Annotated in this window: 55 protein-coding genes, 1 tRNA gene and 1 pseudogene (1 of these 57 running past the window's edge); 26 read left to right on the top strand and 31 right to left on the bottom strand. The window is 48.4% G+C overall.

Features of this window, described 5'->3' with window-relative positions; translation table 11 throughout:
- On the bottom strand, positions 1 to 246 hold the start of the coding sequence (locus H6F52_RS10670; protein WP_190410988.1) for a photosystem II manganese-stabilizing polypeptide. Its footprint begins 594 nt before the window's first position; the window shows 246 of its 840 coding nt (coding positions 1–246); it begins with the start codon at positions 244 to 246; the stop codon falls past the left edge of the window.
- Between the two features lie 241 nt (positions 247 to 487).
- On the opposite strand from H6F52_RS10670, the gene H6F52_RS10665 reads away from it, so the two are divergent.
- From H6F52_RS10665 to ctpC, 4 genes are all read left to right on the top strand, one after another.
- Positions 488 to 847: a hypothetical protein gene (locus H6F52_RS10665; protein WP_190411053.1), complete on the top strand. Its 360-nt coding sequence runs from the start codon at positions 488 to 490 to the stop codon at positions 845 to 847.
- 147 nt (positions 848 to 994) lie between these two features.
- Positions 995 to 2440, top strand: coding sequence for a phosphoglucomutase/phosphomannomutase family protein (locus H6F52_RS10660; RefSeq protein WP_190534445.1), 1446 nt, complete (start codon positions 995 to 997; stop codon positions 2438 to 2440).
- Positions 2441 to 2850: 410 nt separating this feature from the next.
- Positions 2851 to 4077 (top strand): (E)-4-hydroxy-3-methylbut-2-enyl-diphosphate synthase, encoded by a 1227-nt coding sequence (gene ispG / locus H6F52_RS10655; protein WP_190534442.1) that lies wholly within the window; start codon positions 2851 to 2853, stop codon positions 4075 to 4077.
- A 256-nt stretch (positions 4078 to 4333) separates the two neighbouring features.
- Complete coding sequence (gene ctpC, locus H6F52_RS10650) at positions 4334 to 5617, top strand: carboxyl-terminal processing protease CtpC (RefSeq protein WP_190410985.1); 1284 nt, start codon at positions 4334 to 4336, stop codon at positions 5615 to 5617.
- Positions 5618 to 5666: 49 nt separating this feature from the next.
- Here ctpC and H6F52_RS10645 read toward each other — a convergent pair whose 3' ends face one another.
- Together H6F52_RS10645 and H6F52_RS10640 are read right to left on the bottom strand one after the other, a co-directional pair.
- A complete protein-coding gene (locus H6F52_RS10645; protein ID WP_190430219.1) occupies positions 5667 to 5855 on the bottom strand; it encodes a DDE transposase family protein in 189 nt (62 codons plus the stop codon).
- A 99-nt stretch (positions 5856 to 5954) separates the two neighbouring features.
- Entirely contained in the window at positions 5955 to 8000 is a 2046-nt protein-coding gene (locus H6F52_RS10640) for an elongation factor G (RefSeq protein WP_190534439.1), read from the bottom strand.
- A 376-nt stretch (positions 8001 to 8376) separates the two neighbouring features.
- On the opposite strand from H6F52_RS10640, the gene H6F52_RS10635 reads away from it, so the two are divergent.
- On the top strand, positions 8377 to 9255 hold the full coding sequence (locus tag H6F52_RS10635) for a tetratricopeptide repeat protein (RefSeq protein ID WP_347276205.1): 879 nt from the start codon (positions 8377 to 8379) through the stop codon (positions 9253 to 9255).
- A 26-nt stretch (positions 9256 to 9281) separates the two neighbouring features.
- Here the strand turns inward: H6F52_RS10635 and H6F52_RS10630 are convergent, their stop codons facing one another.
- Positions 9282 to 9563, bottom strand: a complete 282-nt coding sequence (locus H6F52_RS10630) for an HNH endonuclease (RefSeq protein WP_190435063.1) — start codon at positions 9561 to 9563, stop codon at positions 9282 to 9284.
- 440 nt (positions 9564 to 10003) lie between these two features.
- Here H6F52_RS10630 and H6F52_RS10625 point away from each other — a divergent pair, with 440 nt between their 5' ends.
- Positions 10004 to 11899: a DnaJ domain-containing protein gene (locus H6F52_RS10625; protein ID WP_190534435.1), complete on the top strand. Its 1896-nt coding sequence runs from the start codon at positions 10004 to 10006 to the stop codon at positions 11897 to 11899.
- Between the two features lie 64 nt (positions 11900 to 11963).
- Here H6F52_RS10625 and H6F52_RS10620 read toward each other — a convergent pair whose 3' ends face one another.
- From H6F52_RS10620 to H6F52_RS10605, 4 genes are all read right to left on the bottom strand, one after another.
- Positions 11964 to 12791 carry a pentapeptide repeat-containing protein gene (locus tag H6F52_RS10620; protein WP_190410979.1) on the bottom strand — a complete coding sequence of 276 codons (828 nt, stop codon included), beginning with the start codon at positions 12789 to 12791 and terminating at the stop codon, positions 11964 to 11966.
- A gap of 201 nt (positions 12792 to 12992) precedes the next feature.
- Positions 12993 to 13622, bottom strand: coding sequence for a heme-copper oxidase subunit III (locus H6F52_RS10615; RefSeq protein WP_190534433.1), 630 nt, complete (start codon positions 13620 to 13622; stop codon positions 12993 to 12995).
- Between the two features lie 83 nt (positions 13623 to 13705).
- Positions 13706 to 15469, bottom strand: a complete 1764-nt coding sequence (gene ctaD / locus H6F52_RS10610; RefSeq protein ID WP_190410977.1) for a cytochrome c oxidase subunit I — start codon at positions 15467 to 15469, stop codon at positions 13706 to 13708.
- 131 nt (positions 15470 to 15600) lie between these two features.
- Positions 15601 to 16692, bottom strand: coding sequence for a cytochrome c oxidase subunit II (locus H6F52_RS10605; protein WP_190430223.1), 1092 nt, complete (start codon positions 16690 to 16692; stop codon positions 15601 to 15603).
- 609 nt (positions 16693 to 17301) lie between these two features.
- On the opposite strand from H6F52_RS10605, the gene H6F52_RS10600 reads away from it, so the two are divergent.
- The 5 genes from H6F52_RS10600 to H6F52_RS10580 all read left to right on the top strand — a co-directional run bounded on the left by H6F52_RS10600 (position 17302) and on the right by H6F52_RS10580 (position 22106).
- Positions 17302 to 18228 carry a heme A synthase gene (locus H6F52_RS10600; RefSeq protein ID WP_190534430.1) on the top strand — a complete coding sequence of 309 codons (927 nt, stop codon included), beginning with the start codon at positions 17302 to 17304 and terminating at the stop codon, positions 18226 to 18228.
- Positions 18229 to 18340: 112 nt separating this feature from the next.
- Positions 18341 to 19327, top strand: a complete 987-nt coding sequence (locus tag H6F52_RS10595; RefSeq protein ID WP_199300509.1) for a heme o synthase — start codon at positions 18341 to 18343, stop codon at positions 19325 to 19327.
- Between the two features lie 273 nt (positions 19328 to 19600).
- Positions 19601 to 20620, top strand: a complete 1020-nt coding sequence (locus H6F52_RS10590) for an ATP-binding cassette domain-containing protein (protein ID WP_190534427.1) — start codon at positions 19601 to 19603, stop codon at positions 20618 to 20620.
- 54 nt (positions 20621 to 20674) lie between these two features.
- On the top strand, positions 20675 to 21571 hold the full coding sequence (locus H6F52_RS10585; RefSeq protein WP_190534424.1) for an ABC transporter permease: 897 nt from the start codon (positions 20675 to 20677) through the stop codon (positions 21569 to 21571).
- A gap of 142 nt (positions 21572 to 21713) precedes the next feature.
- Entirely contained in the window at positions 21714 to 22106 is a 393-nt protein-coding gene (locus H6F52_RS10580) for a hypothetical protein (RefSeq protein ID WP_190534421.1), read from the top strand.
- A gap of 91 nt (positions 22107 to 22197) precedes the next feature.
- On the opposite strand, the gene H6F52_RS10575 is transcribed toward H6F52_RS10580, so the two are convergent.
- Positions 22198 to 22638: a peroxiredoxin gene (locus H6F52_RS10575; RefSeq protein WP_190534418.1), complete on the bottom strand. Its 441-nt coding sequence runs from the start codon at positions 22636 to 22638 to the stop codon at positions 22198 to 22200.
- Between the two features lie 248 nt (positions 22639 to 22886).
- Here H6F52_RS10575 and H6F52_RS10570 point away from each other — a divergent pair, with 248 nt between their 5' ends.
- The 4 genes from H6F52_RS10570 (at position 22887) to H6F52_RS10555 (ending at position 26911) form a co-directional block, all read left to right on the top strand.
- Positions 22887 to 23294 carry an Npun_F0494 family protein gene (locus tag H6F52_RS10570; protein ID WP_190534416.1) on the top strand — a complete coding sequence of 136 codons (408 nt, stop codon included), beginning with the start codon at positions 22887 to 22889 and terminating at the stop codon, positions 23292 to 23294.
- A gap of 115 nt (positions 23295 to 23409) precedes the next feature.
- The gene (gene cobQ, locus H6F52_RS10565) at positions 23410 to 24915 is read left to right on the top strand and encodes a cobyric acid synthase CobQ (protein WP_190410966.1); all 1506 of its coding nucleotides are present in this window, start codon (positions 23410 to 23412) and stop codon (positions 24913 to 24915) included.
- Positions 24916 to 24988: 73 nt separating this feature from the next.
- A complete protein-coding gene (locus tag H6F52_RS10560) occupies positions 24989 to 25228 on the top strand; it encodes a 2Fe-2S iron-sulfur cluster-binding protein (protein ID WP_190410965.1) in 240 nt (79 codons plus the stop codon).
- Positions 25229 to 25255: 27 nt separating this feature from the next.
- Positions 25256 to 26911: a site-2 protease family protein gene (locus H6F52_RS10555; protein WP_190534414.1), complete on the top strand. Its 1656-nt coding sequence runs from the start codon at positions 25256 to 25258 to the stop codon at positions 26909 to 26911.
- Positions 26912 to 27002: 91 nt separating this feature from the next.
- On the opposite strand, the gene H6F52_RS10550 is transcribed toward H6F52_RS10555, so the two are convergent.
- The 3 genes from H6F52_RS10550 to H6F52_RS10540 form a co-directional block, all read right to left on the bottom strand.
- Positions 27003 to 27452: an SRPBCC family protein gene (locus H6F52_RS10550; RefSeq protein ID WP_190534411.1), complete on the bottom strand. Its 450-nt coding sequence runs from the start codon at positions 27450 to 27452 to the stop codon at positions 27003 to 27005.
- Positions 27453 to 27501: 49 nt separating this feature from the next.
- Positions 27502 to 28971: a 9,9'-di-cis-zeta-carotene desaturase gene (zds, locus tag H6F52_RS10545; protein WP_190534408.1), complete on the bottom strand. Its 1470-nt coding sequence runs from the start codon at positions 28969 to 28971 to the stop codon at positions 27502 to 27504.
- Positions 28972 to 29111: 140 nt separating this feature from the next.
- Positions 29112 to 30764 carry a hypothetical protein gene (locus H6F52_RS10540; RefSeq protein WP_190426634.1) on the bottom strand — a complete coding sequence of 551 codons (1653 nt, stop codon included), beginning with the start codon at positions 30762 to 30764 and terminating at the stop codon, positions 29112 to 29114.
- 298 nt (positions 30765 to 31062) lie between these two features.
- Between H6F52_RS10540 and H6F52_RS10535 the strand changes: the two genes are divergently transcribed.
- The 5 genes from H6F52_RS10535 (at position 31063) to H6F52_RS26410 (ending at position 33567) form a co-directional block, all read left to right on the top strand.
- On the top strand, positions 31063 to 31419 hold the full coding sequence (locus H6F52_RS10535) for an iron-sulfur cluster assembly accessory protein (RefSeq protein WP_190410960.1): 357 nt from the start codon (positions 31063 to 31065) through the stop codon (positions 31417 to 31419).
- 204 nt (positions 31420 to 31623) lie between these two features.
- Positions 31624 to 32043 carry a hypothetical protein gene (locus H6F52_RS10530; protein WP_190410958.1) on the top strand — a complete coding sequence of 140 codons (420 nt, stop codon included), beginning with the start codon at positions 31624 to 31626 and terminating at the stop codon, positions 32041 to 32043.
- A 363-nt stretch (positions 32044 to 32406) separates the two neighbouring features.
- A complete protein-coding gene (locus tag H6F52_RS10525; protein ID WP_190534405.1) occupies positions 32407 to 33282 on the top strand; it encodes a M48 family metallopeptidase in 876 nt (291 codons plus the stop codon).
- A tRNA-Leu gene (locus tag H6F52_RS10520) sits at positions 33261 to 33344 on the top strand. The genes H6F52_RS10525 and H6F52_RS10520 overlap by 22 nt, the downstream gene beginning before the upstream one ends.
- Before the next feature lie 22 nt (positions 33345 to 33366).
- On the top strand, positions 33367 to 33567 hold the full coding sequence (locus H6F52_RS26410; RefSeq protein WP_190426623.1) for a hypothetical protein: 201 nt from the start codon (positions 33367 to 33369) through the stop codon (positions 33565 to 33567).
- 6 nt (positions 33568 to 33573) lie between these two features.
- Here the strand turns inward: H6F52_RS26410 and H6F52_RS10515 are convergent, their stop codons facing one another.
- From H6F52_RS10515 to H6F52_RS10490, 6 genes are all read right to left on the bottom strand, one after another.
- Positions 33574 to 39441 (bottom strand): PAS domain S-box protein, encoded by a 5868-nt coding sequence (locus tag H6F52_RS10515; protein ID WP_190534402.1) that lies wholly within the window; start codon positions 39439 to 39441, stop codon positions 33574 to 33576.
- Between the two features lie 92 nt (positions 39442 to 39533).
- Positions 39534 to 40628, bottom strand: a complete 1095-nt coding sequence (locus tag H6F52_RS10510; protein WP_190410954.1) for a WD40 repeat domain-containing protein — start codon at positions 40626 to 40628, stop codon at positions 39534 to 39536.
- On the bottom strand, positions 40625 to 41059 hold the full coding sequence (locus H6F52_RS10505; RefSeq protein WP_190410953.1) for a heavy metal-responsive transcriptional regulator: 435 nt from the start codon (positions 41057 to 41059) through the stop codon (positions 40625 to 40627). The genes H6F52_RS10510 and H6F52_RS10505 overlap by 4 nt, the downstream gene beginning before the upstream one ends.
- 27 nt (positions 41060 to 41086) lie before the next feature.
- A complete protein-coding gene (locus H6F52_RS10500) occupies positions 41087 to 41380 on the bottom strand; it encodes a hypothetical protein (protein ID WP_190410952.1) in 294 nt (97 codons plus the stop codon).
- Between the two features lie 247 nt (positions 41381 to 41627).
- On the bottom strand, positions 41628 to 41798 hold the full coding sequence (locus tag H6F52_RS10495; RefSeq protein WP_190410951.1) for a hypothetical protein: 171 nt from the start codon (positions 41796 to 41798) through the stop codon (positions 41628 to 41630).
- Between the two features lie 105 nt (positions 41799 to 41903).
- Entirely contained in the window at positions 41904 to 42122 is a 219-nt protein-coding gene (locus H6F52_RS10490; RefSeq protein ID WP_190534398.1) for a TOBE domain-containing protein, read from the bottom strand.
- Between the two features lie 381 nt (positions 42123 to 42503).
- On the opposite strand from H6F52_RS10490, the gene ald reads away from it, so the two are divergent.
- Entirely contained in the window at positions 42504 to 43592 is a 1089-nt protein-coding gene (ald, locus tag H6F52_RS10485; protein ID WP_190534395.1) for an alanine dehydrogenase, read from the top strand.
- Here the strand turns inward: ald and H6F52_RS26085 are convergent.
- From H6F52_RS26085 to H6F52_RS26405, 3 genes and pseudogenes are all read right to left on the bottom strand, one after another.
- Positions 43581 to 43709 (bottom strand): hypothetical protein, encoded by a 129-nt coding sequence (locus H6F52_RS26085; protein ID WP_277881935.1) that lies wholly within the window; start codon positions 43707 to 43709, stop codon positions 43581 to 43583. The genes ald and H6F52_RS26085 overlap by 12 nt on opposite strands.
- Positions 43687 to 45123, bottom strand: coding sequence for a cation:proton antiporter (locus H6F52_RS10480; protein ID WP_190410948.1), 1437 nt, complete (start codon positions 45121 to 45123; stop codon positions 43687 to 43689). The genes H6F52_RS26085 and H6F52_RS10480 overlap by 23 nt, the downstream gene beginning before the upstream one ends.
- A gap of 119 nt (positions 45124 to 45242) precedes the next feature.
- A pseudogene (locus H6F52_RS26405) lies at positions 45243 to 45969 on the bottom strand (STAS domain-containing protein); the annotation flags it as partial.
- 231 nt (positions 45970 to 46200) lie between these two features.
- On the opposite strand from H6F52_RS26405, the gene H6F52_RS10470 reads away from it, so the two are divergent.
- On the top strand, positions 46201 to 46932 hold the full coding sequence (locus tag H6F52_RS10470; RefSeq protein WP_242033910.1) for a cytochrome b/b6 domain-containing protein: 732 nt from the start codon (positions 46201 to 46203) through the stop codon (positions 46930 to 46932).
- Positions 46933 to 46944: 12 nt separating this feature from the next.
- On the opposite strand, the gene H6F52_RS10465 is transcribed toward H6F52_RS10470, so the two are convergent.
- From H6F52_RS10465 to H6F52_RS10435, 7 genes are read right to left on the bottom strand one after another with little or no spacing between them, the layout of a single operon-like run.
- Positions 46945 to 47604 (bottom strand): Na(+)/H(+) antiporter subunit B, encoded by a 660-nt coding sequence (locus tag H6F52_RS10465; RefSeq protein WP_190534392.1) that lies wholly within the window; start codon positions 47602 to 47604, stop codon positions 46945 to 46947.
- Complete coding sequence (locus tag H6F52_RS10460; RefSeq protein ID WP_190534389.1) at positions 47601 to 48188, bottom strand: DUF4040 domain-containing protein; 588 nt, start codon at positions 48186 to 48188, stop codon at positions 47601 to 47603. The genes H6F52_RS10465 and H6F52_RS10460 overlap by 4 nt, the downstream gene beginning before the upstream one ends.
- The gene (locus H6F52_RS10455; RefSeq protein WP_190534386.1) at positions 48185 to 48466 is read right to left on the bottom strand and encodes a monovalent cation/H(+) antiporter subunit G; all 282 of its coding nucleotides are present in this window, start codon (positions 48464 to 48466) and stop codon (positions 48185 to 48187) included. The genes H6F52_RS10460 and H6F52_RS10455 overlap by 4 nt, the downstream gene beginning before the upstream one ends.
- Positions 48463 to 48714 carry a hypothetical protein gene (locus H6F52_RS10450; protein WP_190534518.1) on the bottom strand — a complete coding sequence of 84 codons (252 nt, stop codon included), beginning with the start codon at positions 48712 to 48714 and terminating at the stop codon, positions 48463 to 48465. Before H6F52_RS10450 ends, H6F52_RS10455 begins: the two co-directional genes overlap by 4 nt.
- Before the next feature lie 8 nt (positions 48715 to 48722).
- Positions 48723 to 49112, bottom strand: coding sequence for a Na+/H+ antiporter subunit E (locus H6F52_RS10445; protein WP_190534383.1), 390 nt, complete (start codon positions 49110 to 49112; stop codon positions 48723 to 48725).
- The gene (locus tag H6F52_RS10440) at positions 49109 to 50542 is read right to left on the bottom strand and encodes a cation:proton antiporter (protein WP_190534380.1); all 1434 of its coding nucleotides are present in this window, start codon (positions 50540 to 50542) and stop codon (positions 49109 to 49111) included. Before H6F52_RS10440 ends, H6F52_RS10445 begins: the two co-directional genes overlap by 4 nt.
- A complete protein-coding gene (locus H6F52_RS10435; RefSeq protein ID WP_190534377.1) occupies positions 50539 to 50874 on the bottom strand; it encodes an NADH-quinone oxidoreductase subunit K in 336 nt (111 codons plus the stop codon). Before H6F52_RS10435 ends, H6F52_RS10440 begins: the two co-directional genes overlap by 4 nt.
- A gap of 311 nt (positions 50875 to 51185) precedes the next feature.
- Here H6F52_RS10435 and H6F52_RS10430 point away from each other — a divergent pair, with 311 nt between their 5' ends.
- Positions 51186 to 52295 (top strand): AAA family ATPase, encoded by a 1110-nt coding sequence (locus H6F52_RS10430; protein ID WP_347276208.1) that lies wholly within the window; start codon positions 51186 to 51188, stop codon positions 52293 to 52295.
- Positions 52296 to 52389: 94 nt separating this feature from the next.
- Positions 52390 to 53109, top strand: coding sequence for a hypothetical protein (locus tag H6F52_RS10425; RefSeq protein WP_190534372.1), 720 nt, complete (start codon positions 52390 to 52392; stop codon positions 53107 to 53109).
- Positions 53110 to 53242: 133 nt separating this feature from the next.
- Here the strand turns inward: H6F52_RS10425 and H6F52_RS10420 are convergent, their stop codons facing one another.
- On the bottom strand, positions 53243 to 53551 hold the full coding sequence (locus H6F52_RS10420; protein WP_190534369.1) for a hypothetical protein: 309 nt from the start codon (positions 53549 to 53551) through the stop codon (positions 53243 to 53245).
- A 125-nt stretch (positions 53552 to 53676) separates the two neighbouring features.
- Between H6F52_RS10420 and H6F52_RS10415 the strand changes: the two genes are divergently transcribed.
- Together H6F52_RS10415 and H6F52_RS10410 are read left to right on the top strand one after the other, a co-directional pair.
- Positions 53677 to 54651 (top strand): ABC transporter substrate-binding protein, encoded by a 975-nt coding sequence (locus tag H6F52_RS10415; protein ID WP_190435148.1) that lies wholly within the window; start codon positions 53677 to 53679, stop codon positions 54649 to 54651.
- Between the two features lie 143 nt (positions 54652 to 54794).
- The gene (locus tag H6F52_RS10410) at positions 54795 to 56456 is read left to right on the top strand and encodes an ATP-binding protein (RefSeq protein ID WP_199300507.1); all 1662 of its coding nucleotides are present in this window, start codon (positions 54795 to 54797) and stop codon (positions 56454 to 56456) included.
- 335 nt (positions 56457 to 56791) lie between these two features.
- Here H6F52_RS10410 and H6F52_RS10405 read toward each other — a convergent pair whose 3' ends face one another.
- Positions 56792 to 57205 carry a PIN domain-containing protein gene (locus H6F52_RS10405; RefSeq protein ID WP_190534365.1) on the bottom strand — a complete coding sequence of 138 codons (414 nt, stop codon included), beginning with the start codon at positions 57203 to 57205 and terminating at the stop codon, positions 56792 to 56794.
- A complete protein-coding gene (locus tag H6F52_RS10400; RefSeq protein WP_190534512.1) occupies positions 57202 to 57432 on the bottom strand; it encodes a hypothetical protein in 231 nt (76 codons plus the stop codon). Before H6F52_RS10400 ends, H6F52_RS10405 begins: the two co-directional genes overlap by 4 nt.
- Positions 57433 to 57671 lie beyond the last annotated feature (239 nt).

Genomic DNA, 57671 nt, shown 5'->3' with positions numbered 1-57671 from the left:
GACAAAGAAGCTGGTTGGCTGTAGGCACAGATTCGTCAAAGCATACGACTGTCCAGGCTGAATGGGAATGGCACCGCGTGTCGTTTCTGACAGTTGCGGGCAGTTATTCGCAAGCCCGGTACCTCGAATTTGGTCGTAAGTGAGTGGAGTGGGAACACTGGTCGCAGCTGCTGGACCTTCACTACAAGCAGTTAATACTCCCAAGCACAAAGCTAGGAAGGCAACAATGAAAGCGCGATACCTCATGGTCAACCTCAAATATTTAATCTAGGAATCCCTACCAGTAGAATCTGATATTGGGCTTAAGTTACAACAGACAAAAGTGAAATTCTTAATCAGGCTCGGAATGGTTCGGCTCAGAATCTCTACAGTGAATTTTACAAGGCTTTGTGTTGCCTTTATCCTGAAGCTCAGTGTAAATTGACCATTCCAGTCAGTGAAAGACTCGGTTAAAGTTGAGTTGATCAAACGGAGTAAAGGGGATGGCGTGAACAGCGATCAGAATTTAGAATTGGGGCTTTTGAAGCCGGAACTGCAAGCGATCGCTACTTCTGTTCGCGCTTTGGCACAGACTTGCCAGGGGGATACTCTGGCTCTGTTGGCGTTGCTGCGGGCGTTAGAAAGTTGGCATCGTGAGATTCGAGATACTGTGTTTCAAGCGTCTTTACCGGATAATCGTCAGGCTCTATATGCCCTGCTGAAGGATATGGAAGAAGAAGGCGGCTGGCCTTATATTGAGCGCATGAAGGTGCGATCGCTGTTGGAAAAGCTCTCAGCCGCAGAATCGCCCAATTCTTCACACCCTCTACCACTGGAGTCAGAAACTCACCCACCTCAGCCTGGTTGAAGTTACACGGTTGAAGGCAAAACTCTTTCACTGGCGTGGCTCTAGGCGTGTGAAGTTGTCAATCTTTATTGGGCTATAGAGTACAACAGATGCTAAGATCCTCCAGTTATTAATGCAATCTCTGAACACTAACCCCCTGCTTAATTTATGCCGGTTGCTGTTAATCCGATTAAGTTTGGTACAGATGGCTGGCGAGGCATCATCGCCGCAGACTTTACGTTTGAGCGGGTGGCTTTGGTAGCACCGTTGGCGGCACAAGTCCTGGCAAATGTCTATGGCGAGACGACGGGTAGCCGCACAATTATTGTGGGTTATGACCGGCGCTTTATGGCGGAAACGTTCGCCCGTAAAGCGGCCCAAGTCGTGCAAGCAGCCGGATTTGAGGTGCTGCTGAGCAGTAGTTATGCCCCCACACCGGCATTCAGCTGGGCGGCTTATCAACGGAGAGCTTTGGGAGCTTTGGTGATAACCGCTAGTCACAATCCCGGATCATATTTAGGGTTAAAAGTCAAGGGTGCATTTGGAGGATCGGTACCCCCGGAAATTACTCAGCAGATTGAAGCGTTGTTAGAGAAGGAATCGTCACCTGACTCGACGATGGCGGGAAGCTTGGAGATGTTCGACCCGTGGCCCAATTACTGCGAAGCGCTACGGGCGAAAGTGGATATTACTTGCATTCAGGATGCGATCGCCCAACATAAGCTTGCTGTCTTTGCTGATGTGATGCACGGTGCTGCTGCGACAGGACTAGAACAACTGCTGCAAACGCCAATCCAGGAAATTAATAGTTCCCGCGATCCTTTATTTGGTGGCAGTGCACCGGAACCTTTGCCGCGTTACCTTTCCCAGATGTTTCGGCAGATGCGGACTCACCGACGCCGCAGCGGTGATGGGTTGGCAGTGGGGTTTGTATTTGATGGAGATAGCGATCGCATTGCGGCTGTCGATGGACAGGGAAATTTCCTCAGTTCCCAAATCCTCATCCCAATTTTGATCGAACATATGGCATCTCGGCGGGGATTGACGGGCGAAGTCGTTAAAACAGTGAGTGGTTCCGACTTGTTTCCCCGCGTTGCCTCCCTGTACAATCTGCCAGTATATGAGACGCCTATTGGATACAAGTACATCGCCGACCGGATGCTAACGACTCAGGTGTTAGTCGGTGGTGAAGAGTCGGGAGGGATTGGCTACGGCAATCATATTCCAGAACGGGATGGGCTGTTGTCAGCGCTGTATCTGCTAGAAGCGATCGCGCAATCAGGAATGGATCTCAGCGATCTTTACCAGCGCTTGCAGGAGAAAACTGGCTTTCATTCTGCCTACGACCGCATTGACCTACCATTAGCGAGTATGGAAGTGCGATCGCGCCTGCTAGAACAATTACAAAATACACCCTTAACTGAGATTGCCGGTCGGTCGGTAATTGATTGCCTAACGATTGATGGTTATAAGTTCCGGTTAGCCGATGATAGTTGGTTGATGATTCGCTTCAGCGGAACCGAACCCGTTTTGCGGTTGTACTGCGAAGCGCCAACGCTGAAACAAGTTCATCACACCTTAGAGTGGGCGAACAAGTGGGCAAATTCAGTTTAAGCCCTACAAAGTATCTAGCTTGGTACCCAATGCCCGTAGTTTCGCAACAAAAAGGAATCGGCTCAAGCTTGAGCCGATTCCTTTTTGTGAATAAGCAAAAATAAATTTCAATGCTGAGTAAACCAGACACTTTAAACACTCCTTTTGGTTCATGATTAGGAATGCAGAATGCCAAAGAATTGCATCATTTGCTTATATAAGTCTTGGTTTTCCTATTCAATATAAAGACGGATATAAGTTGTATATTTTAGCACTGATATAGAGACTGTCAAAACGGTTGGCTTGCTGCTGACAATATCTCTCCTTACTACTAAACAGATATAAACAGATAAAAACGGACTTAGCCAAATTTGCTCCTTTCTGTGGCAATCTGAGAAACAGAGAGGAAAGCCAAAATTAAACAAAAGGTTATGCAAACCCTGCCCAATCCAAGCACTACCAGTGCATCTTCCAGTCAACCCTCCTTTGAAACCACTATCAAGCGGCGCAAAACTCGTCCCGTCAAGGTGGGAAATGTCACGATTGGCGGCAACTACCCAGTGGTAGTGCAGTCGATGATTAATGAAGACACCCTTGATATTGATGGGTCGGTTGCCGGAATTCGCCGCCTGCACGAGATTGGCTGCGAAATTGTCCGCGTTACCGTGCCAAGTATCGGTCATGCCAAAGCTTTAGCGGAAATCAAGCATAAATTAGCTCAAACCTATCAACCAGTGCCCCTGGTCGCTGATGTGCATCACAACGGCATGAAGATTGCCTTGGAAGTTGCCAAGCACGTTGATAAGGTGCGGATTAATCCAGGGTTGTATGTATTTGAAAAGCCAAAAGCGGATAGAACGGAATATACCCAAGCTGAATTTGATGAAATTGGCGAAAAAATCCGCGAAACTTTAGAACCCCTGGTAGTTTCCTTGCGAGATCAGGGTAAGGCAATGCGAATCGGGGTAAATCACGGTTCTCTTGCTGAAAGAATGCTGTTTTCCTACGGCGACACCCCCGAAGGGATGGTGGAATCTGCCCTAGAATTTATCAAAATTTGTGAATCTCTCGACTTCCGGAACCTGGTAATTTCTCTGAAAGCCTCGCGGGTGCCCGTGATGTTAGCCGCTTATCGTCTGATGGCACAGCGGATGGATGCGCTAGGCATGGATTATCCCTTGCATTTGGGCGTCACGGAAGCGGGTGATGGCGAATACGGACGGATTAAGTCTACCGCAGGCATTGCGCCTCTGCTTGCTGATGGGATTGGCGATACGATTCGAGTCTCAATCACTGAAGCACCGGAAAAAGAGATTCCCGTTTGCTACAGCATTCTGCAAGCTCTGGGATTGCGGAAAACGATGGTGGAATATGTCGCCTGCCCCTCATGTGGGCGGACATTGTTTAATCTAGAAGAAGTGCTGCACGAAGTGCGGGAAGCCACCAAACATCTTACAGGTCTGGACGTAGCAGTCATGGGATGTATTGTCAATGGTCCCGGAGAAATGGCGGATGCCGACTATGGTTATGTTGGTAAACAGCCCGGTTACATCTCTCTGTATCGTGGCAGAGAAGAAATCAAAAAAGTGCCAGAGTCTCAAGGAGTTGAAGAGTTGATTAATTTAATTAAGGCAGATGGACGTTGGGTCGATCCTTAAGTAAGTGCTGAGTGGTGAGTGTCGAGACAAAAGTTAATTCAAAACTCACAAAATAATAAGTGTTGAGGAAAGCATTAATTTAAAACTCAATCGCGAGAAATCGCGTTTTTACAGCTCAAAACTCAAAACTCTCTACTTCCGGACTTGCACTTAGTGCAGCTGGATAAATAATTGCGCTCTCCGGCTTCCATATATGGCCTGTGCTAGAGTTAGCGTAATTCCTTGGCAGTAGTTTCCCCCCGGCTCAGAAAGGATCATGGTAATTACAAAACGCGGGCTCGTTCTCGGTGCGACAGCACTGGTTTTATCGACTGTTGCTGTTACGGGCGCTGGTATTCATCTGTCTCAAGGTCAGGCTTTTTTTCGTGAAAGTCCCAAGGAACTTGTAGATGAAGTATGGCAGATTATTGACCGCAGTTACGTAGATGGTACCTTTAATAAAGTCAATTGGCGGTCAGTTCGTAAAGACTACCTGAATCGGTCTTACCCCAGCAAGAAGGAAGCCTATGAGGCGATCCGGGAGATGCTGAAAAAGCTGAACGATCCCTACACCCGCTTCATGGACCCGGAAGAGTTCAAGAGCATGCAGATTGATACTTCTGGGGAATTAACTGGCGTTGGCATTCAACTCGCTCAAGATGAGAAATCGAAAAAGCTAACGGTTATTGCGCCAATTGAAGATACACCAGCGTCTAAGGCTGGTGTTCTGGCAAAGGACACTATCACTAAAATTGATGGCAAGAGTACCGAGGGCATGGATGTCAATGATGCTGTGCGCCTGATCCGAGGACAACCAGGAACGCAAGTAACCTTGACCATTCAGCGGGGCGAAAAGGAATTAGTATTTCCTCTGAAACGAGCGCGGATTGAAATCCATCCGGTGCGCTCTAGCAAGCAGAACAGTCCTACGGGTGAGATAGGCTACATTCGCCTGAATCAGTTTAGCGCCAATGCTGCTAAGGAAATGGCAGATGCGATTAAGGGTTTAGAACGGCAGAAGGTAAATGGCTACATTCTGGATCTGCGTTCTAATCCAGGTGGATTACTCTACGCCAGTATTGAAATTGCCCAGATGTGGTTAAAAGACGGCACAATTGTCTCAACGGTGGATCGTCAGGGCGAAAGGGAGCGAGAGAAAGCGAATAATCGCGCCCTCACAGATAAACCGTTGGTGGTGTTGGTAGATGGCGGCTCGGCGAGTGCTAGTGAAATCCTCTCTGGGGCGTTGCAGGATAACAAGCGAGCTGTTTTGGTAGGGACAAAAACCTTTGGTAAAGGCTTGGTGCAATCGGTGCGGGGGCTGGGGGATGGTTCGGGACTAGCGGTGACGATCGCTAAGTATTTCACTCCCAACGGGCGCGATATTAATCAGGCGGGGATCAAGCCGGATGTGGTGCTGGAAATGACGGAAGAGCAGCGCAAGGCATTGCAAGCCGATCGCAATAAAATCGGCAGTGCTGACGATCCTCAATACGCTAAAGCGCTGGAAGTGCTGAATCAGAGGATTGCCGCCCAGCGAGGGAACCAGGCGCAGAAATAGTTTTGAGTTATGAGTTTTGAGTTAAAATTCCAAACTCAAAACTCATAACTTATTGGGGTTGGCACTTTCCAGCGCGAATTAAGCCGACGCGACGAGCGATCGCTTCCGCTTGAGAATCAAATGGTCCCCATCGTTCCACAAAAGCTGATTTATCCTCTCCTTCGACTTGTTCGCTGGAGAGGATTTCGCATTTTCCTTCTTGGCGCTTGACAATATACCAGATTTGTGTAGCAGTCATTCGGTGAAGATTTGCAAAAAACGCCTTGAAGAGTAGCTTAGTGATGAGTTTTGAATGATGAGCAATTCATTCAAAATTCAAAACTCATAACTTTTCTAGTTAATGTGCGCCGTTGCCGTTTCCAGAAGTTGCGATCGCGCGTTCAACCAGCTTGTCTGGAACTTCTTGGAGATGGTCGTACTTCCAGTGAAAGAAGCCGACGCCCATTGTAAGCGATCGCAATTCCACAATAAAATTGTGCATCTCTGCTTGGGGTAAGTAAGCAGAAATGCAATCCCAACCGGGCCAATCCGACTTTCCTTCGTAGCCGAGAATTTGTCCCCGACGTCCGCTGACTAGCTGAAGAACCTTAGAGGTAAATTCGGCTGGGGCACACGCCTGAATTGCGGTAATCGGTTCTAGGAGCGTTGGTTCGCACTTGGGCATTCCTTCCTGCATCGCAATCCGGGCTGCCTGTTTAAACGCTTGTTCGGAACTATCAACCGAGTGGTAAGAACCATTCGTCAGCGTCACCGCTACATCGACCACAGGGAAGCCCAAGGGGCCATGTACCAAATACTCCCGAACACCCGTCTCAACGCCAGGGATATATTGTCTCGGTACGACGCCACCGACAATTGTTTGACTGAAGTTAACGCCTTCGCCACGCGACAGCGGCTTGATATCCAGATAAACATCGCCAAACTGTCCGTGACCGCCACTTTGGTGCTTGTAGCGCCCGTGAATCGAGGATGCGGGTTTGCGGATGGTTTCTTTGTAGGGAACGCGGGGCAGGTGAGTCGTCATTGGCAGGTTGTACTTGCGCCGCAGTCGGTCGAGGGCAACTTGCAGATGAATTTCACCTTGACCCCAAAGAATGACTTCGTGGGTGTCTCCATGTTGTTCCCAAGCTAGGGAGGGGTCTTCTTCTAGCAGCTTTGTGATGGCGCTGCTGAGTTTAACTTCATCGTTGCGTTTTTCGGGCGTAATCGCTAAAGCAAAAACGGGTGCCATTTGCTCGGCTTTGGGGAGTTCGGTCGCCAGTGGGTCGCCGGAAGCGGTCAAGGTATCGCCTGTTTTAATTCCCTCTAAGCGTCCCAAGACAACAATCTCACCGGCTTCGGCTGAAGTCAGCGGCTGTTGTTGCTGACCCATCAGACGATACAAGCCACCAGTCCGAACGCCATTGAGGACAATTCCATCAGTCAACGTGCCCTGCCACACCCGCACCAGGGAGATTTTCCCGCCTTGAGGAGTGTAATAGGTTTTAATCGCTTGTGCGAGGGGGGCATCGGCATGGAGAACGATTCCCCGACGTTCGGCAGTGGTGGATGGATCGGGTGCTTCTCGCAACAACGCTTCCAGCAACGGTCGCACTCCGTAATCTTGCTCGGCAACGCCCAGGAATACAGGCACGATTAAATCTGCCCCTAACTCCATCTTCAAGTCTTGGAGAATTTCTTCTTGGGGCGGGTTAATTTCTTCTAGCAGTTCTTCTAGCAGGTGGTCGTCAAAATTTGCCAATTCCTCCAGCATTTCGGCACGGGCGGCTTGTTCCTGCTCTTTGAGGTTATCTGGCATCGGCACCGGGTCGGCGGCGGCACCAGGATGGTAGTGATAAGCTTGTTCGCTCACCAGGTCGATAAAGCCACTGAGCTGTTCGCCTTGACCAATGGGATACTGGTGTGGGATCACGGGGCGACTGGAGACCGTTTTTAGCGCGTGCAGCACGTCCATGAAGTTGTTGTTCGCCCGATCCATTTTGTTGATGAAGACTAGGTGCGGAATTTCCCAGTCGTCGAGGAATTTAAATAGCGGCGCGAGAGTCATGACGCGATCGCTCACGGGTTCGCACACGACAATTGCTGCATCGACGCCAATTAGAGCATTGTAGGTTTCTTGAGCAAATTCAACCGATCCGGGACAATCGACAAAGGTGAAGCGGACAGTGTCGTACTCGGTGCTGGCAGTTGATACTTCCACGCTCATGTGGCGCTCGCGTGCCTCTTGGGAACTATCTCCCACCGTGTTACCGTCTGAAGTGTGACCTTTGCGGGAAATCGCACCCGTGACGAAAAGCAAACTTTCCAGTAACGTAGTTTTGCCACTTAAATAGGGGCCAACAATTGCAACATTGCGTACCCCGGACATGACTTTTTCGTTCATGATTCACCCCCAACAAAATAAAAAAGATGTAGAGATGTGAGCGATCGCATGGGTATACGGGATTGATGCCATTGGCAGCTTCCGGAGAATTTTTGCCCTCCCGTGCCGATGGCGATCGCTGTTAACAGTTAGATGGAATTTTGTATCCCTGAATGTGAGGTTAGCGCGTTCTAGGGGCAATGACTGAGAAATTGCAATTTCTTTTAAAGCAAACCCAGCAAAAACTTAAGTTGAATGAATCAGTATTAATTAGCTATAAATTTTATGAATATATGCAACAAATAACCGCAAATTTGTTAGAAGAAAATCTGAATGGGTGGGCGACAAACGTAACAATTGTAAAGAGGTGACACGGAGAATGAGAACGTACCAGCAGATGAGATGGATAGCTGGAGGGTTAATACTGTTACTGGGTGGGAGGATGACGCCAGCGGTGGCTGGGACACCCGCGACGCCGGTACAAATTGCTCAAGCTCAATCGGCGGTGGACTTGATGAATCAGGGACTCCAGCTAATCGGTCAAGCAAAAACACAAGAAGCGATCGCCTCTTTTCGACAAGCCGCCAAACTCGACCCCAAACTGGCACCCGCGCATTACAACTTGGGGCTGGCTTTGCGTCAGGTGGGGCAATTGCAGCCAGCAGCGGATGCCTTTTACCAAGCAGTTCAAGCCGATCCTAACTTTGCTCTCGCCTATGCCAATTTGGGTGCAGCGCTGCTTGAGGGAAACAACTTGCAGCAGGCGGGTGATTATTTGTCACGGGCACTGGAACTCAACCCACAGTTGGGAGTTGCTCATTACAATCTAGGTTTGGTAAGGGAACAGCAGGGAGATGAGGAACGAGCGATCGCGTCTTTTAAACAAGCGATGCAGTTGAGTCCCAACGCACCAGAACCTGCCTATCATCTGGGACTTGCTTATCTACAACAAAACAACCTGAACGAAGCAAAAAAGGCATTCCAGCAAGCCATTAAAATCAGCCCTAAATATCCAGAAGCCCACTATAATCTCGGTTCCATCCTGATGAATCAGGGGAATTTAGACGAAGCTCTCGCCGCCTTTCGCAAGGCAGCAGAGGCTAATTCTAACTACCCCAATGCCTACTACGCTGCTGGGTTAGTCTTCCTTCGCCAAGGTCGTTACAGTGACGCCCAGCAAGTTTTGCAATATGCCAAACAGCTTTACACTGCCCAAGGGAATACCCAGTGGGCTTCTAATGCAGAGGAGTTATTGAAGCGATCGCAAAACCCCTAAACAATTAAAAATTAGTTTTTTAATCTTTAATTGTTTCCCCGATGCACTCTAACCCGCTTATTCGGGTCTTGCTTCTTCACCCAAGACAAAAACTTCTCCATTTGCGGCTCATCCTTCAGCCTATCCAAAGAATTAAGTTCCTGGGCTAATCGCGTATTGTCAAATAAATTATGTATTTGCCGATGGCAGGCAGAACATATCTTTGCAGTCGGTCCTGGATCTTCATTTTTCCGTTTCGTTTTCTGCCTTGGAATCAAGTGATGGACGGTCAACCGCTCCACTTCTCTTTCACACAATTCACACTGCATTTTTTGATAAGGCTTATAACTCAAGACTATCTAACATCATTATATGTCGATGAAAAAAGTGAGGCGCTTTTCATGTGCTATTCACTAAAAACATAACGTCAATGAAATTGAGACTATAGCAATCTATTTCCTTTGTGAACCAATCAGTTCCTCTTTGTCTCTTCCTAAGCGCTAGCTCTTTCAGAGCCGCTTCGCTAACGCACAGGCTAAGCACATCCGCGCCGCTACGCGAAGGCCAACGTGTTCTTTGTATCTTTGCGGTTCAATACACTGTTTTTGCCTTCACAAATAATTTCAGATAGCAACAAATACTAATTGGATTTGTTGTAAACAAATTTAAAATTAAGTAAAAATACGATTTAAGGCTAAACTTGCTTGTGCTAGGTATATAAAGAAACTTCCAGTTGCCAAATTATCCCAGCCATCTAGCAAAAAAAGCAATGTTTCAAACCCATAAACAAGATGATGTTATCTCAGGTGCTGCATTTGTTACCGGAGGCGCGGCGGCGGGTGCTGGAGTTTCCGCAGCAGTTGGTGGGATGGGATTAGTCGGAGGATTCGGAGCAGTTGGAATTGGCATGGCACCCGTTACAGCAGCGGGCGCGGTTGCTGGTGCTGCTGCTTATGGAGCATTCAAAGCGATAGGAGAAGGAGATGCTTTCGCTTTAGGTTCGATGGGAATTGGTGCAGTAGGCGGCGCAGGTTTTTCCTCTGTTTTTGGCGGCATGGGATTAGCTTTCAAGGGAACAGCGGTTGGAATTGGTATGGGTTCTTTTGCGGCAACAGGTGCAGTTTTTGGGTTGGGAGTTTACGGTTTATTGAAGCTGATTGACAGCTCTGGAAGCGGGGAAACCGCATATCAAGCTTTCGAGCGGATGGAAGAGAAAGTATCATGGCAAGAAGCTTATACTAATGCTCTTCTAGAGCTAGAATTAGCAGCGCTAGATAAGAAGCTAGCAGGTGATGTTTTAGAGGAAAAATTTGCCCCTATAGAAATTGAAGACGAGTTGAAGGCGCTAAAAGCAAAAATACCAGCGAAGACTGTTTTAAATCTAAATTATTCTGCACCTTATAAAAATATTTCATCCAAATTTTCTACATTTCACCCAAGTTTAAATCCCTCTGTAACGCCTAAAATTTCTACTCATCAAACACCGTTACCTCAACCGGAATCTTCTCAGCCTAAGATGGCACCAGGATTGACAAAAATTGAGTCTCAGACACCTCAAGGCTGGAAATGCATACACACCCTAAAAGAGCATTCAGCCTCAGTCAATTCTATTGCCATCAGCTCCGATGATCGGACGATTGCTAGTGGCAGTGATGATAGAATCGTTACCCTGTGGAACCTGAAGACTGGAAAACAGATTTTTAACTTCTTTGGGCAAGGACAGGAAGTTTCTTCAGTGGCAATTAGCCCAGATGGTCAAACGATTGCCAGTGGCAGTTTTGACCAAAAAATTACTACCTGGAATCTGCCTAAAAAAGAATTTCTCCGCACCTTCTTTTATTTAAACTCCTCTTACAGTCATTCGGGCTTTGTTTACTCAGTTTCCTTCAGCCCTGACGGAAAAATTATTGCGAGTGGAAGCGCTGATAAAACGATTAGGCTTTGGGGTGCCTATACGGGAAAACTAAGAAGCACTCTTAATGGACATTCTGACGCGGTTTTGTCTGTTGCGATTAGTCCTGATAGCCAAATTCTTGCTAGTGGAAGTGCCGATCAAACTATCAGGCTTTGGAATTTGAGCGGTGGACAACAGCATCGCATCCTTATCGGACATTCAGGCTGGGTTACTTCTGTCGCCTTCAGCCCGGATGGAAAGACTCTAGCGAGTGGGAGTGGAGACGCGACAATTAAGTTGTGGAATTTCCAGACTGGAGAATTGCTTCGCACTCTTACAGGACATTCATCTGGGGTTGTTTCTATCGCTATTAACCCTGATGGAAAAACCCTCGCCAGTGGCAGCCGAGACGGTACTATCAAACTTTGGAACCTAGATGGAGAACTGCTGGATACTCTGCCTGGGCGTCATCCTGTTGCTTTCAGTTTCGATGGACAGACGCTGGTGAGTGGCGGTGAGAAGAACACACTGAAAATTTGGCAAAAATGCTTTGGCGTGAGTGAATCTACACTTGACGCAGTGCCATCTGGGGAATGGTGGGAAGTTTTAGGCGTGGAAAGGAACGCTGATGCTGATGATGTTAAGCGTGCTTACCGACGTTTGGGAAGGCAGTATCACCCTGATGTTAATCCTTCTACCAATGCCCAAGCTCAAATGCAGGCAATTAATCAAGCTTATGCCCAGTTTGAGAAACAATGGAGCGATCGCTAACAGCATAAATCCTTTAGAGATTCGCCCTACGAGTCTTGTCTAATCTCTCACTGTTTGAGCTGACCTAGTCGTGAAGGCTGCCATCCGGCATGATGGCTCCACTCAAATTAGCTTCGCTGAGGTCGGCTCCACTCAAATTGGCTCCACTCAAATTGGCTCCACTCAAATTAGCTCCACTCAAATTGGCTCCACTCAAATCTACCCAAACCATATCTGCCTTGCTCAAGTTAGTACCGCTCAAGTTAGCTCCACGCAGATTAACCCCAGGAAGGTTCGCTCTACTCAGGTCTAGCCCTGCCAGCAATACATTCGGGGCAATCAACAATGCTCCTGCTAGTTTTGGATCAAACTCTTCGGGAAACTTAGTTTGTTCGTTGTAGAGCGCTCTACGGAAGTTCGTTCCCTCCAAGTTGGCCTCGCTCAAGTCAGCTTCATAGAGATGGGATGCGCTCAGATTAGCCTCATTCAGATTAGCTCCACTCAGGTCAGCTCCCCGCAGGTCGGCTAAACTCAAGTTAGCTTCACTCAAGTCAGTTCCAATCAAGTCAGCTCCAATCAAGTCGGTTAAACTCAAATTGGCTTTCGTCAAGTCGGTGCCAATCAAGTCGGCTAAACTCAGGTTGGCTGCAATTAAGAAGGCTCCAAACATTTCAGCTCCACTCAAATCGGCTCTACGCAAGTCTGCCTCACACAAGTCAGCTTCCTCCATGTGGGTTGCGGCTAGGGTGCATCGGCTCAGAATCGCTCGACTCAAGGTAGCTTTTTTTAAGTTGGCTCCACTAAAATCCGCCTGACTGAGATTTACCCCACTCAGGTCAGCTCCACTTAGGTCGGCTAGACAAAAATCTCTTTCGCCCTCTACATATTTCCTCAGTAGTTCATCTGCGTCCATCGATTCATACCAATTTGCGGAACAGTTGCATGATTTTCAATCGGGAAAGTCGCTGACTGTCTAAGATTTTCAACTCAAAATCCCAAACCCCAAATCTAAAATTTTAGGACTCCTTCCCGCCTCCAATCAGTAGAGTAACTTTTCCTCATAAAAAAGCCCCCAATTGGGGGCAAGCTTTGTCAAAAAAGCAAAAACAAAGATTCAAATCAGATAGAGGATGGTGAACAAAATAATCCACACAATATCGACGAAATGCCAATAAATCTCTGCGGCTTCAACGCCAAAGTGGTGTTCGCTGCTGTAGTGACCGGGTTTTAAACTGCGCCACAAAACGGCAATCATCGCCCCTAGTCCTAAAAGAACGTGGAGACCGTGGAAACCAGTCAGAACATAAAACGTGCTGGCAAACAAGTTAGTGCTGAGGCCAAATTCCAAATGGGTATACTCGTAAACCTGACCCCCCAGGAAAATCGCTCCCATTAAGGCAGTTGCGGCAAACCAACTCCTTAAACCTGCCACATCGTTCTTTTTGATGGCAGTATCTGCATTGTGGATCACGAAACTGCTAGAAATCAGAATCAGTGTGTTGATTCCGGGCAGTAATAGCTCTAACTTTGGCGTTCCTTCCGGGGGCCAACTGGGTGCCACAGCGCGAAAGGCGAGATAGGCGGTAAATAAGCCGACAAAGATCATGCCTTCCGCAATCAGAAACACAATCAGCCCCTGGATGCGGAAATCATGATGTTCTACGCCGTGGGCTTCCACAGTCGCTTCTGAGTTGTGGTGATAGTTGAGGGCAGTTTTCGCTGGGTCAATCGTTGAACCTTGCATGAATCTCCTCTAGAAAGAGTTGGATACGTAATGGGTAGTGGAGAATCGGTAATAGGTCATCGTTTCCCGATTACCGATTACCATTACCGATTGTGACTTTCTCCTTGGCGGTCATCGGGATTCACCGCCACTGCGGGATCGGGATCGGCACGGAGAGCCGAGTCAGGGCCAGCAGCCAAGACTGGATTTCGAGGCTCGTCAAAGGGCACCTCTACTTGAGTGCGGCGATCGCCCATCCCATAGTCATAAGGCCCAGTGGCTAACACTGGGTCTTTCTCAAAGTTTTCCGGTGGCGGGGGCGAGGTTGTCATCCACTCTAGGGTCAGTCCTTGCCAGGGGTTATCAGGTGCCTTGGGACCCGCTATCCAACTCCAGCAGGCATTAACAATGAAAGGAATGGTGGAGACGGCGAGGATGTATGCCCCAATCGTGCAGATCACGTTGAGAGTGGTAAATTTCGGGTCATACGAAGCAATCCGTCGGTTCATCCCTTCTAGACCTAGCTTGTGCATCGGCAGGAATGCCATATTGAAGCCAACCAACATCAGGACAAAGTGAACTTTGCCCCAAGTTTCGTTCAGCATCCGCCCCGTCATCTTGGGGAACCAGTGATAGAATCCGGCATAAATGCCGAAAACACTGCCGCCAAAGAGGACGTAGTGCAGGTGAGCCACGACAAAGTAGGTGTCGTGAACGTGGATATCAAAGGGCACAGCTGCCACCATGACTCCACTGATGCCGCCGATGACAAACATGGAGATAAAGCCCATTGCGAACAGCATGGCGCTGTTCAGGCGCAGTTTGCCGCCCCAAATGGTTGCCAACCAGCTAAATACTTTGATCCCGGTAGGGACAGCAATCACCATTGTGGTGATCATGAAAAACATCCGCAACCAGGCAGGGGTGCCGCTGGTAAACATGTGGTGCGCCCAGACGATTAGCCCCAAAAAGCTGATTGCCAGACTGGAATAAGCGATCGCCTTATAACCAAAAATCGGCTTGCGGGCGTGAACCGGCAAAATTTCTGAGATCATCCCGAAGAAGGGGAGGATCATGATGTAAACCGCCGGGTGGGAGTAAAACCAGAATAGGTGTTGATACACGATGGGATCGCCCCCTCCAGTCGGGTTAAAGAAGGACGTACCCACCAGCAGGTCAAAGGATAGTAGAATCAGTGCCCCTGCTAATACAGGCGTAGCGATAAGAGCCAATGCAGAAGTGGCGAGCATTGCCCAGCAGAACAAGGGCATTTGATTCCACCCCATCCCTGGCGTCCGCATCTTCCAGATGGTGACGAGAAAATTGATCGCTGCCAGGATCGAAGAGGTCCCCAGGATCAGGACGCTGAGAATCCAAATCGCTTCACCGGGTTTGCCACTAACAACGCTCAAGGGGGGATAAGAAGTCCAACCCGCACCGGGTGCCCCGACCAAGAAACTGCTCAACAGCAGCAACCCAGCCGGTGGGATGATCCAGAAGGCGATCGCATTCAGTCTCGGAAACGCCATATCCCTTGCTCCAATCAGCAAGGGCACCAGGTAATTCCCAAAGCCGCCGGTTCCCGCAGGCACGATCCACAAGAAGATCATCACCGTCGCGTGAACCGTAAATAAGCTGTTGTAAACATCTGGGGCGACAAAATCGGACTCTGGGGTTGCCAGTTCCGTGCGAACGGCTGTTGCCAGGACTCCACCAATCAAATAAAAGATAAACGTCGTGACCAGGTATTGAATCCCAATCACTTTGTGGTCGGTACTAAAGCTAAAGTATTCTCGCCAATGCGTTACCTTCGGTTGTTCACCGTGGGCTGGTAGATTTGCTTTTTCTTGAAGCTCTACTTGTGTCATCTCAAATTCAGAAGTTAAGGGGGGTCAGAAGAGTTTTGAGTTTTGAATTTTGAGTTTTGAATTAAATAAAAGATTTTTACGAGAACTTTTTTAACTCACAACTCAACACTCAACACTCATCACTCTCTTACTCAGTGGTGGTGGAGAGGGTGTAGAGTTTCGGCATCGATCCCCATTTCACTGGCGTAGGGAGCCAAAAACTCAGCATCTGAGCGTTCTGCGGGGTTTACTGCCACCGCCCGATCGAGAGCCTCCGAACTGGCAACTTCTTGCTGCTCGGCAAGCCAATTCTGGAAATCTTCGGGGGTCTGAACAATGACCGTTGTCTTCATGACTCCATGATAAGCACCACAGAGTTCCGCACAAATGAGCGGATACTCACCGAGTCTGTTGGGTGTAAACCGCAGCTCAGTTTGGCGTCCTGGAACCGCATCCTGCTTGAGGCGAAACTCAGGCACCCAAAAAGCGTGTATAACATCATTTGCCGAGATGTTCAATTTCACTTCCCGTCCAAGCGGAAGATGCAATTCGCCCGCTGTCACATCGGTTCCGGGGTAGCTAAAAAGCCAAGCAAACTGTAGACCCGTAACATTCACATAAAATTCTGGATCTTGACCTTGCTTGTCAGGTGTGGGACCAATGCGACCGGAAGTTACGCCTACATCGGCTGAATCCCGCAGTTGAGGAAGCTCCTTGCGGACTTTTGCCGTAGCGGGGTCTTCTAAGACTTTATCTTGCAGCTGCTGATTGCGATTTTCAGTGTCCGTGGCGTTTTCAGCCTCTGTTAAGGTAGCTGCAATCGCCGCTCCAGGCATTTTGGCAACCTGCTGATGACTCGGAGCGTGAGCAACCGAATGATCCATCGGATTCAGTCCGCCGATTTGACCATAAACCTCAAAACTGTAGATCGAGATTCCCAGGACGATCACCGCTGGAATCGCCGTCCACAAAATTTCTAAGGGAACGTTGCCATGCACGGGTGGCCCGTCCGTATCATCGCCAGGACGTTGCCGAAATCTAATTGCCGCAATGATAATTATTCCCTGAACCAGCAGGAACAGACCTGTGGAAATGGTCATCATCGCGTTAAACAGCCTGTCGATTAGGGTTGCTTCCTCAGAGGCTGCTATCGGCAAAAGACCGTGGTTTTGACCGTACCACAGGCTGACAAGGGTCAGCACAATGCCAACCAGTAAAGTTAATATCGAGCTTGGGATTTTCACGGGCTTTGTCTTGGATTTGGTGCAATTCTAAACAAAACAGTGTGGGCTGATGCCCAGACCGATTTGGTCTATCTAGACTGCCTCGAAGTGAAGCTGCCTTTGTGTTCGATCTTAGGAAATCAGTAAGAGCCTCATTAACCACGGTAAGGCAGAGATCCCATAAAGGTGAGCCAATCTGAGTTATCTTTTGGAATTTTTTTGGGATCGCCGCCATTTTCAGGAAAGGTACCAGCAGACAAAGCCATTTCCGCTAGGATGAATCCTGGGAGGCGTCTCCCGCCCTGTCAGGGATTCGGGATTTAGAGCTAGAAGATTGCTTCTGGATTCTAGCGGTTTTCTCTTTGAATACCAGTATTCTTTTTTACAATGAAATACTTGATTTAGAAGAAATCTAAAAATTTTAGCCGCAGAGGTTATTGCATTGCCCTAATTCGCCTCAATTTCCGCAAAATCTCGGCAATTGGAAGAAATTCCTAAAGCGGTGGCTGATGATGCAACGGGGTCATTAGAGTGGTAGCTAGAGTCGGTCATCTTCCTCCATTCAGATGCTAGGTTGGAATTGAGCGGATACTCTGATTTGATTGGTGAAAAATTAGCTTTTTGAACGCTATGACAGAATCCGTCCTTCATCAGGATGTTCGCACTCCGGAGGATTCCCACCCAAGGGACAAGATCCGTCGCTTGGTGTTTCGGCTGGGCGTCGCTACGCTGGTTTTGATGGCGATTGGGAGTGCCACAAGAGTGATGAATGCTGGGCTGGCGTGCCCGGATTGGCCTCTATGCTACGGTCAACTGGTGCCTTCTTCGCAGATGAATCTTCAGGTGTTTCTGGAGTGGTTTCACAGGTTGGACGCGGCAGCAATTGGCTTCGGCGCGATCGCGCTGGCAGTTCTTTCCTGGTGGCATCGGCTATCGCTCCCCAAATGGCTGCCTTGGGCGTCCACCTTCGCACTCTTTTTAGTCGTATTTCAGGGCGTCTTGGGAGGGCTGACCGTAACGCACTTGCTGCGTTTTGATATTGTCACTGCTCACCTGGGAACCGCACTGTTGTTTTTCATGACCCTCCTGATAATTGGCGCGGCACTGTTGCCTTATCAAGGCACGGGCACGGTTGGAAAATTGCCGTGGGTGAGTTTAACGGCTGCAATTTTGGTCTATCTACAAAGCCTCCTGGGTGGATTAGTGGGTTCTCGCTGGGCGCTCCATCAGTGCTTTGGGGCGCAAGAGTTGTGTACGGTGATGAATAGCCACATTGCGGGTGTCGTTCCCCCAACTTTAGCGATCGTCGCTGTCGTGCTTTTGGCATGGCGCACACCCGCACTGCACCCGATGCTGCGCCGTCTGGCTAATCTGGGTGGTGGTTTACTGGTGTTACAAGTGATTCTCGGTGTGGCGACCTTCCGCTTGCACCTCCAAGTAGAACCACTGACCGTCGCTCACCAGGCAGTCGGAGCCGCCTTACTCGGAACGCTTGTTGCTTTTACTGTTTTGGCGTTGCGCGATCGCGCCAGTGTCATTCCCAACCCTTCCGTATAGCTCTTCATCAATCCGCACCCCTCAGGGTGGGACTCTACAAACAAAGCCTGCGCTCATTTACCCTTGAGCGATCGCGTTGCGGCAGGCTAAGTAATTTAGGAAAAAATAAATAATGCAGGAAATGATAGTTGGAACCGATGTCTCCCGCAGACACCAAAACTTCCTAGAGGTCATTCAGAGTTACTACCAGCTGACAAAGCCCCGAATTATCCCGCTGCTGCTGATCACAACGGCGGCGAGTATGTGGATGGCATCAGATGGACAGGTAGATCCGCTGTTGTTATTGGTGACGATGGCAGGCGGAACTCTCGCTGCTGCATCTGCTCAAACCCTCAACTGCATCTACGATCGCGATATCGATTATGCAATGGAGCGCACCCGCCACCGCCCGATTCCTTCTGGTAGGGTGCAGTCCCGCGATGCGCTAATTTTTGCAATTGTTCTGGCTTGTCTCTCTTTCACCTTGCTGACAGTCTTCGCTAACCTGCTGTCCGCCCTCTTAGCAATCTCAGGTGTTGTCTTCTACATGGGCATCTACACCCACTTGCTAAAACGCCACACCACGCAAAACATCGTGATTGGCGGTGCAGCCGGAGCGATTCCGGCTCTTGTGGGTTGGGCAGCTGTTACCGGCACCTTAAGCTGGGCAGCTTGGCTGCTTTTTGCGATTGTGTTTGTGTGGACGCCTCCCCATTTCTGGGCGTTAGCTTTAATGATTCGAGATGACTACGCCAAAGTCGGCATTCCGATGCTGCCAGTGGTTAAAGGTGAAGTGGTCACGACTCGGCAAATTTGGCTTTACACCCTGATTATGGTGCCGATGACGTTGCTGCTGGTTTATCCGTTGGGCGCGTCTAGTATTGTTTATGGCATTATTGCCTCAATCCTGGGGAGTCTCTTTATTAAGAAAGCGTGGCAGCTATTGCAGTCACCTGGAGATAAACAGGTCGCGCGATCGCTGTTTAAATACTCCATCCTCTACATGATGCTGCTCTGCACCGGCATTGTCGTTGATAGTTTGCCAGTGACGCATCACTTCACCGCATTTGTTGCCGAACATCTTCAGACATTAATTAGCGCGATCGCAATTTTGCAATGATCCCGCGATTAGAAATCGCGACTAAACAAAAAAACCCGCCTTGGCGGGTTTTTTGCATTGAGAACGATCGCACTTTCTCTATCTCAACCTATGGGGAAGGGCGCGCGATCGCTAATACCTATACTTATCTGGCGCTGTTCGTCTTGGGATGCCACTGTACGGGCTTTCCCCTTTCAAATGGGGAATTTCGGTACGGTGGGAGTATAAATCCTAATGAGGGATTGAAATACAATAGAAACAAAGAGTGTTTAGATTTGTTAATTTGGGACATCTATGGCTCCCGCTGTTTTAATCGAAAAGCTTCAGAAACGGTACGGCTCAGTAGAAGCCGTTAAAAATGTTTCCTTTCAGGTCGAACCTGGTGAAATTTTTGGTCTATTGGGACCCAATGGTGCCGGGAAAACGACTACCCTGCGGGTCTTGTGTACCCTGATAACACCTGATGCTGGCAAAATTGAAGTTTCTGGCATCTCCGTTTTGGATAACCCTAGGGGGGCACGGCAACGCTTGGGCTATGTGGCTCAGGAGGTCGCCTTAGATAAGGTGCTGACGGGGCGGGAACTCTTGCAACTGCAAGCCGCACTGTATCACCTCCCCCGTGCCGTGGCGAAACAGAGAATTGAGGCGGTGCTGAGCATATTGGGATTGCAAGAATACGCCGATAAAAAAACTGGCACCTACTCTGGCGGTTTACGCAAGCGCCTCGACTTAGCTGCTGGGTTGCTGCATCAGCCAGATGTCTTAGTTCTGGATGAACCAACCGTGGGGTTAGATATTGAAAGCCGTGTCGTTGTGTGGGATTTCTTGCGCCAGTTGCGAGCATCCGGGACAACGGTGCTGATTACCAGCCACTATTTAGAAGAAATTGATGCTTTAGCTGACCGGGTGGCGATTATCGACCGGGGGGTAGTGATTGCCTCTGGGACGCCTTCTGAGTTGAAGGATCGGGTAGGAGGCGATCGCATCACCCTTCGTATCCGCGAATTTTCTCCTATTGAGGAAGCAGAGAAAGCGAAAAATATGCTGCAATCTCTGCCCTTTGTCCAAGAAGCGATCATCAATAACGCTCAGGGGAATTCCCTTAATTTAGTAGTGACGCCCCAAAGCGACGCGCTGATGACCATACAGCAATCTCTCCAAGCCGCTAATTTACCGATTTTTGGCATTGCCCAAGCTAGACCTAGCTTAGATGATGTTTACCTTGCCGCTACGGGGAGAACCCTGATGGATGCAGAACTTGCAGCAGCGGGTAGCCGCGATCCGAAGGCAGAGAAAAAGCAGAATATGCGGTAGAGCCAGCTTTTACACCACCAAGCCACCAAAATCCAACATCCAAACAAAATTGATATGAGCAGTACGATAACGCCTCCTAAACCTGATATCCGGTTGCAGCCAGAGGCATCTGGTAAATCTAATGCCGGTGCTGCATCCAGCCTCGTCAGCGACTTTATTCAAGAAACTCTGGCTTTAACGAAGCGCTTATTCATTCAATTGCAACGGCGTCCCTCGACGCTCGTGGCGGGAATTATCCAGCCTTTGATGTGGCTGGTTCTATTCGGGGCGCTGTTTCAAAATGCTCCTCAAGGCATTTTTGGGAATAACTTGAGCTACGGACAATTTCTCGGTGCCGGGGTGATTGTTTTTACCGCTTTTGCCGGGGCACTGAATGCTGGATTGCCAGTAATGTTTGACCGGGAATTTGGCTTTCTCAACCGCTTATTAGTCGCTCCTCTGGCATCTCGATTTTCGATTGTGGCTGCCTCAGCTATCTATATTGTGACGCTGAGCTTAATCCAAGCGGCAGTGATTGTTGCAGCCAGCGCTTTTCTGGGAGCTGGTTTACCCAATCTTTTAGGCTTGGGCGCGATCGCATTAATTGTTCTGTTACTGGTTCTGGGTGTCACCGCTTTGAGCTTGGGTTTAGCTTTTGCTTTGCCCGGTCACGTCGAGCTGATTGCTGTAATTTTTGTTACCAACCTGCCTTTACTGTTTGCCAGCACAGCTCTCGCCCCTCTATCTTTCATGCCCAATTGGTTGCAGGTTGTCGCAACGCTTAATCCTCTAAGCTATGCGATTGAACCAATTCGTTATCTGTATCTCCACAGCGATTGGGCACTCAGTAGCGTCGTCATACAAGCGCCTGGGGGTGCTGTAACTTTTGGCACTGCGATATTGGTGCTTCTCGGTTTTGATGCAGTAATATTATTAGCAATTCAGCCACTGCTGCGTCGTCGGTTTGCTTAAGAATCGTCTTGAGTGATGAGTACCAAGTCTTGAGTGAGTTTTGAGTTATAAAGTTGAACATAGAGATAAATTTTTTCGTCTTTATTCAAAACTCAAAATTCAACCGTCAAAACTTTCTTAGTGCGTTTCGCCCCAAATTGTCATGAATAAAAAAACTAAACTGGTTCTCGGTGTCCTGGCTGGCATGGGATTTGCCTCCTGCTTGCTGCCTCAATTGACTCTGGCTCAATCAACCCTGTCGCAACCAGGAGAGGTCAATCCCGCAGACACTTTCCAAGAGCAAAATACAGATCCATTTTCTCGGACGAATAATGGTGGTGCTTCCGGTGTCTTTGACTTGATGCATCGAGCCACCTTGGGCAACATTCGCAGTATGGACGAATTTAATAACGACCAGAAGAATAATCTCAATACTGCCGCCGATCAGTTCCGGCGTCAACAACTACAACTTCTTGGTACTCCAAATCAGGCAGCACCTGTAGCACCTGTCACTCCAGCAAACTCAGTTACACCCGCCTCTTCGACGCCGAAGTAATCACTATTCACATCGTCCTGTGCTTAAGAAGCCCGGTTTCCTTAAGGAAATCGGGCTTCTCGGATTATTTCTAGAGACTAAAGTCGTCAGCTCAAGAAGCCAGTGCCGCTAAGATATCCTGAGCATGACTACCCGTGTTGACGCTGGAATCAACGTGAACGATCTTGCCAGTTCCATCAATCACGTAGGTTACGCGCTGGGCATAACCGCTACTTCCTTCAACGTCATAAGCTTTGATAATGCTGCCATCGACATCTGCCAGTAGGGGAAAAGGCAAATTGAACTTCTCGGTGAATTTCTGGTGAGATGCTTCATCATCCTTACTAACGCCCAAGACGACAATATCTTTGCCTTGATAGTCTGCATAGGCATCTCGAAAGCTACAAGCTTGTTTGGTACAGCCGGGTGTATCATCTTTGGGATAAAAATACAAAATCACGGTTTTTCCCGCCAAATCAGACAACGAGACAGTGTTCCCATTGGTATCTTTGGCGGTGAAAGCGGGTGCCGTTGTACCGACTGCTAGAGCCATAAATTCTATTTCCTACTCAGTTATGATTGTTTGGTGAAAATCAAATTTTACAATATTTTAAAATTCCGCTTGGGCTAAGCTAAGGTGGATGACGGCAGTCAGTCTCCTAAAGAGACGCGCCGGAGAGCGTCTACAGCTACAACCATAAAGCTTGTGGATGCGATCGCGAGAAGTCGGTGAAAGAATAACCGATATTGACTAGATAGCAATTTTTAATCCTCTGCTGTTTCCTGGCATTAGAGATAGAGATGAATTCTGTTGAGGCAAAAAACTCCCAGTCGATTCAATATTCCCCTAGCAGTGTGTCCCGTGCCGAACGAGCGATGCGCTGTTCGCCCTTCCTCCTGCCTTTGTTTGCAGCGATGCGCTCAACCAGCGTTCCCCTGCAAGCGATCGCTGGTGCTTCAGGCGTCCAACACCAGTACACCCGCCATCCTGTGCGGGAACTAGGCGCAGAAAGTTCCCTGTTGTGGCTGATTCAAGTAGGCATTCTGCGGCGAGAGGTGGATGGTCAAGGAATCACCGATAGTTTTCGCCTCACGCCTTTGGGACGCCAATTGGTTGAAAAATGGGAACTTCAGGGTGGTTCGTGGCCTGCCCCCTCTCTTAGCGATCGCTTCTATAATGCCTTAAATCGTTGGTTCCGGTTGTTTTGAGGACTGAGGACTGAGGACTGAGGACTGAGTAAGAATTTTTCCCTGCCCCTCTGTTTTGTGCCTTTCGCGTGCTTGCCTGCTTGCCTGCTCTTCCCTATAACCCCAAACTATTAAAATGAAAGCGATTATGGTCGTGGGAACCACATCTCACGCAGGAAAATCTCTACTAACCGCAGCACTTTGCCGGATTCTATCTCGGCGCGGCTGGCGAGTATCTCCCTTTAAAGCGCAGAATATGGCGCTGAATGCTTACGTAACGCCCACTGGAGGAGAAATTGGTTATGCCCAGGCAGTCCAAGCTTGGGCTGCGGGAGTCACGCCCTGGGTGGAGATGAACCCAATTTTACTTAAGCCCCAAGGGGACATGACTTCCCAGGTGATTATCAAGGGCAGATCCGTCGGGCAAGTCGGTGCTGCGGAGTACTACGAGCAGTATTTTGATATAGGTTGGCAGGCAATTGAAGAATCGCTGCAACGTCTTTCCGAAGAATTTGACTTACTGGTCTGTGAGGGAGCGGGTAGCCCAGCGGAGATTAACCTTAAGCACCGCGACATGGCGAATATGCGGGTAGCGAAGCATTTAAATGCCTCAACCTTGCTGGTCGTGGATATCGACCGGGGGGGCGCTTTTGCCCATGTAGTGGGTACTCTGGAGTTGCTGGAGAAGGAAGAACGGGCGCTGATTAAGGGGATTGTCATTAATAAATTCCGAGGACAGCGATCGCTCTTAGACTCCGGCATCACCTGGCTAGAAGAACGCACCGGCATTCCCGTTGCAGGTGTCATTCCCTGGATCGATCAAGCTTTGCCCGCCGAAGATTCCCTAGATTTGTTTGAGCGTCGCACGACCAAATCTCACAGCGATCTCACCATTGCCATCATCCGCCTTCCCCGGATTTCTAACTTCACCGATTTTGACCCCCTAGAAGCAGAATCCAGCGTTACGGTGAAATACATTAGCCCCAGAGAACCCTTGGGACATCCGGATGCCGTGATTATTCCAGGTTCCAAAACCACCATCGCTGACTTGATGCTGCTGCAAAAAACCGGCATGGCGCAGGCAATTCAAAATTACGCGGCAGCAGGCGGTACTATTCTGGGAATCTGCGGCGGTTTCCAGATGCTAGGCAAATTTTTAGCCGATCCTGAAGGAATTGAAGGTGAAACCGGACGTTACAAAGGTCTAGAATTGTTACCCGTAAAAACCGTAATTACCGCCCAAAAAATTGCCCGCCAACGACTCGTAACTTCTAACTATCCTCAAACTGGTTTACCCGTCGCCGGTTATGAAATCCATCAAGGGCGCACGCGGCTGTTGGATTCAGAGGAAGGAATGGGGGCATCCGGACACGCACCCAAGCAATACTCCTACAAAACCCTATTTGACGATCCCAGTTTAGGGATTGTCGATGCGACTCAATCCGTTGTGGGCACTTATCTCCACGGTCTTTTTGATAATGGCCCTTGGCGAAGAGCCTGGTTAAATCACCTAAGGCAGCAACGGGGACTTCCATCCCTCCCCACAGGCGTCGCCAACTACCGCGAACACCGAGAAACCATTCTGGATTCGCTGGCAGATACGGTGGAAGCTCACCTAGATTTAAACCCTATTTTGTCTTAAGGCATGGGTAATGGGTCATTGCTTTTCACCCATTACCCATTAGCAAATACCCATTACCCATTACCAACTACTGATGAGCGTAAGTGTACTTTTTTTACCTGACGAGATTGCGGTTGACGCTGAGGTAGGAGAAGCGTTATTACAGGTAGCAGAACGGGCTGGGGTGTTCATTCCCACCGGGTGCCTGATGGGTTCGTGTCACGCCTGCGAAGTGGAGGTAGCGGACGGACATACCATCTGTGCTTGTATCACAGCAGTACCGGCAGGGTGCGAACAATTAACAATCAATCTCTACGTTGACCCCGCCTGGTAGCAAACTACACACAGGGTTGGGCCGTTAATGGAATATTTGCTTTACGGATTAGCAGTCTATGGGTTGCTAGTAGCGTGCCGCTACTTGATTTTTTTTCAGCGACTTTTAGGCTTGACTCTACAGTACATCGATTACGAAATTCGGAGCGGCGAGGAAATCCCTGCTTATATCAAAGATTTATTTGAGATTCCGTTGCCAGAACTTGAAAAGCTAGGGTTTCAGTTCCATTCCTATTTCAGCTTTAATGACATTTACCTGGATGTCTCGAAAAGCTGGGGGATGGTGCTATACAACGAGGCATTTAAAACATTCGCTAATGTAAACATTCGTAGCCTACCGGAATCGGTGAGGCTGTTTACGATCGAGTTTCTTACGTTTTTTGAGGATGGTCTCCTATTACACACGATGAATGGACAGGCTTTCGGGGTGATTGGAGAAATACCCAATACCATTCTCCAAGATCCTTACGCGGTGGAAACCCAAGAGCAGTGGCAAGTCCATCAAGACAAACTTGAGCATTTGGCACTTACAAAAACGCCCGTCGCGATGTCATCAAAAGCGTTTATTGAGAGATTGCGATCGCATCATGTCACCTACATAGACAGCTTGGTGAAATCAGGGCAGCTGTCACCGATTAAAGGAACGGAACTGCTAGAACTCAATCTCAGTGCTGCGATGAAAACAGCTATCAAGATGGGGCGGGATAGCGGCAAGTATACAACTCTGGTCAAAAAGTGGACGCAAAAGGCAAAAACAGAACCCTATCGGTATGTGGAGATTCCTTCGGCGGTGGAAGTGGAGGGATTCCGCCGCATGGAACGAATCGAACGGGGACGTGCCAGAAAGGGGATAAAGTCGTGGTTGTTGCTTGGCAGTTTGGTCGTGTTTGCTATCTCGTTCACGCCATTTTTTGACTTGCAGACACTGCTGATTCTCATCGGCGTCCTGTTTTTGCACGAACTAGGGCACTTTTTGACGATGAGAGGCTGTGGCTATAAAGATACATCGATTTTCTTCTTGCCCTTATTTGGTGCTGCGGCTTCCGGACGCAAAGACAATGCGACGATTCGGGAAAAATTTCTAGTTTTGCTGGCGGGGCCGGTTCCGGGGATAATCTTAGGAGTTGCGATCGCGTTGGCAATTCCTGATTCTCTCCAGGGTTCCCTAGGGTTGCAAGAAGTAATCAGCTTTCTGGTGATTATTAACTACTTCAATCTACTTCCTATCTTGCCCTTGGATGGAGGACGCATCCTAGATTTATTAATATTTTCCCGCCATCCCTACACCGATGTTCTGTTCAAACTTTTCGCAGTTGGGTTGCTAGTTTTTATCGGCATGAGTCCGGGGACTGGGGTTTTTCTTTTCCTCGGATTTTTGATTGCGTTTAGCATCCCTGCTAGCTTTCGCAGTGCCAAGATTCTGAAGATACTGCGGCGAGAACTGCCACAATCAACTGACGATTCTGATAGCGTACTGATGGCGATTTTCCAGACGCTCAAAAAGTCTGGTTACGGTTCCCTACCGTTTGCTCAGAAGTACAGAATGGTCAAAGATATTGCCCAACGCTGTCGGGAATCCCATTCTAGTTGGGGAACCCGGCTGTTGTTGTTAGGCGTGTATTTGATGTGCTTATTTGGCGGATTGGTGATTGCGTTTGTCACGCTGCTACCGCAAAGTTCTTGAACCGCGAAGACGGAAAATGCGATCGCATTTTCCATCTCTTTTTCAATATCCCGCTCTAAAATCTGCCTAAGGTTTTGAGAAGGGCTGATTTCTACTGAGTTTTCGCTTGGGATTTAATCGCGTATTCTCGAAAACGATCCAAATCGGCTTGAATCGTGGATTCGACTACGCGCCCCAGGAAGAGATTATCCATTAATCTGCCCAGCCAGCCTGGAATGGCGTAAGCCACCGTTAGCTTAACAATGCTACTGCCATGTCGGTCATAAAAGCGAATCGCACCCCGATTGGGTAATCCACCAACAGATTCCCATTGGATAATCTGGTTGGGCACCTTTTTCACGATCCGGGCAAGCCAAGTAAATTCTAAGCCACCCGTGGCAAGTTTCCAGCGCGACAAGGTTGGGTCATTATCCAGAACTGTAACCGAGTCAATCCACTTCATCCACCGGGGCATTTGCTCCAGATCGGACCAAAGGTTCCACACCTCATCAATAGGAACCGGCACCTCTACCTGCACGCTATGCTCTAGCCACTCAGCCATTTACTTCTTTTCTTCCTTCGCTATAGCCGCGTTTTTGCGGTTTATTCGTCTAAACCGCCGACAGATGGCTCTTACCCTTTATTTCCTGCACATTTTCTAAAATCGCTTTTGCTGCCTGACGCCCAGACAGGGTTGCCCCTTCCATACTATCGATGTAATCTTGCTGAGTATAGCTACCCGCAAGGAAGAAATTGGCGATCGGCGTCTTTTGAGGAGGACGATAGGGGTCCATACCAGGGGCTTCGCGGTAGAGAGACTGAGCCAGCTTCACCACACTGTACCAAGTCATGTTCAAATCGCGGGAGGAAGGGAATAGCTCGTGTACTTGGTTGAGGACGTGTTGAGCGATCGCTTCGTTACTTTCCTTGATAAACGGATCTCCCGGCGTTAGCACCAACTGCAACAACGAACCTTGTCCCTCACGATAATAATCAGAGGGACTCGTTAAAGCTAAATCGGCAAAGCAGGAAAAGTCGGCATCCGCTGTATAAAGCAGATTATCAATTCCGGCAGCATGATCCACTTGGTGTCGTTCTTCGGCATCGTGCAACTCAGTTACCCAGCCATCAAACCGCAGCTGCACTGTCGCCACTGGCACGGCATCCAGCTTATAAATATTGTCAAATTCCGACCATTGACGCCACGCTTGCGGCAAAACGCGCTGAATTCCGGGCACATCGCAGGCGCAGACATAAGCATCGGCGGTGATGGTTTCTTCAGTTTCGCCTTTAGCAATCAGTAAGCCAGTTACTCGCGTCTCATTGCCTTCGCCTGTATATTGAATTTCTCTTACCCGGCGACGAGTATGAATTTTTGCGCCTCGTGCTTCTATGTATTCAATAATCGGCTTGTGCAGATATTCGTAGGGAGAACCTTCCAGCATTCGCAGCACCGACGCCTCGGTTCTAGCAGCAAACATCTGAAAGATGGTCAGCATACAACGAGCAGAAATATTTTCGCAATCAATAAATCCGAGTGCATAAGCAATTGGGTTCCACATCCGCTTGATGCTGCCATTACTGCCACCGTGACTGCGAAACCAATCGGCAAAGCTAACTTTATCGAGAGCGCGAATTGTTTTCATCGAACCCTCGAAGTCTACCAAGCCGCGCACGATGGTACTGCTGCCCAGAGCGATCGCATTCTGTACTTTATCCTGCAACGACAGCTGCGATGTTGTGAAAAATGCTTTTAATCCGTTGAAAGGCGCACCCGTGATGAAGCGGAAATCCAAGGCACCTGTGACGCCGCCTTGATTGATAAAGGTGTGGATATGTTCTTTCAGGCGCAAATTGTCACCTGCCCCCACCTTCTTCATCAATTCAAATAGCTGGTAGTAGTTCCCAAAAAAGACGTGCAATCCCATCTCAACGTGATTGCCGTCGGCATCCACCCAACTGCCGACCTTACCCCCCACAAACGGACGAGACTCAAAGATTTCGACTTCGCAACCGGCATCGACTAAATCGACTGCCGCTGCCATTCCAGCCAATCCTGCCCCGACGATTGCAACCCGCATGCCATCTGTCCTTCTCAATTTCTTTACAAAGTTTAACAGGTGACAGCAGAAGATTACCGATTTTCATCGCCTGGATTAAGGAATTGGGTATTGGCGATCGCTCACGGCGAATTCCCCATCTCCTCTAGCCCTTTGCCGCTTTACTCGAACTCAAACTGGGGCATCAGCTGGAGCATCCCCAATCCTAAATCTTTACTAGAGAGCGATCGCGCTTCAAATAAAGCCATCATGTCGCCTAGCTGAGGATTTCCCCTAGATGCGCCTTTTAGCCCCCTAGCCACAATCAAGCCGCAGTAGCCTTTGGTTTTCTTACAACGCTGATCCCATTTGCGACGAGCTTCGCTATGAATCGGATCGTCTTCTTGAAATTCACCAAACAGGTACATATTGCCATTTTCTGTTTGGAGAATCCCCAAGTCATAGCGATCGCCTTCAAAAGGATCTTCTCCCGGATTAAAGCAAATTCCCTTCAACCCTCCCGCGCTTTGGATTTGCTCAATCAATTCCTTTGCCTTGGGACGGGAAGTTTGAATCAAAACCACTGGCATTCCCTCTCCCGCCGCGATCGCTTCCTTCGCTTGATAGCAATCAACGGTTTTACGCAGCAACTCTACTTTGTCCCAAGTCATCATCCCCAAGCTGAGGAAAGAATCTTTGGGCACTAAGTCATCCCGCAGGGGCAGCATCATCTCTTCGAGATCGCTGTCTTCCTCCTCTGCCAACCCTGCCACCTCTGCCATGTCAAACAGTTCCGTCGCCACATCGGGAACCGTTGCCACCTTAACGGGAATCGATTTTTGCAGATCCGCCTCTAGCGGCGCGGCGATGCGGTAGCGTTTGCTCAAGGTAGGGAATTTCTCTGCTGCCAGCTGGCGATTGGATGCTCGGAAAAAGCGATGGAGGGCTTCGAGTGCCACGTAAACTGCGATCGCTTCTTCCTCATATAAAAAGGGTCGCATCCCCTCTAACGGATGCACATTTCCGAAATTGGGTTGAATTTCTGAAAGCGGCAAGTCGGCTAAATCAATGCCTTCGTCCTCTTCATCTTCGTCTAAGGAATCTTCAGCCTGCTCGAAGGTGACAAACAAGCAATCTTGCCCTAGAAATGCTTCTTCTAGCTCCTCAAAAGACTCTTTTGCCAAAACCGACGAGCGAAACCGTTTCAGAGAGTCCAGAGAGCGATACAACAAAATGCCGTACTCCATGCCCAGCATCCCCATCACCGAGGCGTACAGCGTCTCCACATCCCACTGATTTAGCTCAATTGAGATAATCTGGTGGTCGGCAAGCAGTTCCCAAGGTGCATCGTCCCAAATCTCATAAGCTTTTTGCACCAGTAACTCGGCATATTCAGGCGGTAGTTTGGGGGGGCGAGTGCTGGTGATTTCTTGGAACCCGCGAAATAGTTCGTCAATCAGGGGCAGTTCTGGTACATAATCAACAGCAATGTCTAGATCCTGAAGAACACCCCGCAGGTAGAACTGAAGTTCTCTGTGTCGGACTACAATTTTCTGAGGACGGGATGGCTTGGCAGGGCTGTGGGGATGTTCCATTGCTCGCAGCAGGGCGCGAACAACGGCTTCCGGCCCAGTCTCGGAAGTTACGACATCCATCGCTCGAACCATTCCTTCGACGCCATCCACCCAAACAATGCATTCGCTGTCTGTCTGAGTATCCGACTCTAAGCTTTGCGCCATCCCAGCAGATAATCGACGGCGATCGCCTTCCCAGACGCTAGGAATTTGTTGTAAAGTTTGCAGCCGACGAGACGTGGAGCGAGTGAGAACAGACATAGACTATGCCAACTGGGGGAACAACACACCGTGCGCTTTGTAGATCCTCATTTTAAATACTAATCGCCTCTCTGCCGTCCTCCTCTAAACTAATGCTTGGCAGTGATGAAAGCACCACAATACAATCCTTGCGCGATCGCTCTATCTAACCTCAACGCCTAATCGTTAACATAAATAATAAAAAGCTTTTCGCTTCGCCGGTCTGCGGTTAAGTTAAGAATCTTCGATAAAATTGACCTAGTGGACTGGCTTCCTCAAGTCGTCTAGATAAAACACCAAATTAGGAGTCGAGAGCGCCATGACACAAGCTACTCAATCGCAAAAACGCGGCATCCAGTTAAGCGAATCTGCCCTCAAACACGTTCTCTCTCTGCGGGAGAAACAAGGCAAGGATCTGTGCCTGCGAGTTGGCGTCCGCCAAGGTGGCTGCTCTGGAATGTCGTACATGATGGATTTTGAAGAGCCTAGTCAAATTCGGGACAACGATGAAGTCTACGACTACGATGGCTTCAAAATTGTCTGCGATCCCAAGAGTATGCTATACCTCTATGGTCTGATGCTGGACTATAGCGATGCCATGATTGGCGGTGGCTTCCAATTTACAAACCCCAATGCTGCTCAAAGCTGTGGCTGCGGTAAGTCATTTGGAGTCTAAGTCATTTGCATTTGGTGTCTAAGTTCAAGCTTGGCGTACAGTTTGTAAAAACTTCTGATTGGAAAGCAGGTATCCCGCCTGCTTTCCAGATTAGGGTGGATTCAACCCCCCATTGCCCCGTAAAATAACGCATCCGGCGAAGAGAGCGTCGCTATCTAGCCCGCCATCCGCTACGCGATCGCTAACATCTTTCATCTTTCAGAAATGACCGAGCCAATTAACGACCTTTTTGACAATGGCCTAGAACGCTATAAAGCGGGAGAAGGCCCGGATACTTTGCTTCCTGTTTTCAAGGATATTTGCGATCGCGCCCCCAAACTCACTGCTGCCTGGATTTGTCTGTCGTGGCTGTATCTGTTGGACGATCAAGCCACTCTGGCCTACAAAGCCGCTCAAAAAGCTGTTAAGTTAAATCCCCAAGATCCCCAGGCTCACATTAACCTAGTTCTGGCAATGCTTGAAGAAGGGAAAACCGGCGTCCGGCAACACATTGAAGAGGCTCAGCGATCTCTGGCGATTAATCCAGAATTACGCCCCGATATCCAAGAAAGTATTGAGGATGGATTAGCGAGAAAACCCGACTGGAAGGGTTTAAACCGGGTAAAAAACTGGTTGTTTACCTAATTGGAAATTGTCCTCAGAATCCCTAACTTTGAAAGTAAAATATTGAAAAAGTTAGGGCTTTTCAGGATATAATTATTAAATTAAATCTGAATAATATATTTTAAAAAATGGAATATTAACCGTTATAAAAAAACAAAACTATTCCATTATAAAAGTATACCAGTTGTGGACGAAGAGGAAGATAAAATAGGTACAATGTTTTGTAAATCGCATTAATAAAACATAGTTAGGTGCGCCGTTTGGAAACAAAAACAAAGCGCCCTCGCTATACTAATTTGGGATATCTAATCTCACGATCGCCCTGAGATTAGCACCGCATCAATCAATTCTTTTGTTTTAGTTCTTTTTTTTGAGATTTCCTCCATGTTGCCTTCAAGGACACCCTTAATTGGTCTCTCGGCAGATAAATTTCGCCATCCCTTAGATTTAGAAGCGACTAACGCCTTAAAACAACTGCCGGGAATGGATATCCTGGTCAGAAATCTGCTTGGTCCCCTCGCAGAACAGTTTTTTTATTTGGAAAATATAGCGGCGGGCGTCCTCGTAGGCGAACAACAGCTACCTCATCTGCATAAACTGCTGTTAGAAGCTTGCCAGATATTGGATTTGGAACCCCCGCAACTGTACGTCCGTTCCTCACCCACGCCAAACGCCTACACCTTTGCCATGCGAGGAAAGCAGCCATTTATTGTGTTGCACACCTCTTTAATCGATTTGCTGACACCTGAAGAGATTCAGGCAGTCATCGCTCACGAACTGGGACATCTAAAATGCGAGCATGGAGTGTACCTAACACCCGTCAATATTATGGTGTTAGCAGCAGGATTAATTCCCACTTGGGGTGCAGCGATCGCTGAAACTTTGAGGGGACAGATGCTACAGTGGCTGCGATGTGCAGAATTTACTTGCGATCGCGCTGCACTTCTCGCCACTCAAGACTCTAAAGTCGTCAGTTCCGTCTTAATGAAACTGGCTGGAGGTTCACCCATTCTTGCGCCGCAGCTGAATCTGGAAGCCTTTTTAGCTCAAGCGAGAGCTTACGACGATATCAGTAAAAATCAACTGGGTGAAATGCTCAAACAAGCGCAAACAGCCCAACTCAGCCATCCAGTACCCGTCCTGCGGGCGCGAGAAATTGACCGTTGGGCTAGCAGTCAAGAATATCAAGCCTTGCTAGAACAGCATTCGATAGGCTATAATAGTGAAGCTAAACCCAAGGGCGGGTGGCGAAATTGGTAGACGCATCAGACTCAAAATCTGACGATCGTGAGATCGTGAGAGTTCGATTCTCTCCCTGCCCACTCTTTACACAAGAGAACGACCATGACTCAACGACTCAAGCGGTGGGAATCTCCCCGCCGAGAGGGACGGAACGACAAAGGGAAAGGTGGCTCCGCTAGGGCGAGACAGATTAGAAAGCAACAGAAGATGTTGCGGAAGAAGCTAAAAGACCAGGGTGAATCTGAAAATAGTAAAGATTCGAGGAGAGGGAAGATTAACTTCCCTCTCTTTTTTTATGCATAATTCCAGTTAAGTTAGACCTTGAGAAATGGGAATCTCAATCCAAAACTCCGCTCCTTGTCCTGGTTTGGAGACACATTTTAAAGTGCCACCGTGCTTTTCCACCACAATTTGATAACTGATGGATAATCCCAGACCTGTACCTTTCCCTACAGGTTTAGTCGTAAAGAAGGGATCAAATAGGCGAGCCTTTACTGGCTCGGTCATCCCTGGGCCGTTATCAGCAATCCGAATCAAAACATAAGGGTCAGGAAGGGATTTCCCACGTCCCACTTCAGTCCGAATGGTAATGATTCTCGGTTCGGGCTGCGTTTCTAGGGCATCAATCCCATTGTTGAGCAGGTTCATAAACACTTGATTGAGCTGTCCCGCGTAGCATTCCACCAGCGGTAGATTGCCATACTCTTTAACAATTTCAATGCTGGGATAGTTGGGGGCGGCTCTCAGTCGGTTTTGCAAGATCAGGAGGGTGCTATCAATCCCTTCATGAATATCCACTGCCTTCATGGCGGCTTCATCCAAGCGCGAGAAATTCCGCAGCGACAGAACAATCTGACGGATGCGGTCAGTCCCCATCTTCATCGAACCCAGGATTTTCGGGAGGTCTTCTACCACAAAATCAAGGTCAATCGCCTCGATTTCATCTTGAATTTCCGGAACTGGATTGGGATAGTGCTGCTTGTAAAGCTGGAGGAGATTCAGTAAATCTTGGCTGTATTGATTTGCGTGGGTGAGGTTGCCGTGGATGAAGTTGACAGGATTGTTGATTTCGTGAGCAACACCAGCAACCATCTGACCGAGGCTGGACATTTTTTCACTTTGAATCAGATGACTTTGAGTTTGTTGCAACTGGTGCAAAGTTTGCTGTAGCTGGTGAGCTTTTTCTTGAGCTTGCTGTGCAGAGTCTTGAGCTTGCGTGTAGAGTTCGGCTTGGAAAAGCGCGATCGCGAGTTGGTCAGTTACCGCTTGCAGCAGTTCCACCTCCGAGCCACTCCAAGACCGAGAACCACGATGATGGATGCAACTGACCACACCAATCTCACCAGAAGGAGCTTGAATTGGCAGCGATAGGATAGCATTGTAGCCCGAAGCACTATAGAGTTCCTGTTCGGCTGGATCGCTGGCTTTTGCAAGATCGTCAACTTGGAGGATTTCCAAGTTGGTGAACTTCTGAGTTAGCGAACTTGCTGGGGCTGGGTATTGACCCAGCAAGCTAGGCAGGGTGGGTATCTTCGCTTCTTTTACCACTTCCCAGACTGGTTGTTCTGCTGATGGTCGATACCAAAGAAACAGACATCGGTCAATCTGCAACAAATTGCGGATCTCCTGCACAGCCGTTCCTAATATGGTACTGACATCAAGGGAGTTCCTGATATCGCTGGACAAACGGTTGAGCAGTGCCTCGCGTTGAGCGAGTTGTCTAAATCGTGCTTCCGAGTGTCGCAACGCCTCCTCTGCCTGTAGGCGCTTAACACCTAATGCAATCTCGTCCGCTGCAAATTCTAGCGCCCCCAGCGTAGCTTCGGTAAGCGGTTTCCGGGCAAACATGGCGATAACCCCTAATATCTGGTTTTCGATAATCAGGGGATAACCAGCGAAGGAGATCAAGCCCTCTCTTTTTGCCCAATCTTTATCAGCAACACGAGGATCGTCAATCACAGAGTTGGTCAGGTGGGGCTGGCACTCTTGGGCAATTAGGCCGATCTTGAATTGACCAACGGGTACGCGGCTATGAGAGCCATTAAGGTGGGTATACATCCCCGCACTCGCTTGCAACTCCAATACATTCTCCTCTCTGTTAAGCGTCCATAGCCTTGCAAACGCGGCATCGAGATGTTGGACTACAGCCTCGGTGCAGCGTTGCAGTATCACCTGCAAGCGATCGCCCTGAGTCAGCGCAGTGTCTACATCCGCACGAAACGCGGCTAAGCAAGCTTTCTCTGCTAGAGCTTCTTCAGCGGCTTTGCGTTCGGTTACGTCCACACCAATGCCCCAAGTGGTCCAGCCGGGAATGGGGAATCCCTCGGAGATATTCGACCATGCTACTGTTTTGACACTTCCATCTTTAGCTGTGATTTCCCATTCCCAGTTACGGTAGTTATTGCCAAGTTCAGCCCAGATGGTCAGCATTGATGTGCGATAGGCGGGATCTGGATACACCCACTCCAGTGCTTTGGGATTGCCAACAATTTCCGCAGCACTGTAGCCTGCAACCCTTTCGCACTCGCGGTTCCAGACAGTGATGTTTCCGTCTGCATCGAAGGCAGTCATCATAACTGGCATATTCTGAAGAATCTGGCGCAATTGTTCTTCCCGCTGCCGCAACGCCTCCTCTGCCTGTTTGCGATCGCTGATATTTTGCGTCAACGTCATCCCCGCAAAGATTTCTCCCTGCTGGTTGGTGACGGGCAGAATTTGCAACAGATAGGTGCGATCGCCATAGGGGATTTCAGAAACCGTCATGGCACCAGCTAATGCTGCTTGATACATCGGTTCCACAGTTTCGCAGGTGTCTGGAGGAAAAACCTCCCATAGGGTTTTTCCTTCCATAAGTTCTTTGGAAAGCCCGATGGCGGCTAATTCGCTTCCATCTGCCAGCAGGTAGCGCAAGTCCTTATCAAATAAAGCCACCGAACCGTCGGGGAAATTTCGGGCAAGGGCGCGGTATAGTTCTTCGCTTTGTCGTAGGGCTTCTTCTTGTTGCTTGCGCTGGGTGATGTCTAGTCCTGTTCCAAATAGCTTGATGACCCGACCCTCAGAGTTGATAATCGGTTGCCCTTTGGAGAACATATATCCAATCGAACCATCAGGGCGCAAAGTGCGATTGTCGAATTCGTAGGGCTTGCCTTCAGTAATTGCTAGCTCAACTGCTTTTACAAAAACTTCCCGGTCATCCGGATAAATTTTTTGCACCAACTCTTCGTAAGTCGGTACGGGTTGGTTCGGCTCCATACCCCACACGCGGAATAGTTCCTCCGACCAAGCGATTTCTCCAGTCGCCAGATCGAATTCCCAACTGCCGATATGGGCAATTTTTTGAGCTTCTGCAAGTCTAGTTTCGCTTTGGCGGATGGCTTCCTCTGCCCGCTTAGCAGGAGTGATATCGCGGGCGATCGTAGAGAAAAATTCAACCTCCCCATTTTCTAATTTATGGCTCATCCATACCTGGGAGATAGGAACCTCTCTGCCATCCCGGTGCTGCAACGCTGATTCGCCACTCCAAATACCTTCTCTGACAACAGCCTGCCACCCTTCGTTCAGAATCCCGTCGATGACTGAAGCTGCCATGAAATCGGGGATATACATCGTTGTGATATCCTCATTCTCGCCAATTCCTATCATTTGGCGACCGGCCTTGTTGACGTATAAGGCGCGTCCTTCTGCATTGGCGATGCCTACGAAGTCAGGTGTTGCTTCTAAGATTGCGGTCAGTCTTGCCTGAGCTTTTTCTGCCTGTTTACGCTCGGTAATGTCAGAAGTTAAACCATCTATACGAATAGCTTTCCCGGTTTCATCGTAAATCACCCGGCTCTTGTCACGAACCCAACGAACTTCGCCATCGGGTCGGAGAATTCGGTACTCTATGTCACCGCTGCCCTCGACTATAACCTGACGGTTGTATTCAAAGGCGCGATCGCGATCTTCGGGGTGAATGCTATCAAACCACACTTGGGGGTTGTCAAAGAAATCTTGTCTTGGGCGTTGATAAACACTCTCGGTAGCTGGGTTGAGGTAAAGCACTTCAAAGGTGCTGGCTGAAACAGACCACACCACGTCTTTCAGCGAATTTAGAATGCTGTTGAGCCGCGACTCGCTTTCGCTCAGAGCTGCCTCGGCTTGCTTGCGATCTGTGATATCGGTGGACAGACCATCCATGCGGGTAGCAGTACCGTACTCGTCATAAATCATCCAGGCTCGACTGTAAACCCATCGCACTTCGCCATCGGGTCGGATAATTCGGTACTCCAGTTCACCATTGCCCTCTTGCATAACCCTGTGGTTATAGGCAAGGGCGAGTTCGCGATCTTCTGGATGAATAACCTCCAGCCAGAGGTTGGAGTTGTTGAAGAACTCCGAGTAAGACCGCCCATAAAACTTCTCAGCCACTGGGTTCATAAACAGCGTTTTATAGGTGGTGGCTGAAATAGACCACACCAAATCTTTAAGGCAATTTAGAATACTGTTGAGTCGTAACTCACTCTGTTGTAAAGCCGCTTCTACTTCCTTGCGCTCGGTGATGTCGTGCATCGCCACAACTGCACCTAGTTTTTTTCCCTGAGCATCAACGATCGCTTGTCCACTAGCGAGGAGGGTGCGGATTTTTCCTTGCTTCGGGGCGATGATCATTTCTACTTCCCGAACCGTCTCTCCCCGAAACGCTTTAAACAACGGAATATCTTCCGTTTTCATCAGTGTTTTCCCATCGGGCAGATATAAATCGAAGTGTTCAGCCCATTGTTCGGCAGGAAGAGCTTGTTCCGGCAATCCATGAAACTCTTGTGTCGCTCGATTAAATAGCGTTAAAACTCCATTAGCGTCACAAGCGACAATGCCATCTGCCAAGTTATTCAGCAATGCATTTAAGAATTCTCTTTCTTTGTATAAAGCTTTCTCTGCCCGCTGGCGCTCAGTTATTTCGTCTTCTAGCTGCTGGAGGGTATGCCTTAATTGGGCGGTGCGTTCCTCGACTCGGATTTCGAGGGCTTCATTCGCCTGTTTGAGTGCTGACTCTGCTAACTTGCGATCGCTGATATCAACGAAGGTGACAACAGCCCCTTTGATTTCCTCACCCTCAAAAATCGGATAAGCCGAATATTCGGCAGCAAAAGCAGCTCCATCCCGCCGCCATAGAACTTCGTTGTCAATCCGGCAACTGTTCCTGTTGCGAACAGCACAAAAAATCGGAGACTCAACACTGGGATAGAAGGAGCCATCGGGGCGACTGTGATGGATTAACTCGTGCATATCCTTGCCCATCACTTCATCCGGCTGGTATCCCAGCATCTGAGCCGCCGCTTTGTTGATGAAGGTACAACGTCCCTGTAAATCTATGCCGTAGATGCCTTCCCCGGTCGATTGCAGCAGCAATTGGATGTGATTAGCTAATTGCGATCGCTCTTGTTCGGTTCGGTGACGTTCGGTGATGTCTTTCATAAAACAGTGATGACCGATAAATCGCTGCTCTTGGTCGTAATCGCAGATCATCACCACTTGCTTATAAAAAATAGAGCCATCTTTACGGATGCCTCTCGTTTCAGCTTCTACCTTGCCATCCACCAACATTTTGTGGTAAGCAGCGATCAGCTTGTCGATCTCTTCCGGATGAACCGTTCGCTGCCATTCCATGCCAATCATTTCTTCAGGTTCGTAACCCGCTGCATTGGCGTAGGCTTTATTAACGGTAACGTAGCGCCCTTGAGTGTCTAGCCGGGAAATTCCTTCGACGGCATTCTCCAAGACAGCTCTTAAATTGAGGAGTTTTTCTTCAGCCGCTTTGCGATCGCTAATGTCACGAGCCACTGCATACAGCAAACCTTCTTCAGTGGAGACCGCAGAAGTCCATAATAGCCATTTATAGGAGCCGTCTTTGCATCGGTAGCGGTTCTCAAAAGAGATTGTTTCCGCGCCTGTAGCAAGCTTCTGCGCTTCGGTGATGGTTGCTTCCCAATCTTCCGGGTGAACCAACTCCATAAACGATTGGCTTAAGAGTTCTTCCTTCGTAAAACCCAGAGTTTTTTCCCAGGCAGGGTTCAGGTGCTTGAAGTAGCCATCAAGTCCGGCGATACAAAGCAGATCCAGCGAGAGATTGAAGAAACCCGCCTCTGCCCACTCGTATCCGTTTAGGCTCTTTCCTTTGTCGCGATTGTGAGTCAACACTTTGGTTTACTTCCTTCGTCTCAGATGGAACTGAACTTAGTTTTCCCATAAACCGAACTAAAAGTTGCCGCGATCGCACACTTAATGAATGTTTAGGGAACAGAGCCGACTTGCCAAATTTTAATGGTTCTGTCAAACCCCCCACTCGCCAGAGTTCGCCCGTCAGGACTAAAGGCAACCGATTTCACCCAATCGGAATGTCCGACCAGCAAAGCAATCAGTTCGCCCGTTCTCAAGTTCCACAAGCGGACTCCATCCTGACTCGCGGTAGCCATAACTTGTCCAGAAGGAGCGATCGCGATCGCCCGAATCCAACCTGTATGCCCTGAAAGGGTGTAAAGCAATCGTCCGCTATTAAAATCCCAGACTTTGATGGTGCGATCGTAGCTGCCACTGATCAGCGTACTTCCATCCGGCGTGAATGCTAAAGTACTGATTGCACCGCTATGTCCCGACAATGAGTCAAGAAATCTTCCATTCTGGAGATCCCAGACCTTAATCGCAGTATCTTTGCCGCCGCTTGCTAGAATCTCCCCATTGGGATTTGGGGCAACTGCATAAGTTTGGTTATCGAAACGCACCAGGTTGTAAATCGGGCGCTGCGTTCTCAAATTCCAGACTCGAATCCCATCCAAAGCACCCGTCACCAGCATTTCACTATCCGAGGTAATCGCCGCTGACAGAATATTACTCGTATGATCCAGAAAAGTCCGGGTATATTTTCCAGTCTTCCAATTCCATAAATTCAGCGAGGAGTCATTGCTGCAACTCGCCAGAATTTCTGAATTAGGACTCATCGCAAGGGTCATCACTGCCTGACTATGCGCCCTGAGGCTACCCACTTCTTTCCAACTTCTCACCCACCAAAATTTTATTCTGCCGTCATTGTCGCTCCCCCCGCTGATCAGAAATTTTCCATCAGGGGTGAAGGTCAAGGAATCAATTGTCGCGTTGTGACCCTTGAGAGTGCGGAGGAGTTGAACGTTTCTCCAAGCTTCAGGAGGCAGGTTTTGGGCTGGGGCAGACGGAACAGCTTCAGCTTCCTGGATTATTGTTTTGGCGGCGGCTGGGAGAGGCTGACTGGCAAGGGCGAAACAATAAAAGCTAAAAGGTAAAAATGCAAAACTCAGAATTTTTTCTTTGTATAAATGCCTTTTGACTTTTGCCTTCCGAGCCGGAGGTTTCATGGTGCTGATTGAATATTGGGGCAGATAGTATGATCGATGTGGTGAGCGGGCGGTCGGTCTTGCCAACCAGAGATTAACCCTTCTAGCTCGCTCTTGAGGATTTCTAACGATTCAATTTGTTCTGCGATCGCCTCTACTTTCGCGTGCAGAAGCTGCTTCAAGGCACCGCAGGGTAACTGCCCCCGATCGTGAACTGTTAAAATTTCTTGAATCTCGCTGAGAGTGAGTCCGAGTGCTTGCGATCGCTTGATGAATGCCAGTCGATTAACAATCTCACGATTAAAAAGACGATAGCCGGAAGGTGTCCGCTTCACCGTTGGTGCTAACAGACCAATATCTTCGTAATAGCGAATGGTTTTGACAGGCAGACCACTCCGAGCGGCAACTTCACCGATTTTAAGCCATTCAATTGAAACAGAAGTGCCAATCATGGTTTTCGGAAGCTCCCACCCAAAGGGTTACGGTTTTGGATGGTGTTTGGAGTTACTTAGCATGGGCAGGACAGGACGAGAGGTTGGGGGGGGAAGAAAGTGTTTTGCCGTTTGGGGGATTGGTTCGACTTCTTTACCCTGGGTTTGCCACCAACGCAGAGCGATCGCTGCCCCTACTGTCAACACTCCGAAACTAAACAAACCCCAGCTTTCATCTACGCCGCCAATCACTGCATCTACAGCACCAACGATTACCACAAAGCTGGAAATTGGCTCTTTACGATAGGCTGACTTTAAAAATCTAGGCCACAAAGCATTCATCACGACTTGCTCTATTCCGTTATTCTTTAATCTAATTTCAGGTTATCTCATTCAGGAGTCAGGAGTCAGGCGGCAGAAGTCAGAATCATTTTTGGATTCTAAACTTCATCCTTCATTCCACCCTTCGGCAAGGGCAGAACCCTACATCCTGTATCCTGAGACAAATTCTTGTACTTGTTGTGCTAGACCGAGGAAAGCCTGTACGGGTTGCCGATTCCGAAGGACTAGACAAAAGAAGAGCGCTTTTTTATTGCAAGCCCAGCCAGGATAGCACTCCTTGACCCGTGACATATTCAATGAGCACCATTAGCAAAAAGCCGATCATTGCGGCTCGACCATTCAATCGCTCTGCGTAATCATTGAAGCCTAACTTGGGTTCTTCCAGCTTAGGAGTGGTCGTAGGTTGAAGTTGTGTCATGGCTTTGGCAATCCTTGCCCCTTCAGAGGTTTACAATTCGTTATAGATTGTCTTCTATTGTAGAGGTGCTAAGCCTTGAGTCAAGAGCAAAGCTTGCCAGAGTTGCTAATCAACCTCTTTGATCACCATGACTTCGGTCGCCTTGATCAGGGCACTCACTTCATCGCCAACTGAAATTCGCAGATTTTCTGCCGAACGACGAGTAATCACCGCATCAATTAAGTTATCTCCCACCTGAATTGTCACCTCGGCGAGGATATCACCCAGTTGAATCGCAGTCACTTTACCCCTGAGTTGATTCCGTCCGCTAATTTGCATCGTCATATTGGTGTTTCCAAATCCTTTGGATAAGGTAGCCGTCTTGATTGTTGCAGCATTTTTGTGAAGTAATCCGAAAATTTTTGGGACTCCTAAATAAATAAGTAATGATGGGGATCAGGGGCGAGAGAGAGTTTCAGGAATAAAGAGACTTCAGGAGTAAAGGGAGAGGGGAGCGATCGATACCTCATTCGATACCTCATTCCCGATCGGCTGCCCCTCCCGATCGATGCGCGAATTACCCAAACCAAAAACCGTTTTACTTGAGAAGTTGTCAGTCCAATTTCTCACTCGCTCCTTCAGGGAGGTAACTCCCAATGCAACAAGTCACCAGGTGTGGCACCTATAGTCAATTCAATAGATAGCCGAGCAATTTGAGGTATATAAATGGAAATTGGCGTTCCCAAGGAAACCAAAGATCGTGAATTTCGGGTAGGGTTAAGTCCTAGTAGCGTCCGGGTACTCAGTGAAAACGGTCACGCGATTTTTGTAGAATCCGCGGCTGGTAATGGTGCTGGCTTCTCTGATGAAGATTATATTCTTGCCGGGGCAAAAATTGTCCTAGAAGCGAAGGATGCTTGGAACCGAGAACTGGTGGTTAAGGTGAAAGAACCACTGAAGCCAGAGTACCAGTTTCTCCAGAAAGGGCAGATGCTGTTTACTTATTTGCACTTGGCAGCCGATCGGGGGTTGACCGAGCATCTGATTGATTGTGGCGTCAGCGCGATCGCTTACGAAACGGTAGAACTCCCCGATAGAAAATTGCCCCTGCTCACCCCCATGAGCATTATCGCCGGTCGCCTCTCCGTACAGTTCGGGGCACAGTTTTTAGAGCGCCAGCAAGGAGGTCGGGGGATTCTTCTGGGCGGTATTCCCGGTGTCAGACCGGGTAACGTGGTGATTTTAGGCGGCGGTGTCGTTGGCACCGAAGCAGCTCGAATGGCGGTAGGACTGGGTGCCCGCGTCCAGATTTTGGATGTGAATGTCGAGCGGTTGGCGTATCTGGAAACCCTCTTTGGCTCCAGAGTTGAGCTGCTCTACAGTAACTCCCTGCAAGTAGAAGCGGTCGTTTCGGAAGCCGATTTACTTGTTGGGGCGGTTTTAGTTCCAGGACGTCGCGCCCCTATCTTAGTCCCTCGGAAGTTGGTACAAAAAATGCATCCCGGTTCGGTAATTGTCGATGTGGCAGTCGATCAAGGCGGTTGTGTCGAGACGGTGCGACCAACGACCCACACCAATCCTATCTACATCGAGGAAGGCGTCGTCCACTACGGCGTCCCGAATATGCCGGGAGCCGTTCCCTGGACAGCCACTCAGGGACTGAACAACAGCACTTTACCCTACGTCCTGAAGCTGGCGAACCAGGGGATGAAAGCTCTAGAACTCGACCCGGCTTTAGCAAGGGGTATCAATGTACAGAATCACCGGCTGGTTCATCCTGCCGTCCGCGAAGTGTTTCCCGATTTAGCTGATTAACTGTAACATTACGGGTAAGGAAATAGGCGAGAGGCTAGTAGTGGGGCGATCGCGATCTGTGGCGTTCATGGTACAGCGATCGCCCCCAGCGTCCTCACGGCGTAGGCTGAGATTCACTCACCAAAATTGATTGCTCACTGGCAGGTTCGCCCTTGCTTGGGGGTTCGACTGGCTCACCAAAGGCGATCCGCAGAAACGGTGGAGCCAGAAATGTGGTCAGAATCACCATGATAATAATGGATACCTCTAACGGCTTATCCAGAACCCCACTCGCAGAACCGATTCCGGCAAACACTAGCCCGACTTCACCCCGTGGAATCATGCCAACTCCGATCGCGAGTCGATTAATTCCGGGCTGACCAAACACCGCCCAACCCGTCACTACCTTGCCGAGAATGGCAACTACCATCAAAAATGCGGCAATCAAAATTCCGGCACGATTCTCAGGCACCGTCGGATTCAACACGCCTAGATCGGCTCGCGCTCCCACCGTCACAAAGAAGATGGGTACCAGTAGATCGGCGATCGGTTTTACTAGTTCATCTAACTCATTACGGGCATCAGTTTCATCCAGAACCAAGCCAGCGGCAAAAGCACCCAAAATCGCTTCTAGATGAATCGCGCTGCCCAGAAATGCCATGAAAAAGGCAAAGATAAATGCTGGCATAACCACATTGCCACGGGTTTTGAATTTCTCCACAATCACATTGAAGGTTTGGTTGAAGATGCCACCCAACAAAATGGAACCGAGCAGAAACGCTGTTGCACTCACAATCAGGTAGATGACATTAGCAACATCAATCTCACCCGTTTTGGCTAAACTGGCGACAACAGCCAAGACAATGATTCCCAGGACATCATCAATCACCGCCGCACCAACAATGATTTGACCTTCTTTGGATTTAAGCTGTCCTAACTCAGACAACACTTTGGACGTAATTCCGATGCTGGTTGCCGTCAAAGCAGCGCCTGCAAAAATTGCTGGAATTGCAGGTGTGTGAAAGAACATCATCAAGCCAGCGGTACCAGCGGCAAACGGAACTGCCACCCCCACGCAGGCGACTATCGCAGCTTGAGAACCCACTTCTTTGAGTTGTTTGAGATCCGATTCCAGACCAATTTCAAATAGCAGAATAATCACGCCCAATTCAGCCAGCACTGAAATGACTTCACTCTGGGACTCATATACGCTCGTGAGGGCTGCGGGAGACAGATGATTAATCCATTGCAGCACGGTCATCACCGCTGAATCTGAGGCTGACAGTCCACTTTCGGGAAAGACGATCAGGTGTAAAGCAGATACCCCGACAATCACCCCTGCCACCAGTTCACCCAGAACGGGTGGAAAATCAAATTGTTTAGCGAGTTCCGCGCCGAGTTTACTGGCGATATAAATCACGACTAAACTCAGCAGAACTCCAGCCAGAACAATCGGTGAATTTTCTGCCTCTACCGTTGCTAACAAGGGCATGGGAGCAATCAGAGATGCCATCCCAGAACTTAAAGCTGTCATTGTATGGTTCAAAAACATGGGTTAGGTTTTGGTGGTAAAAATGAATCAAACCTTATTTGAATGAGAGGCAATTGATTGCCAGCTAGTTTTCTGACGCATTAGATCGCCTCGATTCATCAAACCTCCAAACAGGTGAATTAGGCAACTATCTCTTTGCGGTAAACCAGATCAACCGCTTGACGCAGGGCTTCAGTGCGATCGCTTAAGATATGCTCTGGAGTCACCAGATCGAACAGTCCTAACTTTTGCAAGCGATTCTGAATTTTCTCGCTGGCACCGACGATATAGACCTGTAACCCCTTATCGTGGGCGTCGCGAATCGCATTTTCGATTGCTAGCGACGCCGTTACCCCCAGCATGGGCACATCGCTGAGATCCATCACTAACGCATCGGCTTCCTTCATGGGGTTGTGTTCCCGTGCGATCGCCTTCGACAAGCCAATAAATGATCGGGCCACTCAGGTAAAACAGCAAGACACGTCCGTTGCCCTTATCCAGCAGTTGTTTCTGATCAGCGCTTAACCGCACGTCATCATCTGTATCGGTAATCAGCTTGACTTCCTTGGATTGCAAATTGCTCAACCGTTCGATGGTGAGGATATTGGCAATAAACACACCCACACTCACCGCCACGATCAGATCCACAAACACTGTCAAGAACAACACCCCGTACATGATCGGGGAACCCTTGAGGGATAGCTGGTGCGATCGCTTCAGGGAAACTCCAGTCGAGAATATCAATCCCGACCCTAAGGGCAATCCCCGTTAACACTGCCATCGAAATCGGTTCGGTAAGTCTGGCAGCCCCAAAACTACAACCAGCAGCACCAACCCCCGTGTTAAACCTGATAACGCTGAGGTGGCAACGAAAGGATTTTAGGTCAACCTACTTCAAAGGCGATCGCTCCTCAAATCATTGAGTAAATCACCCATAACCTCAAAGGATTTTTCATTAGGGGAGCATCATGACTAGGGAGAATAGGCGATCTCCTATTCTCAAACTCTGCCAAGCATCCGTCAACCACTATCTAAATTGATAGGTTATGGCTTTTTTGGATAGGCGATCGCAGAGTGAGACAATTGAATGAGTGGAAGATGAGTGGAAAATTTCAGTTCATGCCTGCAAAACCCTCTGAGCCATATCAACCTTTTCTTCTCCGTATTCTGCATGGCTTTACTGGTCTTTTCGTAATTGCTGCGATTTTGACCGCTTTCTGGACATACGATGTCTACGATGGGCGATGGGGAAGAATTCCCTTGCCAGAGTTAAAGGAAATAGAAGGAATTCATGGCACGTTTGGGCTATATGCCTTACTTGTATTTCCTCTATTTGCTCTATATGCTTTCCATCGTGGACACAAAAGACTTATCCAGCAGGATTTTGTGGCAAAACTTGGACAGTTGGGTAAACCTATAGGGTGGTATACGCTGCATCGAGTTATTAACACCCTTGCTATCTTGGCACTGACTTTTGCCGTTTTCTCCGGCAAGATGATGGATGAAAATTGGTTGCCAAGGGGAGAGCTTAATCATAGTTGGTATTATGCTCACCTCATTTCATGGGTGGTGATGGTTGTCTGCATCGCCTTGCATCTCTTAATGAGTGCCAAGGTAGGAGGAGTTCCCCTTCTCTTGTCAATGTTAAGTTACCAGTTCCGCCCTAAAGATAGTCCCACTTTGTGGCGAGAAAATATTCTTCAATGGTGGTCTGGTTTGCAACCGACTTTTGCTAAAGAGTGGTTGAAACTGTCCTTTCCTCTCAAAGTTTTAGAGATTTTCGTGTTGATGAGCCTAACTGCTGCTTGGATTGTTCCACTCTTTAAGTAGCTGCATAATCTCTTACAACAATCCCCGATAATGAATAAAAACCAAAACAGCCGCCCAAGAACCCAACGCGACTTTTACTGCAACTAGGATGTTGAGCAGGGGGATAACCCCGCCGCTGAAAAGTGCGCCCAACTCTCCGTGCGGTAATTCAAATCCGGCTAGAGTGATAACCGACAGGACAATGAAAATAAGAACCGAAACCTTCTCCCAGGTAGCGGCGTGCCAGCGCTTGTAGATTCCCTGCATCCACTCGGTTGATGAGGTAATCGCAACAAGACCGATCGCCGTTCCGCCCGCAACGCCGGCTGCAAAACCACCCCCCGGACTCAAATGCCCCCGAATCGCCAGTTCGATACCCACCAACGCGGCAATGGTTGCTCCCAGACGCGCCATAACAATCGATGGTTGATCGGTGAACTGATAGATTGTGCAGAACGGTCTTTCATCAGCCAGCAGAAACTTTGCACCCATTACCGCGATCGTAAATACCACCACCTCAAAGATCGTGTCATAGAGCCGGTTCCTGAGAATCACAGCCGTAACTGCATTAGGTACTCCACTCTCTTGTACAAGCGTTTGGACAATCGAGAGCGATAAGTCCGGTGCCGGATTGGGCATGACCAGGAATTTGACGAACAGCGCTATCCCCGCAGCAATGTAGACCCATTTCATAGATGTTTCTCCCCTGAATCCGGTGCATTTACATAGGTTAGGCTTGTCGCCGGTGACGAAAGTTCGGTTCGCATGATGTCATAGAGGCGTTGAACCCTAGTTGTGGTGTGATAGGGTTGCTGTTCGTCCTCACTCGCTACGAGGTCTTGACTATCGTAGTCTCGTATAGCACAGGTTGCATGGACTTCTTTGTCCATCAGCGCTCGGTGCAAGGCTTGCATATTCGTGTACGGGACTACCTCAAGACGCATATAATGTTTGCCAAAAATTGAACGCATGTCATCCATTAGTTGCCCTAAATGGGACTCGTCATCTGTCTTGATTGCCCCATCTTCGAGTACACCAAGACGCATCACCAGCGATGAACGCACCGCGATCGCATAAAGCGTAATCGCCAGTAGAGTACCCATCAAAGCTTGCGTCAAAGCAACATCCGCCGCCCCCAAAACCGCAAATACCAATGTTGCTACCGCTCCCTGTATTCCCTGGATTACCAGGGCATGGTATGGATTGGTCTGAAGTAGCAGCATGAGCGCGGACAACGGCATCAGGGCGGTTATGACATAGATATAGCTATCATTCATGATTGATTCCCTCCACTGCTGGAACAGTAGGCCAACACATACCCCAGCACTGTATTCCAGATTGCTAAGGTGATAATGCCAAGGATGAGCAACGGCCATTCGCTAGGTACTTTCGGAAGCAGCAGTCCGACCATGATGAGCATCGAGCCGAGCGAATCTGCAACCGAAAGAGTATGCAGCTTGAATAATACCGAGCGATCGCCGATTAGGGGAAAGGTTCCCCAAAACCAGAAGAAAATTCCTATACCGATGCAGGTATAACTAAGCGCGTTAATCATATTTCATTCAGGCGTTTAAGGACTTGTGCCAACAACATTAATCCGGCATTACCCACACTCAGGATGATGACTCCTACAACACCGAGCATCCAATCATCCCGTAAGACCGATACAACCAGGAGTATGATTGATGCTTTGGTAGCGACACTGGCAAATGCCAACATTTTTTGCCAAATATCATCATCCTGCCAAGCCTCGTACATGGGTATGAGCAGAGCCAGAATCATTGCAACCAGTGCCCAGTTCAGTGCCAAGTTCATGCTTTTCTCCTCCTTCGTACCCAGTGGACTTCGTACCAGCCATTTTCGTGGTACTTCAAGACAATGGTCTTGGGCGTAAACGTGATTAGAAATATATCCAGGAAGATGAGTCCGGGTGTCCGTTGTGGTTTGACTCGTTCCATCGTCACATCTTCGTGATTATGGGGACGGACAATCATTTCAAAGGCTTCCATATATGCCTGCGGAATCGCCACGAGGGTTTCCCACAGCGCCCGCAGCCAATCATTTAATGCTTCCGGGGTTTTGGGGCGTCCCGGTAATAGGAGTGCGATGCTGACACCGATGATGATATTTGCCACACTCAGATTGGCGGTGAGCAAAAACCAGATGGTCAGTCGCAATATCAGATTCAAATGTCCAATCATGCCATCACCATCCAGAAGAGCAGGATTAACATTAGACTCATTCCACCGATCAGATGCTCAAATTGCTCCACAACACGGGGCAGCTTGAGTAGGGATCGTTTAAAAATCAAAAGATACGCTAACCAGCCAAGGCCGATGGTTGCCAGTGGTTTCACGATATTGGCAAGGCTATACGCCTCGTAATACACAATGTTTGCCGCAAACAGGCCACCGAGCAGCAGGATGACTGCCGGCCAGAAACCGGGCTTTACTACGTCCTCGCCGGCAGCTTTATGCGGCAAGAATATGAATTTGGCAAACGAGATGGCTGTTCCCAAAGCCGCAACGTTCATGGCGATCGCTTGCCAAGGCAGTAAATTTTTCGTCGTCAACACCTTCGCCCCAAAGCCAGACAATAAGGGAAAGCCTGAGATTGAGAAGCTGGCGATGACCAGAGCAATCCAGACGGTTGTATTGATGGGCTTGTGTTGCAACTCCTTGAAGTTGCGGCTCGGTAAAGCACCTGCAATCAGGAAGAGTGCCGATTTGACCAGTCCGTGAGTCAGTGCATAAAAGCCGCCTACGATTGGGGCAGCGAGGATAAAGCCTAACTGCGAAATCGTATGAAACGCCAGCATCCGCTTGGTATCTTTTTCAAAGACGGCATAGCCTACTCCCAGCAACGCTGTCCCAACTCCGAAGATCCGAATGAGTGGATCGACCTCCTCCACCATCAGCGCACAACGCACTAGCGGATAAACACCGGCTTTTACCACAACTCCCGACAGCATTGCCGATACCGGCGTTTCCGATTCCGAGTGGGTCAACGGTAACCACAATCCTGATACAAAGATTCCCCCCTTAACCAAGAGTCCCAGAAAGATCAGGGCCAGCGCCTCCGGTGGTGCCCCGCGCAAACTTGCAAAACTAAACGAATGATTGGTCTGATAGGCTAGCGCCGCGCCCACCAGATAAAACAGCATTGCCGTGTTGCTGATAAACAGATAGCGCAAGGCAACCCAAATCGAGCGATCAGTGCGGGGATAGGCAATCAAGAGAAACGCAGCAATCCCGCTGACCTCTAGCGCCACGTATAAACTGATAAAGTCCGCACAGGCGAATGCGGCATTGATGCTGCCATGCAAAATGATGGCTTGTGCATAGAAAAAAGCTGTTTTATCGCTGTGCCAACAGTAGAGGATGACTGCGGCTGTTACTAGCGCATTGGTCAATATAAAGTAGCCGCTTAACTGATCGACAATTAATGTGACGCCGAAATGATCTAGTAACTCTAGTGTCAGGGGTGACTGTTCGGCAAATAGCTGCAAGGCATATCCAGCCGAAACAAATGCCGTGCACAGTGCGAGGTATCGGTCAACTTTGGGGAGCAGATAAATGGTGAACCCCAAAAAAAACGGGAGTGCAATCCATGCGATGGTAATGGTAGTCATGGCGTATTGCTCTTCTCAATCTCGTTGCTTTCCAGGGTGGGATTATCCCGTGCCAGTTTCATGACACCGACCAGCATTAAGCACTGAATCGAAAAGCCAATCACAATCCCCGTCAATATGACTGCCTGGGGAACCGGATCGGCGTAAGCCCCATTTGCCGCGTCTGAAATAATGGGCGTGAATAAACCATCTCGCGATGCAATCAGCACGTAATAGGCAATAACCCCCGTACTCATGACATCCATAGAGATGATCTTCATAACCAGGTTCTTTTTAAGGATGATGCCGAGAAATCCGCAGAATATTGTTGCGAAGACGAATGCTTCTAACACGGGAATTGCCTATGAGTAATGTCTGTAAAATGGTGCTAGAGAATATATAGCACTTTTTAATAGTGCTGAGGAACCTTAACACTATTGAAAAGTGTCGAGGTAAACGATAGACTCATGCCACACCAACTTGTTGGTTTGAGCTTGAGATCGCGTAGGATAAAACACGCAATAGCCGGATGAGAGAACCGATTCGTAGCAAATCAATGCCTAACCTCCGCCCTGACTCGCCCACCGATACAGTTGGTGGCTTGCCAACTAATGAAGGCTTGCCGCAGGAAGGTTTCTACACTTGGGATCGGAACGGTAAATCCCTGAATCTTGTGAATTTGTCAGCGCCGTTTGAATTGGTTGGGCGACAGGCTCAATTTCAACGTATTACACAGGTTCTAGCCCGTGATGGTGATTTGTTAATTGTTGGCGTGCCAGGAAGTGGACGGCGAACCCTAGTGCGCCGCGCAGCGCAGGAGGTTGGTGCAGCCATTGTGGAGGTTGACTGTATCCGAGTTACGGATGGTCAGCGATTTGTACAGCTACTGTGTGAGAGCATAGACCAGACATTTCAGAGTGCAGCCACTCAAGCTCTGATGCAAGAATGGATTGCCAATGAAGCAATGGAACTCTTTGTTCTAAACAGTGAAGCAAGTAGTCGGCAGCGGTTGAAACCGATGCGAACAGAAAGTCCAGAGACGCTTTGGCAAGCGTTTGAGGCATTGCTTCATCTCCTGCAACAGCTAGCCGAATTGTTGGGCGGGCGGGTAGTGCTAATTTTGCAGAGCTTTCCCCACATTCGCTCATGGGATCGCAATCGGGTGTGGGAAACATTTTTGAGGAAAGAAATCGAGCGTCAGACTCAGGTGAGTTATGTACTGGTGGCAACGATCGCAGAAACCAGTCTTCATCCTGATGAACCAGGCAATAGCTTGGAAACCGTGCAGTTGGCTCCCTTATCGAACGATGTTGTCGCTGCGTGGGTTCAGGCGGTTTTGCATGGCGAAGGGCTGACCTTCGATCCGCGATCGCAAGCGCTGGAACTCTTTGTCAATGCGGTGCAGGGACACTTAGGCGATGCTTCGGCACTGGTGCGACGCCTCAAGTCGGTACGAGTTTCTGACGGGCTAATTCGCGATTGGCACGTCCAGCAGGCAATTCAAGAACTACTAGCCGACCTATCGATGGTCTTCGAGTCATTACTGATGCTGCTTCCAGCTAACCAGACGCATCTGTTGGAGTCTCTGGCGTTAGACCCCACTGACAAGCCGCAAAGTCGAGATTACATTCACAAGCATTGCCTGTCCAGAGGGGGCAGTCTCCAAGGCGCGATCGCGGGATTGCAGCACAAAGGCTTGATTTACGGCTCCGAACAAGGCTATCGACTGGCTCTGCCTCTGTTTGCTTTGTGGCTTCGCCAGCGCCTCAGTTGATACCAAGCTGTTCAGGAGCGATCGCACTTTGGTTCTGTGTTATGTCTGCTGCTGTCTTGGTACACTCTAAATAGCCTCTATCCTGTAGAACATTATGAAAAAAGAGGATGCTCTTCACAAATTACAGCGCCAGCGAGACTTAATTGACGACTTAAAGCTGAAGCCAAGATTTAGTCAAGACTTTAAGAAGTGGCATCGAGATACTGAAATAGCAATTGAGAAAATATTTGGTTCAGATAAAAGACAAATAGCAGACTTCAAAAAGATACATTATATTATGCCAGCCCTAGCTCTTTATGCTAGCAAACAAGATTTAGAGCAAGAATTTATTTCAGGATTAGATGATGCTAAAACTGTCTTAGAATCGCTCATACAAGAAATTGATGAATACAGTCTTGAAGAAAAGAGTTCAATAATTGATAAAGATTACGTTGATCCAGAACGAATTGCTGAACTAAAAAATATAAATAATCCCAGCTTTGACTTAGTGAAGCTAATCAGAACCTGTGAAGAATTAAATATCTGTTTTAGAAATAGATGTTTTCTATCTGCGATCATGCTGTTACGTTCATTAATTGACCACGTACCTCCAGTATTTGGTGTTAATGGATTTGCAGAAGTTGCTAATAACTATAATGGAACAAAGTCATTTAAGCAATCTATGCAGAATCTCTCAAATTCTTCGAGAAAAATAGCAGACGCTCATCTTCATACTCAAATAAGAAATAAAGAATCCCTGCCCAACCAATCCCAAGTTGATTTTTCCAATGATCTAGATGTTTTACTTGGGGAGATTGTCCGCATTCTACGATGATTTAGCCTGAGCGAGAAGAAAACTACTAATCGCATAACAGCTCACGCTTAGTGAGGAGCAAGCTTTAAGCAGTGCAGTGCAATGACGGATACGCTGGGCAAAATCAAAGAATTGGTTAACTATGCTCGTTCCCTCAAAGGCTATGAAAAGGGTGAAGCACAGGTGTTTTGTGTCCGTCTTTTCCAAGCTTTGGCTGGAATCTTAACAGTGGGATTTGCCTAAATGCGATCGCATCTCCCATCATCAGCAACAATAAGAGCGATCGCATTTTGTCTAACACTCTTTGAAGGGAAGCGATCGCTGTTTCGGGTTGGTGGATACAATAACAGCGATCGCTTACAAGCATTACCTGTCCAGAGGGGGCAGTCTGCAAGGAGCGATCGCCCGATTGCAGCACCAAGGCTTGATTTACGGCTCCGAGCAGGGTTATCTTGTTCATCATGCTTCTGGTTCGACCACAAGGATTACTGGGGTGATCGCTCCTCAGAAAAGTCTAGTCCTGAAAAGTATTCGATAATACTCAGGTAAAAAGAGCTTTCTATTAGGACTGCACTCAGAGGAATAAAGATGAGAGGTTTCACTTTGCCTGTGAAGTTGTTAATTGTGGCGATCGCCCTCTCAAGCTTCATTCTAATCAGTTGTGTCCCAGCACCCCTGAAACCCTTACGGATTGGTACCAATGTTTGGCCTGGGTATGAACCTCTATTTCTGGCTCGCGAACTGGGATACTACGGTAAAACCCCGATTCAATTAGTGGAGTATCCCAACTTCGACCCAAACAGAGCTTACCGGAACGGTGAAGTAGAAATGAGCGCCACACCGATGACTGGGTTTTTGCCATTAGCGCCGACTCATCCAGATGTCCGTGCTTGGCTAATTATGGATATCTCTAATGGTGCAGACGCGATTGTAGCTAAACCAGCGATCGCGAATCTGCAAAGTTTAAAAGGGCGCAGGGTTGGCTTTGACAGGTCAATGCTGGCACCATTTGTCCTGAGCCGTGGCTTAGAACAAGTCGGTCTGTCACTCAAAGATGTCAAGATTGTCCCTGTGGAGCTATCGGAGCAGGAGGAGGCGTTCAAACAAGGTCGCGTTGATGCCATTGTCACCTTTGAGCCATACCGCTCCAATATACTCAACGCCGGAGCCAAGTTACTCTTTGACAGCAGCCAGATTCCTGGTGAAGTAGTCGATGTGCTAATTGGCAGTGAGTCGTTGTTGACGACGCATGCTACTCAATTGCAGGTGTTAATCCAGGGTTGGTTCCGCGCTCTCGATTATATTGAGAAAAATCCCGAAGATGCCGCTCGTCGAATGGCACGGCGACAAGGAATCACACCCGAACAATTCTTATCATCCCTCAAGGGGCTTCAGCTCGTCACCCTTGAGGAAAACCAGAAACTCTTGGGAAAAACCAATTCTGTGTTGCTCAAGGGAACCCAACGGTTATCCCAATTCTTGGTTGAAAATAACATACTGAAACAAGACGTAGACCTTAACCCTCTGCTCGATGACAGACTGGTTAGAGATGTCAAGCCCTAAAGCGTAGACCGATTGCAACACTCAACATACCTTTATGAAAAAACCACAGATGCCTACAGTTAATATCAGATTCATCTGTGTTTATCTGGGTTAATCTGTGGTTCATGCCTCCAGGCAAAACTATTTTTGCAAAAAGTCTACCTATGCATCGCTTCCCCTTTCCTCTGCGGTTTTCGATTCCAGGGATTCTGTTAGTGTTCGGCAGTGTGTTAGGTTTGGTTTCGTTTCAACGGGAAGTCTCTCAGTCCTTCTCCCGTACCGAAACGATTATCAGACAGCAGGCTGAATTTTCTGCAAGTCAAACAGCAACGTTACTAGAGTACTTGTACAGAACGGCTCAAGGTAAGGGTGCCCATTTAGCGATCGCTCAGATTGCTCCCGCTCCTAATCTGCGGTTAGCTTTGCTTTGTGATGAAAATGAGCGAGTACTCTTGTCAACTCGTTTTGACTTGCAAAATCGCTTAATCAGCAACACTCTAGCAGCCTCCAGCTTATCAGCGATCAAAGAAGTCCAGCAAACTCAGTCAAAGCAGGTAATTTTCTCGGACGATAGACAAACCCTCAGGGCAATTTATCCAGTGCTTTTGGGAGCTTCGCCTGGAGAAATCCTACCGTCGAGGGTAGCTGTGTTGTTGTTGGAGTATGACCTTTCGTCGCTAAAAGCTCAGGCATACAACGATGCTTTAGAGCGATCGCTAACCTACAGTGTTGCTCTTGCCGTGCTTTGTAGCATTCTCTGGTTCTTCTTTTACAAAACCTTGAACTTGCGAGTAGGCAAACTGGTTGCAGCTAGTAACAGCTTAGCGCAAGGAAATTTAGAAGTCCGTGCTAATTTAAAAGGCTCTGATGAACTGAGTCAGATTTCAATCGCTTTCGATCGAATGGCTGAAGAAGTTCAGAAGAATACAGAAACACTGCGCCAAAATGAAGAACTAAAACAAGCTTTAGACAAGCTAAAACAAACCCAAGCACAACTGATTCACGCCGAGAAAATGTCTAGCTTAGGTCAACTGGTTGCGGGAGTTGCTCATGAAATCAACAATCCTGTTAATTTCATTCACGGCAATCTTCTTTATGTCAATGACTACACCCAAGACTTACTCAGCCTGGTTCATCTCTATCAGCAACACTATCCGAATCCCGTTTGTGAAATTGTCGAACAGACTGAAGAGATGGAGTGGGAATTTCTGGCTGATGATTTACCCAAGATGCTCGCTTCTATGAAAGTTGGCAGCGAACGCATCCGTCAGATTGTCCTTAGTTTGCGGAACTTTGCCCGTCACGACGAGTCAGAACTTAAAAAAGTTGATATTCACGAAGGTATTGATAGCACTTTATTAATTTTAAAACATCGATTGAATGGGGAGAGAGATTCTCCCAGTATTGAAATTATTAAAGCTTATGGAAACTTACCCAAGATTGAGTGTTATGCTGGGCAGTTGAATCAAGCGTTTATGAATATTATAAATAATAGTATTGATGCTTTATCAGAAGCAACAGGTAATGAAAAAAAACAGATTTTTATTCGCACTTCCATTAATGAATCAGATTGGGTAGTGGTAGCGATCGCCGATAATGGATCAGGGATGAACCAAGAAATACAACAGCGGATATTTGACCCGTTTTTTACCACGAAACCAGTAGGAAAAGGCACGGGATTAGGATTATCTATTAGCTATCAGCTTGTGGTAGAAAAACATAACGGTCAATTAAAATGTATTTCTGCTCCCGGAGAAGGAGCGCAGTTTATCATTGAAATTCCCGTGCGACAAAAAAGCAGAGAAGCTGGGAAAATGGGGGAATGAGGAAATAGTAAATGTCAGATTTTATTAATAACTATGGTTTCTTAATCGTTTCGATGATTTAGGAAATAACCAGCAAAGCGTTATCGCGAGGTAAGGAAGCCTACACCGTAATCTTCGATTCGGTGTAGGAGGATGTCACGTAGTTGAAGCACGGGCACTGTGGATTGAAAGCAACTGGCATCTTCCTACCTGAGAATTAACTGTTGGCAGATAGCGATTCCCTGCGGGATAGCTAACACTTCACGCATCTCCTCTCTTGAGCAACGATAAGAGCGATCGCACTTTGTCTAACACTCTTTGAAGGGAAGCGATCGCATTAGTGTTAAAGTACAGAACTATTTCAACTGTTCCAATAGTTGACTAACAGATAACACGGGTACGGTTGCATTAGAAAAATCCTGTGTATCACGGGTAACAATTGCATCTAAACTTTGAGCGATCGCACAAGCAACCTGTACAGCATCTTCAAAATCTCTTAGACCAGATGTTAAAGCTACCTCTAAGACAGCACGCTCGACGGGGCAAATTTCCATAACTGCCAGTGTAATAGAGATTACCTGCCTTGCCCGTTCAACGCTCTGAGTTTGTCTTCTAGCAATGTAGAAGATGTCAGTTAGTGTTGTTGCAGTACCATAACCAACAACCTGCTCAGAACCGATCGCCTGAAACAATGCTTCTGCATCTTGCAAAAACGGCTCTCGTTCCAGTAAATAATCTAAAACAACATTAGTATCGATCGGGACTCTCACTGGAGATACTTCTCCACCCGACGTTCTTCCAAGATTGCCTGAATTTGAGCATCAGTTGGTGGTGACTGATCGGTCTTCAGCAATCCTCGCATCTGGTTAATCAGGGTTTTTCGGTTTGGTTGTGGGTTGAGAGTGTCTTGCAGAGATTGAATAATAGCATTGACCAGTGCAAGGCGATCGCTCACAGATAACTTGAAAGCTTGCTCTTTGAGTTCTTGTAACGACATGGGAACGACTCCAGCTTTCCACAGATGCCAGTAATTATAGTGTGAGCGATTCTCTACGGGATAGCTCACGCTTCACGCACCTCTCCTCATCCGCAACGAAAAGAGCGATCGCACTTTGTCTAACACTAGACCTCTTGCAAAAGTCGTCGCTGGGGTAATATGAGGTCTGAAATTATGCGCTCGCTCACCTGTCTTCTACGCTCACCCCGGGTAATTCATAAGTAAAACTAATGAAATAC

Origin of the sequence: Coleofasciculus sp. FACHB-542 (genome assembly GCF_014695825.1) — a bacterium.
Lineage (GTDB): Bacteria > Cyanobacteriota > Cyanobacteriia > Cyanobacteriales > FACHB-T130 > FACHB-T130.
Note: the sequence above shows the minus strand (reverse complement) of the source record. Positions and strands in the feature narration are given on the sequence as shown.

Bases quoted from the DNA above. Each gene is read 5' to 3' on its own strand.
- H6F52_RS10615 (WP_190534433.1), bottom strand. From the start codon at position 13,622: ATGCAAGGTTCAACGATTGACCCAGCGAAAACTGCCCTCAACTATCAC.
- H6F52_RS10660 (WP_190534445.1), top strand. From the start codon at position 995: ATGCCGGTTGCTGTTAATCCGATTAAGTTTGGTACAGATGGCTGGCGA.
- ald (WP_190534395.1), top strand. From the start codon at position 42,504: ATGGAAATTGGCGTTCCCAAGGAAACCAAAGATCGTGAATTTCGGGTA.
- H6F52_RS10620 (WP_190410979.1), bottom strand. From the start codon at position 12,791: ATGGACGCAGATGAACTACTGAGGAAATATGTAGAGGGCGAAAGAGAT.
- ctpC (WP_190410985.1), top strand. From the start codon at position 4,334: ATGGTAATTACAAAACGCGGGCTCGTTCTCGGTGCGACAGCACTGGTT.
- H6F52_RS10495 (WP_190410951.1), bottom strand. From the start codon at position 41,798: ATGACACAACTTCAACCTACGACCACTCCTAAGCTGGAAGAACCCAAG.
- H6F52_RS10550 (WP_190534411.1), bottom strand. From the start codon at position 27,452: ATGGCTGAGTGGCTAGAGCATAGCGTGCAGGTAGAGGTGCCGGTTCCT.
- H6F52_RS10455 (WP_190534386.1), bottom strand. From the start codon at position 48,466: ATGATTAACGCGCTTAGTTATACCTGCATCGGTATAGGAATTTTCTTC.
- H6F52_RS10600 (WP_190534430.1), top strand. From the start codon at position 17,302: ATGACAGAATCCGTCCTTCATCAGGATGTTCGCACTCCGGAGGATTCC.
- H6F52_RS10400 (WP_190534512.1), bottom strand. From the start codon at position 57,432: ATGTCGTTACAAGAACTCAAAGAGCAAGCTTTCAAGTTATCTGTGAGC.
- H6F52_RS10625 (WP_190534435.1), top strand. From the start codon at position 10,004: ATGTTTCAAACCCATAAACAAGATGATGTTATCTCAGGTGCTGCATTT.
- zds (WP_190534408.1), bottom strand. From the start codon at position 28,971: ATGCGGGTTGCAATCGTCGGGGCAGGATTGGCTGGAATGGCAGCGGCA.
- H6F52_RS10480 (WP_190410948.1), bottom strand. From the start codon at position 45,123: ATGTTTTTGAACCATACAATGACAGCTTTAAGTTCTGGGATGGCATCT.
- H6F52_RS10415 (WP_190435148.1), top strand. From the start codon at position 53,677: ATGAGAGGTTTCACTTTGCCTGTGAAGTTGTTAATTGTGGCGATCGCC.
- H6F52_RS10425 (WP_190534372.1), top strand. From the start codon at position 52,390: ATGAAAAAAGAGGATGCTCTTCACAAATTACAGCGCCAGCGAGACTTA.
- H6F52_RS10445 (WP_190534383.1), bottom strand. From the start codon at position 49,112: ATGATTGGACATTTGAATCTGATATTGCGACTGACCATCTGGTTTTTG.
- H6F52_RS10510 (WP_190410954.1), bottom strand. From the start codon at position 40,628: ATGAAACCTCCGGCTCGGAAGGCAAAAGTCAAAAGGCATTTATACAAA.
- H6F52_RS10595 (WP_199300509.1), top strand. From the start codon at position 18,341: ATGCAGGAAATGATAGTTGGAACCGATGTCTCCCGCAGACACCAAAAC.
- H6F52_RS26410 (WP_190426623.1), top strand. From the start codon at position 33,367: ATGACTCAACGACTCAAGCGGTGGGAATCTCCCCGCCGAGAGGGACGG.
- H6F52_RS10640 (WP_190534439.1), bottom strand. From the start codon at position 8,000: ATGAACGAAAAAGTCATGTCCGGGGTACGCAATGTTGCAATTGTTGGC.
- H6F52_RS10525 (WP_190534405.1), top strand. From the start codon at position 32,407: ATGTTGCCTTCAAGGACACCCTTAATTGGTCTCTCGGCAGATAAATTT.
- H6F52_RS10570 (WP_190534416.1), top strand. From the start codon at position 22,887: ATGAATTCTGTTGAGGCAAAAAACTCCCAGTCGATTCAATATTCCCCT.
- H6F52_RS10530 (WP_190410958.1), top strand. From the start codon at position 31,624: ATGACCGAGCCAATTAACGACCTTTTTGACAATGGCCTAGAACGCTAT.
- H6F52_RS10410 (WP_199300507.1), top strand. From the start codon at position 54,795: ATGCATCGCTTCCCCTTTCCTCTGCGGTTTTCGATTCCAGGGATTCTG.
- H6F52_RS10490 (WP_190534398.1), bottom strand. From the start codon at position 42,122: ATGACGATGCAAATTAGCGGACGGAATCAACTCAGGGGTAAAGTGACT.
- ctaD (WP_190410977.1), bottom strand. From the start codon at position 15,469: ATGACACAAGTAGAGCTTCAAGAAAAAGCAAATCTACCAGCCCACGGT.
- H6F52_RS10555 (WP_190534414.1), top strand. From the start codon at position 25,256: ATGGAATATTTGCTTTACGGATTAGCAGTCTATGGGTTGCTAGTAGCG.
- H6F52_RS10440 (WP_190534380.1), bottom strand. From the start codon at position 50,542: ATGACTACCATTACCATCGCATGGATTGCACTCCCGTTTTTTTTGGGG.
- H6F52_RS10585 (WP_190534424.1), top strand. From the start codon at position 20,675: ATGAGCAGTACGATAACGCCTCCTAAACCTGATATCCGGTTGCAGCCA.
- H6F52_RS10645 (WP_190430219.1), bottom strand. From the start codon at position 5,855: ATGACTGCTACACAAATCTGGTATATTGTCAAGCGCCAAGAAGGAAAA.
- H6F52_RS10635 (WP_347276205.1), top strand. From the start codon at position 8,377: ATGAGATGGATAGCTGGAGGGTTAATACTGTTACTGGGTGGGAGGATG.
- H6F52_RS10590 (WP_190534427.1), top strand. From the start codon at position 19,601: ATGGCTCCCGCTGTTTTAATCGAAAAGCTTCAGAAACGGTACGGCTCA.
- H6F52_RS10505 (WP_190410953.1), bottom strand. From the start codon at position 41,059: ATGATTGGCACTTCTGTTTCAATTGAATGGCTTAAAATCGGTGAAGTT.
- cobQ (WP_190410966.1), top strand. From the start codon at position 23,410: ATGAAAGCGATTATGGTCGTGGGAACCACATCTCACGCAGGAAAATCT.
- H6F52_RS10540 (WP_190426634.1), bottom strand. From the start codon at position 30,764: ATGTCTGTTCTCACTCGCTCCACGTCTCGTCGGCTGCAAACTTTACAA.
- ispG (WP_190534442.1), top strand. From the start codon at position 2,851: ATGCAAACCCTGCCCAATCCAAGCACTACCAGTGCATCTTCCAGTCAA.
- H6F52_RS10500 (WP_190410952.1), bottom strand. From the start codon at position 41,380: ATGAATGCTTTGTGGCCTAGATTTTTAAAGTCAGCCTATCGTAAAGAG.
- H6F52_RS10580 (WP_190534421.1), top strand. From the start codon at position 21,714: ATGAATAAAAAAACTAAACTGGTTCTCGGTGTCCTGGCTGGCATGGGA.
- H6F52_RS10560 (WP_190410965.1), top strand. From the start codon at position 24,989: ATGAGCGTAAGTGTACTTTTTTTACCTGACGAGATTGCGGTTGACGCT.
- H6F52_RS10465 (WP_190534392.1), bottom strand. From the start codon at position 47,604: ATGAAATGGGTCTACATTGCTGCGGGGATAGCGCTGTTCGTCAAATTC.
- H6F52_RS10535 (WP_190410960.1), top strand. From the start codon at position 31,063: ATGACACAAGCTACTCAATCGCAAAAACGCGGCATCCAGTTAAGCGAA.
- H6F52_RS10470 (WP_242033910.1), top strand. From the start codon at position 46,201: ATGAGTGGAAAATTTCAGTTCATGCCTGCAAAACCCTCTGAGCCATAT.
- H6F52_RS10460 (WP_190534389.1), bottom strand. From the start codon at position 48,188: ATGAATGATAGCTATATCTATGTCATAACCGCCCTGATGCCGTTGTCC.
- H6F52_RS10420 (WP_190534369.1), bottom strand. From the start codon at position 53,551: ATGATGAACAAGATAACCCTGCTCGGAGCCGTAAATCAAGCCTTGGTG.
- H6F52_RS10630 (WP_190435063.1), bottom strand. From the start codon at position 9,563: ATGCAGTGTGAATTGTGTGAAAGAGAAGTGGAGCGGTTGACCGTCCAT.
- H6F52_RS10575 (WP_190534418.1), bottom strand. From the start codon at position 22,638: ATGGCTCTAGCAGTCGGTACAACGGCACCCGCTTTCACCGCCAAAGAT.